The sequence below is a fragment of the Propionivibrio sp. genome (genome assembly GCF_029255185.1).
GTDB lineage: Bacteria > Pseudomonadota > Gammaproteobacteria > Burkholderiales > Rhodocyclaceae > Propionivibrio.
On record NZ_JAPUVO010000071.1, the window covers coordinates 1 to 42437 of the forward strand.

The 42437-nt window shown below is 59.3% G+C and carries 46 protein-coding genes and 1 rRNA gene; 38 read left to right on the top strand and 9 right to left on the bottom strand.

Annotated elements, in window-relative coordinates:
• The first annotated feature begins 28 nt into the window (after positions 1–28).
• From rrf to clpB, 8 genes are all read left to right on the top strand, one after another.
• A 5S ribosomal RNA gene (rrf, locus tag Q1J43_RS03675) occupies positions 29–142 on the top strand.
• A 118-nt stretch (positions 143–260) separates the two neighbouring features.
• On the top strand, positions 261–1007 hold the full coding sequence (locus Q1J43_RS03680; RefSeq protein WP_301100996.1) for a DUF2189 domain-containing protein: 747 nt from the start codon (positions 261–263) through the stop codon (positions 1005–1007).
• Positions 1008–1043: 36 nt separating this feature from the next.
• Entirely contained in the window at positions 1044–1595 is a 552-nt protein-coding gene (gene msrA / locus Q1J43_RS03685; protein WP_301100997.1) for a peptide-methionine (S)-S-oxide reductase MsrA, read from the top strand.
• A 26-nt stretch (positions 1596–1621) separates the two neighbouring features.
• Complete coding sequence (locus Q1J43_RS03690; RefSeq protein WP_301100998.1) at positions 1622–3232, top strand: NAD+ synthase; 1611 nt, start codon at positions 1622–1624, stop codon at positions 3230–3232.
• Between the two features lie 47 nt (positions 3233–3279).
• Positions 3280–3618 carry a P-II family nitrogen regulator gene (locus Q1J43_RS03695; RefSeq protein ID WP_301100999.1) on the top strand — a complete coding sequence of 113 codons (339 nt, stop codon included), beginning with the start codon at positions 3280–3282 and terminating at the stop codon, positions 3616–3618.
• Between the two features lie 66 nt (positions 3619–3684).
• Positions 3685–5613, top strand: coding sequence for an ATP-dependent DNA helicase (locus Q1J43_RS03700; RefSeq protein ID WP_301101000.1), 1929 nt, complete (start codon positions 3685–3687; stop codon positions 5611–5613).
• Positions 5610–6923, top strand: a complete 1314-nt coding sequence (locus tag Q1J43_RS03705; RefSeq protein WP_301101001.1) for a hypothetical protein — start codon at positions 5610–5612, stop codon at positions 6921–6923. Before Q1J43_RS03700 ends, Q1J43_RS03705 begins: the two co-directional genes overlap by 4 nt.
• Before the next feature lie 101 nt (positions 6924–7024).
• Positions 7025–9604, top strand: a complete 2580-nt coding sequence (gene clpB, locus Q1J43_RS03710) for an ATP-dependent chaperone ClpB (protein ID WP_301101002.1) — start codon at positions 7025–7027, stop codon at positions 9602–9604.
• Positions 9605–9614: 10 nt separating this feature from the next.
• Here the strand turns inward: clpB and Q1J43_RS03715 are convergent, their stop codons facing one another.
• On the bottom strand, positions 9615–10439 hold the full coding sequence (locus tag Q1J43_RS03715) for a DUF4399 domain-containing protein (protein WP_301101003.1): 825 nt from the start codon (positions 10437–10439) through the stop codon (positions 9615–9617).
• A 251-nt stretch (positions 10440–10690) separates the two neighbouring features.
• On the bottom strand, positions 10691–11380 hold the full coding sequence (locus Q1J43_RS03720; protein WP_301101004.1) for a hypothetical protein: 690 nt from the start codon (positions 11378–11380) through the stop codon (positions 10691–10693).
• A 176-nt stretch (positions 11381–11556) separates the two neighbouring features.
• Here Q1J43_RS03720 and Q1J43_RS03725 point away from each other — a divergent pair, with 176 nt between their 5' ends.
• The 3 genes from Q1J43_RS03725 to Q1J43_RS03735 all read left to right on the top strand — a co-directional run bounded on the left by Q1J43_RS03725 (position 11557) and on the right by Q1J43_RS03735 (position 13682).
• Positions 11557–11790 (top strand): DUF3567 family protein, encoded by a 234-nt coding sequence (locus Q1J43_RS03725; protein WP_301101005.1) that lies wholly within the window; start codon positions 11557–11559, stop codon positions 11788–11790.
• 71 nt (positions 11791–11861) lie between these two features.
• A complete protein-coding gene (locus Q1J43_RS03730; RefSeq protein ID WP_301101006.1) occupies positions 11862–12059 on the top strand; it encodes a DUF3460 family protein in 198 nt (65 codons plus the stop codon).
• A 102-nt stretch (positions 12060–12161) separates the two neighbouring features.
• A complete protein-coding gene (locus Q1J43_RS03735; protein ID WP_301101007.1) occupies positions 12162–13682 on the top strand; it encodes an NAD-dependent succinate-semialdehyde dehydrogenase in 1521 nt (506 codons plus the stop codon).
• Here the strand turns inward: Q1J43_RS03735 and Q1J43_RS03740 are convergent.
• Positions 13649–14116: a hypothetical protein gene (locus Q1J43_RS03740; protein WP_301101008.1), complete on the bottom strand. Its 468-nt coding sequence runs from the start codon at positions 14114–14116 to the stop codon at positions 13649–13651. The two genes, Q1J43_RS03735 and Q1J43_RS03740, sit on opposite strands and share 34 nt — an antisense overlap.
• 36 nt (positions 14117–14152) lie before the next feature.
• Positions 14153–14704 carry a phasin family protein gene (locus Q1J43_RS03745; RefSeq protein WP_301101009.1) on the bottom strand — a complete coding sequence of 184 codons (552 nt, stop codon included), beginning with the start codon at positions 14702–14704 and terminating at the stop codon, positions 14153–14155.
• Positions 14705–14966: 262 nt separating this feature from the next.
• Here Q1J43_RS03745 and Q1J43_RS03750 point away from each other — a divergent pair, with 262 nt between their 5' ends.
• Positions 14967–15686: a superoxide dismutase gene (locus tag Q1J43_RS03750; RefSeq protein ID WP_301101010.1), complete on the top strand. Its 720-nt coding sequence runs from the start codon at positions 14967–14969 to the stop codon at positions 15684–15686.
• Between the two features lie 233 nt (positions 15687–15919).
• Here the strand turns inward: Q1J43_RS03750 and Q1J43_RS03755 are convergent, their stop codons facing one another.
• Positions 15920–16690: a c-type cytochrome gene (locus Q1J43_RS03755; RefSeq protein WP_301101011.1), complete on the bottom strand. Its 771-nt coding sequence runs from the start codon at positions 16688–16690 to the stop codon at positions 15920–15922.
• A gap of 47 nt (positions 16691–16737) precedes the next feature.
• A complete protein-coding gene (locus Q1J43_RS03760; RefSeq protein WP_301101012.1) occupies positions 16738–17220 on the bottom strand; it encodes a copper chaperone PCu(A)C in 483 nt (160 codons plus the stop codon).
• A 292-nt stretch (positions 17221–17512) separates the two neighbouring features.
• Between Q1J43_RS03760 and Q1J43_RS03765 the strand changes: the two genes are divergently transcribed.
• The 26 genes from Q1J43_RS03765 (at position 17513) to Q1J43_RS03885 (ending at position 38856) form a co-directional block, all read left to right on the top strand.
• Complete coding sequence (locus Q1J43_RS03765) at positions 17513–17728, top strand: TOBE domain-containing protein (RefSeq protein WP_301101013.1); 216 nt, start codon at positions 17513–17515, stop codon at positions 17726–17728.
• Between the two features lie 21 nt (positions 17729–17749).
• Positions 17750–18373, top strand: a complete 624-nt coding sequence (locus tag Q1J43_RS03770) for a TonB family protein (protein WP_301101014.1) — start codon at positions 17750–17752, stop codon at positions 18371–18373.
• Positions 18374–18456: 83 nt separating this feature from the next.
• The gene (locus Q1J43_RS03775) at positions 18457–19293 is read left to right on the top strand and encodes a MotA/TolQ/ExbB proton channel family protein (RefSeq protein ID WP_301101015.1); all 837 of its coding nucleotides are present in this window, start codon (positions 18457–18459) and stop codon (positions 19291–19293) included.
• A gap of 3 nt (positions 19294–19296) precedes the next feature.
• Entirely contained in the window at positions 19297–19719 is a 423-nt protein-coding gene (locus Q1J43_RS03780; protein WP_301101016.1) for a biopolymer transporter ExbD, read from the top strand.
• 37 nt (positions 19720–19756) lie between these two features.
• The gene (locus Q1J43_RS03785; RefSeq protein ID WP_301101017.1) at positions 19757–20179 is read left to right on the top strand and encodes a biopolymer transporter ExbD; all 423 of its coding nucleotides are present in this window, start codon (positions 19757–19759) and stop codon (positions 20177–20179) included.
• Between the two features lie 47 nt (positions 20180–20226).
• Complete coding sequence (locus Q1J43_RS03790) at positions 20227–22746, top strand: TonB-dependent receptor (RefSeq protein WP_301101018.1); 2520 nt, start codon at positions 20227–20229, stop codon at positions 22744–22746.
• Between the two features lie 13 nt (positions 22747–22759).
• The gene (locus Q1J43_RS03795; protein ID WP_301101019.1) at positions 22760–23296 is read left to right on the top strand and encodes a TlpA disulfide reductase family protein; all 537 of its coding nucleotides are present in this window, start codon (positions 22760–22762) and stop codon (positions 23294–23296) included.
• A gap of 45 nt (positions 23297–23341) precedes the next feature.
• Positions 23342–24277 carry a DUF1684 domain-containing protein gene (locus tag Q1J43_RS03800; protein WP_301101020.1) on the top strand — a complete coding sequence of 312 codons (936 nt, stop codon included), beginning with the start codon at positions 23342–23344 and terminating at the stop codon, positions 24275–24277.
• Between the two features lie 58 nt (positions 24278–24335).
• A complete protein-coding gene (locus Q1J43_RS03805; protein ID WP_301101021.1) occupies positions 24336–24953 on the top strand; it encodes a sulfatase-like hydrolase/transferase in 618 nt (205 codons plus the stop codon).
• A 14-nt stretch (positions 24954–24967) separates the two neighbouring features.
• Complete coding sequence (locus tag Q1J43_RS03810) at positions 24968–25492, top strand: rhodanese-like domain-containing protein (protein ID WP_301101022.1); 525 nt, start codon at positions 24968–24970, stop codon at positions 25490–25492.
• Between the two features lie 15 nt (positions 25493–25507).
• Positions 25508–26485 (top strand): cysteine synthase A, encoded by a 978-nt coding sequence (gene cysK, locus Q1J43_RS03815; protein ID WP_301101023.1) that lies wholly within the window; start codon positions 25508–25510, stop codon positions 26483–26485.
• Positions 26482–27447: a serine O-acetyltransferase EpsC gene (epsC, locus tag Q1J43_RS03820; protein ID WP_301101024.1), complete on the top strand. Its 966-nt coding sequence runs from the start codon at positions 26482–26484 to the stop codon at positions 27445–27447. Before cysK ends, epsC begins: the two co-directional genes overlap by 4 nt.
• A complete protein-coding gene (locus Q1J43_RS03825; RefSeq protein ID WP_301101025.1) occupies positions 27444–27683 on the top strand; it encodes a helix-turn-helix transcriptional regulator in 240 nt (79 codons plus the stop codon). Before epsC ends, Q1J43_RS03825 begins: the two co-directional genes overlap by 4 nt.
• Before the next feature lie 96 nt (positions 27684–27779).
• On the top strand, positions 27780–28706 hold the full coding sequence (locus tag Q1J43_RS03830) for a family 2A encapsulin nanocompartment shell protein (protein WP_301101026.1): 927 nt from the start codon (positions 27780–27782) through the stop codon (positions 28704–28706).
• On the top strand, positions 28681–29697 hold the full coding sequence (locus Q1J43_RS15860; protein WP_366141835.1) for an aminotransferase class V-fold PLP-dependent enzyme: 1017 nt from the start codon (positions 28681–28683) through the stop codon (positions 29695–29697). Before Q1J43_RS03830 ends, Q1J43_RS15860 begins: the two co-directional genes overlap by 26 nt.
• On the top strand, positions 29615–30088 hold the full coding sequence (locus Q1J43_RS15865; RefSeq protein ID WP_366141836.1) for an aminotransferase class V-fold PLP-dependent enzyme: 474 nt from the start codon (positions 29615–29617) through the stop codon (positions 30086–30088). Before Q1J43_RS15860 ends, Q1J43_RS15865 begins: the two co-directional genes overlap by 83 nt.
• Before the next feature lie 35 nt (positions 30089–30123).
• The gene (locus tag Q1J43_RS03840; protein ID WP_301101027.1) at positions 30124–30525 is read left to right on the top strand and encodes a hypothetical protein; all 402 of its coding nucleotides are present in this window, start codon (positions 30124–30126) and stop codon (positions 30523–30525) included.
• Positions 30526–30623: 98 nt separating this feature from the next.
• Entirely contained in the window at positions 30624–31631 is a 1008-nt protein-coding gene (locus Q1J43_RS03845; RefSeq protein ID WP_301101028.1) for a sulfate ABC transporter substrate-binding protein, read from the top strand.
• 76 nt (positions 31632–31707) lie between these two features.
• Complete coding sequence (gene cysT, locus Q1J43_RS03850; protein ID WP_301101029.1) at positions 31708–32601, top strand: sulfate ABC transporter permease subunit CysT; 894 nt, start codon at positions 31708–31710, stop codon at positions 32599–32601.
• A 2-nt stretch (positions 32602–32603) separates the two neighbouring features.
• Complete coding sequence (cysW, locus tag Q1J43_RS03855; RefSeq protein WP_301101030.1) at positions 32604–33530, top strand: sulfate ABC transporter permease subunit CysW; 927 nt, start codon at positions 32604–32606, stop codon at positions 33528–33530.
• Positions 33527–34624, top strand: a complete 1098-nt coding sequence (locus Q1J43_RS03860; protein ID WP_301101031.1) for a sulfate ABC transporter ATP-binding protein — start codon at positions 33527–33529, stop codon at positions 34622–34624. Before cysW ends, Q1J43_RS03860 begins: the two co-directional genes overlap by 4 nt.
• Positions 34625–34635: 11 nt before the next feature.
• Entirely contained in the window at positions 34636–35577 is a 942-nt protein-coding gene (locus Q1J43_RS03865; RefSeq protein ID WP_301101033.1) for a CysB family HTH-type transcriptional regulator, read from the top strand.
• A gap of 145 nt (positions 35578–35722) precedes the next feature.
• Positions 35723–36886 (top strand): cytochrome D1 domain-containing protein, encoded by a 1164-nt coding sequence (locus Q1J43_RS03870; RefSeq protein WP_301101041.1) that lies wholly within the window; start codon positions 35723–35725, stop codon positions 36884–36886.
• The gene (locus tag Q1J43_RS03875) at positions 36886–37884 is read left to right on the top strand and encodes an Lrp/AsnC family transcriptional regulator (protein ID WP_301101034.1); all 999 of its coding nucleotides are present in this window, start codon (positions 36886–36888) and stop codon (positions 37882–37884) included. Before Q1J43_RS03870 ends, Q1J43_RS03875 begins: the two co-directional genes overlap by 1 nt.
• On the top strand, positions 37877–38365 hold the full coding sequence (locus Q1J43_RS03880) for an AsnC family transcriptional regulator (RefSeq protein ID WP_301101035.1): 489 nt from the start codon (positions 37877–37879) through the stop codon (positions 38363–38365). Before Q1J43_RS03875 ends, Q1J43_RS03880 begins: the two co-directional genes overlap by 8 nt.
• Entirely contained in the window at positions 38362–38856 is a 495-nt protein-coding gene (locus tag Q1J43_RS03885; protein WP_301101037.1) for an AsnC family transcriptional regulator, read from the top strand. The genes Q1J43_RS03880 and Q1J43_RS03885 overlap by 4 nt, the downstream gene beginning before the upstream one ends.
• A 38-nt stretch (positions 38857–38894) precedes the next feature.
• On the opposite strand, the gene Q1J43_RS03890 is transcribed toward Q1J43_RS03885, so the two are convergent.
• The 3 genes from Q1J43_RS03890 to Q1J43_RS03900 form a co-directional block, all read right to left on the bottom strand.
• Positions 38895–40238, bottom strand: a complete 1344-nt coding sequence (locus Q1J43_RS03890) for a GntP family permease (protein ID WP_301101038.1) — start codon at positions 40236–40238, stop codon at positions 38895–38897.
• Between the two features lie 42 nt (positions 40239–40280).
• The gene (locus tag Q1J43_RS03895; protein WP_301101039.1) at positions 40281–41426 is read right to left on the bottom strand and encodes a glycerate kinase; all 1146 of its coding nucleotides are present in this window, start codon (positions 41424–41426) and stop codon (positions 40281–40283) included.
• A 146-nt stretch (positions 41427–41572) separates the two neighbouring features.
• The gene (locus tag Q1J43_RS03900; RefSeq protein ID WP_301101040.1) at positions 41573–42304 is read right to left on the bottom strand and encodes a hypothetical protein; all 732 of its coding nucleotides are present in this window, start codon (positions 42302–42304) and stop codon (positions 41573–41575) included.
• Positions 42305–42437: the final 133 nt, after the last annotated feature.

Sequence of the window (42437 nt, forward strand, 5' to 3'; positions counted from 1 at the left end):
CTCAACCGCGACGTGCTTACAAGTTACGCTTGGCGGCCATAGCACTTTGGACCCACCCCTTCCCATCTCGAACAGGACCGTGAAACAAAGTCGCGCCGATGATAGTGCATACTACGTGTGCGAAAGTAGGTCACCGCCAGGCTACCCCTCAAAAGCCCTAGCCCTCGTCGCATCCGCGTCGAGGGCTAGGGCTTTGTGCGAGCCGTCTGCGTAATTTGCATACAATTATGTCAAAATGCTGCCATTGCATTGGAGATTGTATGATTGCAGATAGTGGTCCCGTCTTCAGCCGCCTGACGATTGATTCGATTTTCAGGGCCCTGAGCCGTGGTTGGAGAATGTTTTTAATCACCCGGCAATTAAGCGTCACCTACGCGATGATTTTTGCATTAGTTGGTGTGCTTATCTTGTTCAGCATTGTACGGGCAAGTTTTGCCCCGATGATTTTCCCACTGGCCGGGGGCTTCATGTTGCTAGGCCCGGTGTTGCTCACGGGTTTCTTTGCCTTGGCAGACAGTGTCGCGCTCAAAAAAACATGCGGGTTTTCGGATATTGTCGATGGGTTTTCTCGCGCATCGCGTGGGCTGCTGGTCATCACACTGGTGTGCACACTGCTGTTCATGATCTGGGTCACCGATGTGGCAACGCTCTACGGTTTTACTGTCGGGCGCGTGCCTGTGTCCTTGCTGGTGTTTTTCTCGCCTTCAGAAAATATCCTTTTTTTTCTGATCTGGAGTTCACTGCTCGGGGCCGTACTTGCCTTTGTAATCTTTTCCATTTCAGCGTTTTCCGTGCCCCTTCTTTACTATCGTCGGGCAGGCCTTGTCCAGGCGGTTGTCCTGAGTGTCACAGCGGTATTCGCAAATTTCGTGGCCAGTTGTCTGTGGGCCTTGATTCTGGCGGTGAGCATCATCGGCAGTATCCTGATCTTCCCGCTTTTCCTGCTGACATTCCCGGTCCTGGCTTTTGCCAGCCATTCATTGTATCGAGAGCTTTTCCCCGAATAGTCAGTTCGACAGGCATGTGTCGAATAAGGAAATGTCATGTCAAAAAACAGTAAAGAGTTGACAACGCTGGGCGGCGGCTGTTTCTGGTGCCTGGAAGCCGCATTCGAACAGGTGATTGGTGTTGTCACGGTCGTCTCGGGTTACGCCGGCGGACATACCGAAAATCCTGACTATCGGACCATTTGTGAAGGCAGCAGCGGTCACGCCGAGGTGGTTCAAGTTGTTTTTGACCCGAGCGAGATTAGCTATAGGGAGTTGCTCGAAATTTTCTTTGTGATTCACGATCCGACGTCACTTAATCGGCAGGGCAATGATTTAGGGACACAGTATCGTTCGGTTATCTTTTATCATTCTCCCGTGCAGTCTGCCATCGCTGAAGCATTGATTGCTGAACTGAACGCACAAGGCCTTTGGCCTGGGCCGATCGTTACTCAGTTGCTGCCAGTCCCTCGGTTTTTTCCGGCAGAGGACTATCACCAGCATTATTTTGCAATGAACCCCGATCAGCCCTACTGCCAGTTTGTCGTTAGTCCGAAACTAGGGAAATTGCGGAAAAAATTCGCCAATCGGATCAAGCCGGTTTGTTGAACTTATCTTCTTCAGTAGTTACGCCCATGACACTCAAGATTGCAATTGCCCAAATCAACGCCACGGTCGGCGACCTTGCCGGTAATTCTGCGCGTATCCTCGATTTTGCCTTACGCGCCAGGGCGCAAGGTGCCGACCTTCTGCTGACGCCTGAGTTGGTGCTCTGCGGTTATCCGCCGGAAGACCTCCTGCTGCGCGAAGATTTTTACCTTGCCTGCGAGCGTGCACTCGATGCGTTGGCCGTCGCAGTGCAGGGCATCGCCGTTCTCGTCGGTCACCCGCTGACGAGAAACGGCTGCTGTTTCAATGCGGCAACACTGATCAGCGAAGGTGCTCGCGTTGCCACCTATTGCAAGCAGCGCCTGCCCAACTACGAGGTCTTTGACGAGGAGCGTTATTTCGAATCCGGAGATTCCTCCTGTGTGGTGACCATCAAAGGTGTTCGCTGCGGCATCAATATCTGTGCCGACGTATGGGAAGCGGGAGCGGCGGATCGGGCGCGCGAATCCGGCGCCGAACTTCTGCTCGTACTCAATGCCTCGCCTTATCACGTCGGTAAACAGCTCCGGCGCACTGAGGTTCTGCGCGAACGTGTCGCCGCCACCGGTTTGCCAGTGATTTACGCCAATCTGGTTGGCGGGCAGGATGAACTCGTTTTTGACGGTGGCTCGTTTGCCCTTGATTCGCGCGGTGAGATCCGTTGTCAATTACCAAAATTCGAAGAGGCGCTGGTTCTGGTCGATTTTGTCAATGGCGAGCCGCAGTCGGGGGTCATGGTTGCGCAGAAGGCGGTCGAAGCCGAGGTCTATCAGGCCTTGGTGCTTGGCGTGCGCGACTATCTTGGGAAAAATGGTTTTCCCGGCGCCATCATCGGGCTTTCGGGCGGTATCGATTCGGCGCTGACGTTGTGCGTCGCCGTCGATGCACTGGGAGCCGACAAGGTACGTGCGGTGATGATGCCCTCACCCTATACCGCACAGATCAGTCTGGCCGACTCGCGCCAAATGATCCGTTTGCTTGGTGTGCGTTACAACGAAATCGCCATCGAACCGGCGATGCAGACCTTTGCCGTGCTGCTCGAGAAAGAATTTGCCGGCCTGCCGGAGGACACCACGGAAGAAAATCTGCAGGCGCGAATTCGCGGCATGATCCTCATGGCGCTCTCCAACAAGTCCGGTTCGCTGGTGCTGACGACGGGCAACAAGTCTGAAATGGCCGTCGGCTATTGCACGCTTTACGGCGACATGGCGGGTGGTTTCGCGGTCATCAAGGACATCGCCAAAACGCTGGTCTATCGTATTGCGCGCTGGAGAAATACGGTGTCTTATGCGATTCCCGAGCGCATCATCACTCGCCCGCCGTCGGCCGAACTGAAACCGGGGCAAACTGATCAGGACAATCTGCCGCCCTACGAGGTACTCGATGCCATCATTGAAGCCTACATGGAAATGGATCTTAGCCCGCGTGAAATCATCGCCAGAGGGTATGCCGAGGCCGATGTGCGCCGCGTCGTGCGTCTGCTCAGAATCAGCGAATACAAGCGGCGTCAGTCTCCGATTGGCATTCGCGTCACCCAGCGTGGTTTCGGCAAGGACTGGCGTTATCCGATAACCAATCACTACCGCGATCCGTACTGAGTCTCGATTTCTGATACGATCTACCGTGATTTTCTGGAGTGATTGCAATGAAAAAAATTGAGGCCGTAATCAAGCCGTTCAAACTCGACGAAGTGCGCGAGGCACTGTCTGAAGTCGGCGTTTCGGGCCTAACGGTGACCGAAGTCAAGGGGTTCGGCCGACAGAAGGGGCACACCGAGTTGTATCGTGGTGCCGAGTATGTCGTTGATTTTCTGCCCAAGGTCAAGATTGAGATTGTCGTTCCCGACAGTGCGGTTGAAAGCGCCATCGATTCGATCATCAAGGCCGCGCGCACCGGAAAGATTGGCGATGGCAAGATTTTTGTCTCTGCCGTTGAGCAGGTGGTGCGCATCCGGACCGGCGAGACGGGCGAAGACGCGGTCTGACGTTTTTTGCGCCGCCCTTTGACTCGTTGCTAAGCAGTCACGAGGTGCGCCGCGCAAACTGCACGTATGACAATTCCCCTTTCCGATGTATTCGCTGCGGATGGCCTGCTGGCTAAAAGCATTCCCGGCTACCGTCAGCGGGCGCAGCAGGTTGAGATGGCCGAGCGCATTGCGCTGGCCATTGCGCAAAACAAGGTGCTTGTCGCCGAAGCCGGCACCGGCACCGGTAAGACCTTTGCCTACCTCGTTCCGGCGCTGCTTTCCGGGGGTAAGGTGATTGTCTCGACCGGCACCAAGAATCTGCAGGATCAGCTCTTTTCGCGCGATATTCCGACTGTGCGCAAGGCGCTGGGTTCGCCGGTCAAAGTTGCGCTGCTCAAGGGGCGCGCCAATTACGTCTGCCACTATCATCTGGAGAACGCGCTGGCTGATGGCCGATTTCTTAGCCGCGAGGATGCCGCCTATGCCCATCGCATCGCGCGCTTTGCCAAGAAAACGAAGAGCGGCGACAAGGCCGAATGCGTCGGTGTGCCGGAAAACTCCTTGGTGTGGGGGCTGGTGACGTCGACGCGCGAGAATTGTCTTGGTCAGGATTGCCCGAGCCACAAGGAGTGCTTCGTTCTGGCGGCGCGGCGTGAGGCGCTGGCTGCCGACCTGGTGGTGGTCAATCACCACCTCTTTTTTGCCGATGTTATGCTGCGTGACGAAGGCACAGCGGAACTGCTGCCAGCCTGCAATACGGTGATTTTCGACGAAGCGCACCAGTTGCCGGAAACGGCTAGCCTGTTCTTTGGCGATAATGTGTCGACCTCCCAGATTCTCGATCTGACACGCGATACGCGGACCGAAGGCCTGAGCTCTGCGCGCGATTGCCTCGATCTGCCCGGGTTTTGCAGCTCACTGGAAAAGGCGGCAAAGGATCTGCGCTTGACCTTGCCGCTTGAACCCTCGCGTTTTTCCCTGGTGCAACTGGAAGCGCGCATGGGCTTTGGCAACGGTGTCGTCGGCTTGGTCCGGGCAGTTGAAGCCTTAGCCGCTCTGCTAGAAACGCAGGCGCAGCGCTCGGAAGGGCTGGGAAACTGCTGGCGCCGTGCCGGCGAGTTGCTAACGCAACTGCGCCGCTGGCAGGGCGGTGCCGACGCCGACTACGTGCGCTGGGGCGAAACCTACACCCATGCGTTGCAGCTCAATGCGACGCCTCTGATCATCGCTAGCATCATGCACAAGCAGATGAGCGGCCACCCGCGCGCCTGGGTTTTCACCTCGGCGACGCTCGCCGTGCAGAAGGATTTCGGCCACTACTGCGCCGAGATGGGTCTTGGCGAGGCCGATTCGGCCTGCTGGGATAGCCCGTTCGATTATGCTGAGCAGGCCTTGCTTTATGCGCCGCAAGGCCTGCCTGATCCGAATAGCCACGGTTTTGCCGAAGCCGTGGTGATGGCCGCTTTCCCGGTTCTTGAGGCCAGCGGCGGGCGCGCCTTCTTCTTGTGCACATCGCTGCGCGCCATGCGCCGTACCCATGAGTTGCTGAGCGAGCAGTTGGCGCGTGCGGGGCTGGACTTCCCGCTGCTGTTACAGGGCGAGGGGAGCAAGAATGAGTTGCTCGAACGTTTTCGCCAGTTGGGCAATGCCATTCTCGTCGCCAGCCAGAGTTTCTGGGAGGGCGTCGATGTGCGCGGCGAAGCGCTGTCGTTGGTGGTCATCGACAAGCTGCCTTTTGCGCCGCCGGATGATCCGGTACTATCGGCGCGCATCGAGCGCATGAAGAGTGCAGGGCGCAACGCCTTCATGGATTATCAATTGCCGCGTGCCGTGATCAACGTCAAGCAGGGCGCTGGCCGGCTGATTCGCGATGAGGCTGATCGCGGCGTGCTGATGATCTGCGACCCGCGTTTGATCAGCAAGCCCTACGGCAAGCGCGTCTGGCGCAGCCTGCCACCGATGAAGCGGACCCGCGAGCTTGACGAAGTGCTGGCGTTTTTTCAGACCCCATGACGATTTCGACCTCACCCATTTCCAGCCTGGCGCTGCCGCCCGATTGTCGCGATGCTGCGGCGCTACTCAATCGCGGCTGCTTTTGCAGTTCGATGAATAACGAGAGCTTGCGTCAGGCGCTGGCAGGAGGGGGGGGCTTGCTGGCCGACCTGCTGACAACGCGTCCTCATCTGTTCTCGGATACGCGGGTTTATGTGGCGCAGGCACATCTGCAAATCATGGCCGACCTGATCGGTGTCATCGAGCGGGTGGTCGCGATGACCGCCTGGAGTGAACGGGTGTTGGCCTATGCGCCAGCGATTGCGCACCATCATTCGGCGGCAGCCGGAGTCTTCCTTGGTTATGACTTCCATCTTAGCGTCGGCGGGCCGCGCTTAATCGAGATCAATACCAATGCCGGCGGTGGCCTGCTCAACGCCAAGCTGCTGCGGGCACAGAACGCCTGCTGTACACCGCTTGCCGTGCTGCCCGGCAAAGCGCCGGAAGAGCGCTTCGTGGACATGTTTCGCGAGGAGTGGCGACTGGCGCGGGGCGATGCCCTGCTCGAGCGCATCGCCATCGTCGACGCAGCCCCCGCAACCCAGTTCCTGGCGCCTGAGTTCGAACTCTTCCGCCAATTGTTCGAGGCCAACGGCATCTTGGCAATGATCGCTGACCCTGGCGAACTTTCCTTTGATGGTCAGCGACTGCGATGTCGTGGGCAGACGGTCGATCTGGTTTATAACCGGCTGACCGATTTTCCCCTCGATGATGCGCCTAATGCAGCCTTGCGCGCGGCTTACCTGGCCAATGCAGTAGTGCTCACGTCGCACCCGAGGGCGCATGCGCTCTATGCCGACAAGCGCAATCTGGCTGCCTTGACTGACGAACCATGGTTGCAGGCGGTTGGGGTCAGCGCAGCGGACCGGCAATTGCTTAAGGCCGGCGTCCCGCTGACCCAGGAAGTGCTGCCTGAGCAGGCTGAATCGTTTTGGAGCAGCCGCAAGCGTTGGTTCTTCAAACCGGCAGCAGGCTATGGCAGCAAGGCCACCTATCGCGGCGACAAGTTGACCAAACGGGTTTTTGCGGAAATCTCGCGTGGAGGCTATGTCGCGCAGGCGCTGGTAGCACCATCGAAGCGGCGTTTGCTGGTTGATGGTCTTGAACAGGATTTCAAGCTGGATCTGCGCAATTACGTCTATTGCGGCGCCGTTCAACTTGTTTCTGCGCGCTTGTATCAAGGCCAGACGACCAATTTTCGCACGCGCGGCGGCGGTTTTGCAGCAGTGTTTTCGGTCGGCTGTCAGGACGAGTCTAAACTCTGCAAATGAAGTGGTGAGCGTGTCTTTCTGTACGCACTGAGCCAGGTTGCTCTTGAAATTCGGCGAGACTCCCCCATCTGCCTGGCATCCAAATAGTTAAGGGGGACGCCATGCGCCAAGACAAACTGACCACCAAATTTCAGCAGGCTTTGGAAGATGCTTCCAGCCTGGCGCTTGGTCATGACAACCAGATGATAGCGCCGCAGCATCTGCTGCTTGCCCTGCTCCAGCAGGACGACGGCGGCACGGCGTCGCTGCTGGCGCAGTCCGGGGCCAATGTGCAGGCGCTCAAGGCAGCGCTTGATCAAGCCATTGACCGCCTGCCGAAGGTCGAAGGGCATGGCGGCGAGATACAGATTGGGCGCGACCTCGCCAACCTGCTCAATCTCACCGACAAGGAGGCGCAGAAACGTGGCGACCAGTTCATCGCCAGCGAGATGTTTCTCCTCGTCGTGTGCGACGACAAGGGTGAAACCGGACGTCTGGTCAAGCAGCATGGCCTCTCGCGCAAGGCGCTGGAACAGGCAGTGGCCTCGGTGCGCGGCGGGCAGGGCGTTGACAACCAGGAGGCTGAGGGGCAGCGCGAATCGCTGAAAAAGTACTGTGTCGACCTGACCGAGCGCGCGCGCCAGGGCAAGCTCGACCCGGTAATCGGTCGCGACGATGAAATTCGTCGTGCCATCCAGATCCTGCAACGACGCACCAAAAACAACCCGGTACTGATCGGCGAGCCGGGCGTCGGCAAGACGGCGATCGTCGAAGGACTGGCGCAGCGCATCATTAATGACGAAGTTCCGGAAACGCTCAAAGGCAAGAAGGTATTGAGCCTCGATATGGCAGCGCTGCTCGCCGGCGCCAAGTATCGCGGTGAGTTCGAGGAACGCCTGAAAGCCGTGCTCAAGGAAATTGCGCAGGAAGAAGGGCGCATCATCGTTTTTATCGACGAACTGCACACCATGGTCGGCGCCGGCAAGGCCGAAGGCGCCATTGATGCCGGCAACATGTTAAAGCCAGCGCTGGCGCGCGGCGAATTGCACTGCATCGGCGCCACGACGCTCGACGAATACCGCAAGTACGTCGAGAAGGATGCCGCGCTCGAACGCCGCTTCCAGAAGGTGCTGGTCGATGAGCCGTCAGTCGAGAGCACGATCGCCATCCTGCGCGGACTGCGCGACCGCTACGAACTGCACCACGGCGTTGCCATCACCGACCCGGCGATTGTCGCCGCCGCCGAATTGAGCCACCGCTATATCACTGATCGTTTCCTGCCGGACAAAGCCATCGACCTGATCGACGAGGCGGCAGCGCGCATCCGCATGGAAATCGATTCGCGCCCCGAGGTCATGGACAAGCTCGACCGGCGCATGATCCAGCTCAAGATCGAGCGCGAGGCGGTGCGCAAGGAGAAGGACGAGGCGTCGAAGAAACGCATGCAACTGATCGAGGATGAGTTGTTCAAGCTGGAGCGTGAATACAACGACCTGGAAGAGATCTGGAAGTCCGAGAAGGCACAGGTCCAGGGCAGTGCACACATCAAGGAAGAAATCGACAAGCTGAAAGCCGAGCTCACCCGTCTACAACGTGAAGGCAAGCTGGACAAGGTGGCCGAGTTGCAATATGGCCAGCTGCCGCAGCTTGAGGCGCAATTGAAGGTCGCTGAAAAAGCCGGTGACGGCGCGCAGCAGAACAGGCTCTTGCGCACCCAGGTCGGCATTGAGGAAATTGCCGAGGTGGTGTCGCGCGCCACGGGAATCCCGGTGGCCAAGATGATGCAGGGCGAGCGCGAGAAGCTGCTGCACATGGAAGAGCGCCTGCATCAGCGGGTCGTGGGTCAGGACGAGGCGGTGCGCCTGGTGTCCGATGCCATTCGCCGTTCGCGGGCCGGGCTCGCCGATCCAAACCGGCCCTACGGTTCATTTATCTTCCTCGGCCCAACCGGTGTCGGCAAGACCGAGTTGTGCAAGGCGCTGGCCGGATTCCTGTTCGACTCCGAGGATCACATGATTCGCATCGACATGAGCGAATTCATGGAAAAACACTCGGTGTCACGCCTGATTGGCGCGCCCCCCGGCTATGTTGGCTATGAGGAGGGCGGTTATCTGACCGAAGCCGTTCGCCGCAAGCCGTACAGCGTGATCCTGCTCGACGAGGTCGAGAAGGCGCATCCCGATGTTTTCAACGTGCTGCTACAGGTGCTCGATGACGGGCGGATGACCGATGGGCAGGGGCGTACCGTGGATTTCAAAAACACGGTGATCGTCATGACCTCGAACCTCGGCTCGCAGATGATCCAGCAGATGGCCGGCGACGATTATCAGGTGATCAAGCTGGCGGTGATGGGCGAGGTGAAGACTTATTTCCGACCGGAGTTCATCAACCGTATCGATGAAGTCGTCGTCTTCCACGCGCTCGACGAGAAAAACATCAAGTCGATCGCCCGGATCCAGCTTAGCTATCTGGAAAGACGCATGGCTCAACTCGAAATGAAAATCGAAATCGACGACAGTGCGCTTTCCGAGGTCGCCGCCGCCGGCTTTGACCCGGTATTCGGCGCGCGTCCACTGAAGCGGGCCATTCAATCGCAGCTTGAAAATCCGCTGGCCAAAGCGATTCTCGAAGGGTATTTCGCTGCCGGCGACACGATTCGCGTGGCCTGCAAGGGCGGGGTGATGCGTTTCGAAAAGGCGTAGAAACAGATGGTCACGGGCGTGACGGTTTGTATGTGGACTGCAACGCCCGAGGCCCTGTTTCTTTCTTCTCATCAGGCCCTTTATCGCGTCCTTTGACGACGGTAATTGGCAATTGGTCGTGCAACAAGCGCTTGCCATCCGTGCTCACAAACTCGATTTCGAAACTGTGTTCGCCGGGGAGCAAATCAAGAATGGTTTCCGTTTCACCGTTTTCCAGGGAAACCTTGCTGATCGGAACATTCTTCTTCGCCACGTTCAGAACGAAATAGCCGGCGTCTTTGACGAGGCTACGGGCAGGAGCAACGCCGTATCCGACAACGCCGAATTTCACCAGAACTGGTGATTCCACTGACTCACCACCTCGTATGTTCTTGAGGTAGGCAGATTTGACAGTGCTGCTCAATGGTGTTGTCATTTCGTCCTGATACCATGCTCTGCATGTGTCGTCGAACTGGTCGGCGTTGATGCGTGGTGCCGGCAATTCATCACGCCTTCCACTAACGGTTATTGTTATTTCCGGACTGAAGACAAAATACGGACGGTGATCGTGATCGGCAAACAAAAGGCGCAGGGTGTGCCGGCCGACCGGCAAATCAAGCGCCGTCCCGGTCTGTCCCTTGCCAAAATGGCGGTACGTGTCCGAAAAAGGGAGCGGGACAAAAACATCCGAAGGTAACCGTGTATCGATCAGCATGTGATGATGGCCGGTCTTGTCCATCTTGTTGCCCGCGGGCATAACCCCCATTCCCCGAATACCGAATTCGACCCAGAACGGACTGCGTACCGTATAGCCGTTGCTCAGGTTCGAAAAGGTCACCGGGGTCGGATCAAGCATCAGGCTCTGTCCGCTCGGCGGTGTACTGCAACCAGCATCGCCGTTGCAACGGATCTTCGGGGAGAGGTTTCGCCCAGACATTGATCGAGATCGCTATCAGTCCAAAACAGATCCAACGAAAAAACAGACCGTTGTGCAGAAGAGAAGTTGGCATGGTCATCTCGCTCCGTTAAAGGTTCTGGAGTTTAACCCTGGAGGCAAAGTATCCACGGCTTCTCCTCGCTGGTCAATTCCATAATTGCGCAACGCCACTACCGTCGAAACTGAGAGGCGAGACCGAGACCTGGAGCGAAAATATAGGTTCGGTGATCGAGGACCTCACCGCTGTCTCGGTCAGAGTAGTGCCATGCGAAGCGGAGACTATGTGGAATACCGTTGTATTCATAGTCCAGTTCCTCGATCGTGATGCGCGCGATGCGACCACGCTCAAGCACTCGACCTGAGTGAGTCGCCAGACATACGTACTCGAAGGTGCGCACTTCGTCTTGTTTCCAGACGCCAAGCGGAAATTTCGCTTCTTGATCGCAGACTTGGCCGCCAGAGCGTGAATCGTAGGCGCGGCCAATGGCCGAGCCATCGGTCCGTATCGCCATCCGCTGCTCCACGAATCCTTCGCGTCGAGTCGTGCGGCTGCGGTCGTAGACCATCAGCATTTGTCCGGTGTATGGGTTCCGCCACTCGTGCGGACCCGTCCACACTGTACCTTCGGCATAGGCTCTTTCAACAATCGGCATGTCGATCCGCCGTATACCCTGCCAAACGTCAGGCAAAATCAGCTGCATGGGTATAAAGCGGCTTTGCGTGGCATGGTCAGTCGCCTCGTCCCAAACCTGTTTTGGCCCCAGCTTCTCGGTGGGCCATTCTGCGGCGATTGCAGATGTAAAAGCGCAAGCAAAAATTCCTCCGAGCACTGCGAACAAGAGTAGAAGACGTCGTGTCATGGGAAGCTCTCAACAAAACCACGAAAGAGGGAATGAGTATTATCACCGTAGGCATTGCTCTTAGGGTACAGGTTAAACTGCCGCCTTGAAATAGGCCGAAACGGACTCATCTTGCAGTCGCCCGGGGGTGATTTTCAGCGCCGGAGCGAGTCCGGGTGCTACACGAAGGAGTCCTAATGAACCTTGTCTATAACAGCGAAAGTTATGCCATTGTTGCCTACCCGGTGCAGCAGGGCTTTGAGTTGGTCGATAAACTCGGAGGCCGCAGCCTTTTTGTGCAGGGTTCCGTGGCGGTCGGGCTGCGCAATGCGATTGACAGCATCCCCTACGAAGAACGCGATATGGCGTCGATTGATTCGCTGCTTGACGATTATTGTGTCGGCGCGGCGCGGCCGATTGCTTATCACTGATGGGGCGAGGGTATAATCGCCCCACTGCGGCCTTCGTGGTCACCTAAACCCTGTTGTCGGGAGCGTAGCAAATGGCCTTGTACGAATCGGAATACACGCTGTTCATGCGTGACATGCTCAAGCAACATCCGGAATGGGCCGAGGATCAACTCGTCGGGCGTGCCCTGTTGTGGGACAAAAAGATCGATCTGACCGAACAAAAGCGCCTGCGCGAGTCAAGCGAGGCGAATCGCGCGTACCCCTACGATGTTAACTTTGAAAATCTGTAGCATCCGGTTCGCCTAGTCAAAAAAACGGCCAGATTTATTCTGGCCGTTTCGGTTTACGCAGGAGCCAGCTCAGGCAACTGAAAAATCAAAGGAGAACAGTTCATGCTGACATTGAAAGACGCCACCCTGCTGCGCCAGGCTTGCTACATTGATGGCGCCTGGGTCGGGGCAGACAGTGGCGAATGTATCGTGGTGACCAACCCGGCAAGTGGCGTGGCGATTGGCAGCGTGCCCTGCTGTGGCGCTGCCGAAACCAGGCGCGCCATCCTGGCTGCCGATAAAGCCTGGAAAATCTGGCGCCAGACGACAGCTGCCGAGCGCAGCCGCATCCTGCGCCGCTGGTTCGACCTGATGCTGGCCAACCAGGACGATCTGGCCTTGCTGATGACCGCCGAACAAGGCAAGCCGCTGGTTGAAGCGCGTGGCGAAATCGCCTATGCCGCAGCCTACATCGAGTGGTTCGCCGAGGAAGCCAAACGCGCCTACGGTGAGGTGATCCCGTCGCCATTCAGGGATCGTCAGATCGTCGTCACCAAAGAGCCGGTCGGCGTATGCGCGGCCATCACGCCGTGGAATTTCCCGGCGGCGATGATTACTCGCAAGGTAGCGCCGGCGCTGGCTGCCGGGTGCACCATCGTCCTCAAACCGGCCGCGCAAACCCCGCTCTCGGCGCTGGCGCTGGCCGAACTGGCCGAGCGCGCCGGTGTCCCGGCCGGGGTGTTCAGCGTCGTCACCGGCACGGCGAGCGTCATTGGTGGCGTAATGACGGCCAGCCCGATCGTGCGCAAACTGAGCTTTACCGGTTCGACGCCTATCGGCCAACTGTTGATGCAGCAATGCGCCGGCACCGTCAAGAAAATGTCGCTTGAATTGGGCGGTAATGCTCCGTTCATTGTTTTTGACGATGCCGATCTTGATGCCGCTGTCGCCGGGGCGATGGCCTCAAAGTATCGCAACGCCGGGCAGACCTGCGTGTGCAGCAACCGTTTCCTGGTTCAGGATGGCGTCTATGACGTTTTCGCCAGCAAGCTGGCGGCCGCTGTTGCCATACTCAAAGTCGGCAATGGGCTTGATGACGGCGTCACGCAAGGTCCGCTGATTGATGAGTCGGCCATCGCCAAGGTCGAACAATTGGTGCAGGACGCGGTCAACAAAGGGGCGCGTGTGGTTTGCGGCGGGCACCGTCATGAATTGGGTGGAACCTGGTTCCAGCCCACCGTGCTGCGTGACGTAACATCCGAGATGGCGGTCGCCAGGGAGGAAATCTTCGGCCCGGTTGCTCCGCTCTTGCGTTTTGGCAGTGAAGACGAGGCTGTGGCGATGGCCAACGATACCGAGTTTGGCCTGGCGGCCTATTTTTTCTCAAAGGATCATGGCCGCGTCTGGCGGGTTTCACGTCAACTGGAGTACGGCATGGTCGGCGTGAATACCGGAATAATTTCAACCGAGGCCGCCCCCTTTGGTGGCGTCAAGCGTTCCGGCATCGGCCGCGAAGGATCGCGCCATGGCCTCGATGAATACATGGAAGTGAAGTATCTGGCGCTAGCGGGCTTGGCGGGCAATGCTGACGGCATGTCCGGCGAACTACTTCAGCTTCCCTCCGTTGGCGCTTCAAACAGGTAGGGTACGGCGATACGCTGACGGCCGGTTTCGACGACTAGCGTAGCTTGCCAGGCCATGCGGCCGGTGATGCAGACGGGAAGCGTGGCGTCGCCGCTATAGCCTCCCTTCCCGTCGGCAACGAGGGTTATCCGGTTGTAGCCCATGTTCATGGAGAGTCCGGCAAAGTCAATTTCAACCTTGTCCGCCACGATACCGGCGATGCGTACGCTGACCTGCAGGGGCCTGACGACAGGAATTGGGTGCGGCGTGATGGCAAGTTCGAGACGTCCGCCACCGGGCAGATTGGCAGGGCAGGTCTGTTTATGCAGATCGCAACCGGCCACCGGCGTTATCGTCAGGTCGGCCTTGGTCAGTAATGACGGTGAGTACTTGTAGCCGACCACGGCGACGCTGGCCAGCGCCAGAATGATCACGAGAGGGGCGAAGGTCGTCATGACAGCGTGCTGCGTGATTCTCAAGAGGGTGGGATACTATTTTTTCTTGCGGGGGGTGGCCGAACTGACCGCATTGACCGTTGCATTGCTCGCACTGGCGATGCTTGCTTCATCAATTTCAGCGGCCTGTTTGAGTACTGTCTTCATGTGGCCAAAAGCAGAGCTGGCAGCTTCGAGTGCTGACCTGACCGCAGCAATCGCGGCATCGGAACCGGCCGGGGCGTTCTGCGCAGCCATGTCCAGAAGGCCGGATACCCGCTTCTGGAAATCGCGGAACTGGCTTTCGAGTTGCCTGGAGAGGTCCTCTCTCGATTGCGCCGAAATCTCGTAGAGGCTGCGCGTGTAGGACACAGCCTCTTCGACGGCCGGTTTCAATTGTGCCGCGACCAGGTTCATGGCTTCCTCTGGATTCCTGGCGCCGAGCAGCGCCTTGGCGTTGGCCATGCCGTCTTCCAGCAGCGTATGAGCGGTATTCAGGTTCAACGCGGCGATACGCTCGGCACTGGCCAGCGCGGTGTTGGCAAGAGACAGCATGGCATCGACCGAAGCCTTGTTGGCAGCGGCAAATTGTTCGGGAGTAGTGAACATGGAAAATCTCCTTGGAATAAAAACGAGTGCATACGTCGCACTTCGATACGTGCTTGATTATGGGTGTTGAAGTTCAACTGTCAAGCCATTTTTGTTGCCGGGTGCTGATCGGCGGGCTGCGACCAAAACGGGTTCTCGGAACTTTCCAAAATCCAAGCAATCGTATGATCAGGCTGTTCGTTAATTCGTTACACAGACGCCTGGAGACTGACTTTAAACTGAAATGCGCGCATCAAGTTCCAAACCATCCACAGGAGTTAACATGAAAAGCGCCGCCGAGTTCGTCACTTCCCCCACCCTTGACCGCCGCAATTTTCTGGCAGCCTCTGCGGGCGCCGCGCTCTTGTTTGCGCTGGGAGGCTTGCCGCGCACCAGCCAGGCGGCAGCAGCCCACATCCTGCCGCCACTGCCTTACGCCGATAATGCCCTGGAGCCGGTCATCTCGGCCAATACGATGGGCTTTCATTACGGGAAGCACCACAAGGGTTATGTCGATAACCTGAACAGGCTCATCGCGGGAACCGAGTTTGCCGACCTTTCCCTGGAGAAGATCATTGCCGGAACGGCCGGTCAGGCAGACAAAACAGCGCTCTTCAATAACGCAGCACAAACGTGGAATCACACCTTTTACTGGCGCAGCCTGAAGCCAAACGGCGGTGGCGAACCTCCGGCAATGTTGAAACAGAAGATCGAGGCTTCCTTTGGCAGTGTGGATGGCTTGAAGAAGGAGTTGGCGACTGCGGCAACGTCCCAGTTTGGCAGCGGCTGGGCATGGCTCGTCCTCGATGGTGACAAACTTAAAGTGGTCAAAACAGGCAATGCTGAACTACCTTTGACCAAGGGCGTGAAACCGCTCCTGACTATCGACGTATGGGAGCATGCGTACTACCTGGATTATCAGAACCGCCGCGTCGATTATGTCAATGCCGTTCTCGATAAATTGATCAACTGGGGGTTCGCGGCAGACAACCTTGGCTCGTGATGGCCTGCGGAACGTTCGCTGGCAGGCACTTGGGCGACGCTCTCAGGCTTTCGCCTGCTCTGCGCGCATTTGCCGGCGGTGCAACAGCAGGGCCAGTATCAGACGGGTGCGATTCGAACTGATGTGGAGCACAACTCGTAGGTTAGCGCAGCGTAACCCGACATCGCTGGATGCGAGCGCAGATGTCTACGCGACTGACCTCCCGCCGGCGCTGGAATGACGACCCCAATCGCCTATTTTTTCTTTGCCGCAGCCTTCGGCTTGCACATATTGCCCGGCATCTCCAGGCTGGACTGGTAGGCTGCAATGGCAACCAGTTGCCGGTCATTGTATTTTTTGATGATCCTGACCATGTCCGGGTTGGTATTACGTCGCTTGCCGTCACGGATTTCGGTCATCTGCCGCAGCAGGTACTTGTAGTGCTGGCCGGCGATTACCGGGTAGAACTTGTCCTTGATGCCTTCACCGTTGGCGCCATGGCAGGTTACGCACTCTTTCTCGTACAGATCCTTGCCCTGCGCCAGTTGCTGAGCCGTATCGGCGGGAGCCTTCCAGTCCTTGGCGGCATCGCCCGGCTTTGAATCATAGTAGCCGTGATCGAGCGGAATGCACAACGACTCGATATAGGCCGAAACATCAGCCAGCTCCTGGGCGTCGGTCAACGTTGCGGCAAACGGATACATCGTCGGGTTATCACGCAGGCCGGAGCGGATGTCGACCATCTGCTTGATCAGCACGGTTGAATGCTGGCCGGCGAGCTGCGGGAATGTCCCGTCGGTACGGCCAGCCCCGGACGGCAGGTGGCAGGCGCCACAGACTTCATAGGCTTCCTCACCGCGCCTGCGGTCGCCCTTCTTGGTCAGCGCTTCGATCTGTTCACCTTCCTGGACGTTCCACGTGGCCTCCTTTTTTTCGGGCACAACTTTTTTCGTGGCCCGAGGCGCAGAATGCGCGGCACCCGCTGCAATCATCAGCAACGCAAGGGCAAGAATTGGTTTTTTCATCGGGAATCCTTTTTAAATTCAGTAACGCCGCAGAGGGCAACAGGCTGCTAGTGCTTCATCCCCTGATGATCCATGGCCTTGTCGGCTGGCATGGTGGTCTGTTTGCGGACCGGAGCATTGATCTGCATTTTGCTGCCGTCATCGAAGCTGAGCGTGATCGGAATTACCTCGCCTTCCTTGAGCGCTTGCTTCATGTCGATCAGCATGATGTGGTAGCTGCCCGGCTTGAGTTCTGCCCGCGCGTTGGCCTTGATGTCGATACCTGGAACCTGGCGCATTTTCATGACACCGTTCTCGCTGATGTGGCTGTGCAACTCGACGGTTTTGGCGGCCGGGCTTTCCGCCTTGATCAGCTTGCGGTCGGCACTGCCGGAGTTGCTGATGACCATGAAAGCGGCGCTTGCCGGTGCGCTGGGCGGCGCCAGCCGGACATAAGGATCATTGACCTGCAGCGCGCTGTCGACAGCAAACGAGAGCGCAGGAAGTGTGGCGCCCAAGAGCAGGGCCAGGCTAAAAATTGAGCGGTGCATGCGATTTCCTTTGCAAGGGTTGGTGGTGTTTACGACCAGGATCAGTGGGCGTGTCCTGCACTGAGCAGTGGGCGGATTGTATCAAGGATGAGCTGAGGCGGCGAACCGTAGGGCGGGCTGTGTCAGCCACCAAGCTTAAGCCAATTGCATATCAGAGGACGGCACGGTTTTATACTGCCCGGCGAAATAAGCTTCTGCATTTTTCTTCGTTGTTGCCGTCGTGACCGCGGCATACATTGGCCACTCTTAGCAGGATTCGTTTTTTCCCAATCACGATTTTCAGGAGTCTCCAATGTCTATTGCAGCCATCAACGCCCGTAATCAGTTTCACGGCGCCATCACAGCAATCATCCATGGACCGGTGGTGTCCGAAGTCGATGTCGAAACGCCATTCGGCATTGTAACGTCGGTCATTACGACCCGGTCGGTCAAGGATCTTGAACTTGTTGTCGGCACGGAGGTTCTTGCGCTGGTCAAGGCCACCGAGGTTTCGATCGCCAAGCTCTGATGTCGATTGTCCCGTGGCGATATGAGTTACGCGCAAGAAAAGACAGATCCGCGCCGTTACCTGTTTGGCATTGGCTCGGTCGTTCTCGTTCACATCGTTGTCATTTATGCGTTGCTCAATGGTTTGGCGCGCAAGGTGGTCGAGGTGTTCAAGAAACCCCTCGAAGTAGCCATCATCGAGGAGGTAAAACTGCAGCAGCCACCGCCGCCGCCCAAAGTGCTGCGGCCGCAACCCAGGCCCGCGCCGCCGCCAGCCTATGTGCCACCGCCGGAAGTTGCCGTGGCAACAACGTCACCGTCGAACGCGGTGACAGCCGTGACACAGGTGCCTCCGCCGCCACCGGCGCCTGTTGTCGAGACGCCCCGGCCAGCGGTTGTCGCGGTCGGTGTCGTCTGCCCGAATCACGCGGAGGTTCGCAGCCGGGTACCTTATCCGACGCAGGCGATAAGGCTTGGGCTGTCGGGCGAGGTCGAGGTCGAATTCAGCGTTTCGCCGACCGGCGGCGTCGGCGAGATCAGCGTCGCCCGATCAACCAATAAGGTTTTCAACAGCGCGGCAACTGTGGCGGTTGCACAGCTCCACTGTGCCGGTCATGGGCAGACGGTCAGGGTCCGCGTGCCTTTCGTTTTCCGGCTCGATGCGTAAGTCGGCCCGGCACATTGCAATCGCTCTGCAGATGTTGCACGAGCTTCGAATCAATCTTCATCGTACATTTTTTGGAGAAAGTCATGTTTTTGAAACATCGAACCCGAGCCTTGCTTACCGCCCTCCTGATTGCATCGTCGTCGATGACAGTGGCGCTACCCGGCGCCTTTGCCCAGCCGGCCGAGGCAGTTGCCACCAGGGAGAGCGTGGATAACCCCTATGGACTTGATGCCTTGTGGAAAGGTGGCGATATCGTCGCCAAGACCACGCTGGGCATCCTCGTCATCATGTCGATCGGCAGCTGGTACATTGTCTTTACCAAGCTCTACGAGCAGGCGAAGCTTGGCAGATACGCCAAGGCGGCCAACGACAATTTCTGGACTGCCGGCGGTTTGGGCCAGGCCGTTGACACGCTCAAGGCGGGGAGTCCATTCCATTACATCGCCGCCTCGGCCCAGGAGGCGATCACTAACCACCACGGACTGCGCGGCCATATCAATCTGAACGACTGGATTTCCCAATCGATCCAGCGCTCGATCGAGAATATCCAGAGCCGCCTGCAGGATGGTCTGGCATTCCTCGCCACGGTCGGATCGACGGCGCCTTTCGTCGGTCTCTTCGGTACGGTCTGGGGAATTTATCACGCGCTGACGGCGATCGGCATCGCCGGTCAGGCATCGATCGACAAGGTCGCCGGGCCGGTCGGCGAATCGTTGATCATGACCGCCATCGGCCTCGCTGTCGCTGTGCCAGCGGTGCTTGGCTACAACTGGTTGGTTCGCCGCAACAAGGCGGCGCTGGAGAAGGTGCGCAGCTTTGGCATCGATCTGCATGGCGTCATTCTCGGCGATGCCGCCAATGCCATATCGCCGGTCAAGGCATCACCGGTGCGTATCCTCAACGTTGCGTTCGCGAGCTAAGTCATGAGCATGTCGATCAGCCTGGATGGTGATGACGAAGTCGTCTCCGCCATCAACACCACTCCCCTGGTGGACGTCATGCTCGTCTTGCTGATCATTTTCCTGATCACCATTCCCGTGGTGACCCAGACGATCCCGCTGGATCTGCCCAAGGAGACCAATCAGCCGCGAATTACCAAGCCGGAAAACATCAACCTTTCGGTAGACAAGGATGGCGGCGTGTACTGGAACGACCAGCGGGTCGGCAACACCGAACGACTGGTGGAAAAACTAAAGCAGATCGCAGTTACCGATCCCCAGCCGGAAGTTCAGATCCGTGGCGATGGCAGTGCCCGCTATGAACACGTCGGGCGGGTCGTGCTGGCCTGCCAGCGGGCGGGAATCGTCAAGATCGGTTTCATCACCGAGCCACCGCCCCGGGGTTGACCCGGCCCATATTTTTTGGAGGAAGTTATTCATGGGGATGAATTCTGGAAACGGCAGCGCTTCAGCCGACCTGGAGGTGATGTCGGAGATCAACACCACGCCGTTGATCGACGTCATGCTGGTGCTGCTGATCATGCTGATCATCACCATTCCGATCCAGCTGCACTCGGTCAACCTCAACATGCCGGCCGGCAATCCACCGCCGCCGCTCGTCAAGCCCGAGGTGGTGAAGATCGATATCGACGCGGACGGCACCATTCGCTGGAACAGCGAGGCCGTAACGCAGGCGGCCGCTTTCGAAGCCAGATTGCAGGCCGCCGCGCTCCAGCCGGTACAGCCGGAACTTCATGTCCGCCCGGATAAACGGGTCAGCTACAGGACGGTTGCCTATGTCATGGCCACCGTGCAACGACTGGGGCTGACTAAGATCGGGCTGGCTGGCGGCGAGCAGTTCATCTGACCCAAATTTCGCAATGTTTTTCTTTTACCAATCGATCTGGAGAAATAATGAAACAGCGCATCAAGCGTACGAAGACGCCCTACGGCGTCGGGGAAAAAAGACAGTTAAGTAGTGGCCGGGCGAGCATCGCTGCCGCCATTTTCCTGCTCGCTTCCGGTCAGATTCAGGCGGCGGACAACGTGGAACCCGTGCAGACCCTGGATCAGATCGTTGTGCACGCCCGCGACCGGGCCGAAAAGTTGCAGGACGTGCCGATCCCGGTGTCGGCGATCACCGGCAAAACGCTCGAAAACAACAACGCGGTGGCCTTTCAGGACTTCGCCAAGCTGGCGCCCAATTTGCAGGCACACGTGCCCAATGCCCGCCAGACCAGCATTTCCATCCGCGGCGTCGGCAAGAACACCGCCAACGATGCGCTGGAACCGAGCGTCGGCGTCATCATCGACGGCGTTCCCAGCGCCTTCATCAGCCAGTCGTGGGGCAACTTCCCCGATCTCGATCACGTCGAGGTCTTGCGCGGCCCGCAAGGAACGCTGCTTGGCAAGAACACGACGCTCGGCGTGGTCAATATTGTGACCAAGGCGCCAAGCTTCAGCCCCGAGTCGTCGTTCGAACTGTCGGCCGGCGAACGCCACACACAGGGCCTCAAGGCGAGCGTCGGCGGCTCCGTCCAGGATGGCGTCCTGGCCTATCGCGCCTCGGCTTTTGTCGAACGGCAGGACGGGCCGTTCAACGACATTGCCCCGCAGCAAGCCAACGCAACATTCGGCGAAAGAAACCGCGAGGGCGGACGGCTGCAATTCCTGCTCTTGCCCAGCGCCGATCTATCGGTGCGCATCAGCGCCGACCGGCAGCAATCGGCGGAACTGATCGCCTTTACCGACCCACCGCTGTTCGGTGACCCGGCCTTCTTTCCCAATGGCACATCGCGCACGGCGGGCACGGCCCTGACTTACACCTCACGGCTGGCACGCCCGTGGTTCGGCGGCTACAAGCCGCTGGTGGACAACTGGGACACGGTCGACAACAGCGGCTCGCGGCCGACGCGCAGTGCCTCCAACGGCCTGTCGGCAGAGGTGAACTGGAACGTCGACGACCTGACCTTCACCTCGATCTCCGCCTATCGCGATTCGCTGTTCGACGCCAACAATGCGAACTGGTCGCGTTTCGACATCACCCAGTTTGGCGCGCTGATCAACCAGAAACAGCTCTCGCAGGAATTTCGCGTCAGCTCGAGTATCGGCAAGGACATCGACTACACCGCCGGCGTCTACCTGCTCAAGTCCGAAGTTGACGCGCTGGATCGTTTCCGTTTCGGCGCCGATGCCGGCGCCTTCTATGCCACCGCTGCCAGCTACAACAGCCTGAACACATCGGCAGTCGGCCGGCAGTTGCTGCAGGATTCCTTGCGCGGCCTGTACACCAACCGGCCGGCCCAGCCGAACACCAACAGCGTTGCCGAGTTCGGTCAACTGAACTGGCATGCCACGGATAAGGCGACGCTGACCATCGGCCTGCGCCGCACGCATGAAAATAAGGAAAACAGCTACAACAATTTCATCGCCAACGATTCGGCATTCACCGCCAATCTGGCAGCGACTACCCTGGATGGGGCCGGCAACGGTATCGCTGGCGTATACAACGGCGCCACGGCGGCGCAAATCGCTGCGGCCAGGGCAGTACGTCAGACGCAACTGTCGGGGCAGGGTGCGGTTGCCGGGAAGAAAATCGACGCCACCTCCTACGCCTGGCTGATCAATCCAAGCTACAAGCTGAACCAGGATACCCTGCTGTACACCTCGCTCGGCTACGGCGAAAAATCCGGTTCGGTGCAGTTCAACACGACGACCCTGGCACCGCAGAACGTTGATCCGGAAAAGGCGCTCGATTTCGAACTGGGCTTCAAATCCAGTTTGCCCGATCACCGGCTGGTTCTAAACGGCAATTTCTACGAAACCCACATCAAGGGTTACCAGCAGAACCTGACGGTAGTCGATGCCACCACCGCCACCGGCTTTCGCACCTATCTGGGCAACGTCGAGGGGGTGACCTTGCGTGGCGTCGAACTGGAAGGCTCCTTCGCATTGCTGAAAAATCTGGCGGTGAATTTCAGTGGCGCCTATAACCGGGCCTTCTACTCCAGCTTCAGCAATGCGCCTTGTGCCTCGGACATCTCGGGGCAGCCGAGCGGACAGCAGCAGTGCGACTACACCGGGAAGCAACTCCCCTTCGCGCCGAAGCTTAGCGCCAGCCTCGGCTTCGACTACCGGACACCGATCACCGGCGGCTACCTGCTGCATGCCTTTGGCAACACGACCTACCACGGGAGAACCAACTACAACGCCGGCTTGGCAGAGCTTGGCTGGCTCAATGCCTACAGCATCGTCGATGCCGGTATCGGCCTCCAGACCAGCGACGGCAAATTGGAACTGGCCCTGGTCGGCAAGAACCTGGCCGACCAGCATTACGTCACTAATATCGGCACTTACAGCAATCAGGCGGCGATCACGGCAACGCCCGGCGACCGGCGCTATATCGGCGTAGTGCTGCGTGCCAAGCAGTTCTGACCAAGGAACGAGGATGCGCGACTCCAGTACGCAATCCCTCTGCCGCCGCTTCCTGCCGCTGGGCATGGTAGGTCTTCTGCTGGCGCTGCCGGTGCGCGCCGAGCCGGCAGCGGCGTTTCTCGAAACACCGCTGCCCGGCATCGACAAGCAAACGCACCGCCTTGACGACTGGCGCGGCAAGCTGCGTGTGGTCAATTTCTGGGCGACCTGGTGCCAGCCCTGCCGCAGTGAAATTCCCGTCCTGCGCGGAGCTCACCGGGAATGGCGCAGGCAAGGCGTCAAGATCATTGGCGTTGCGCTGGACAACGCCGATGACGTGCGCGAGTTCGCCCGGCAGGCCGGCATCGCCTATCCGCTGTTGCTGGCGGAGGAACAGGGGCCGGCCCTGATGCAGGACAGCGGCAACCGTTCCGGCGCTTTGCCCTTCACCCTGCTGGTCGATGCCCAGGGCAGGATCTTGCAACGCCATGCCGGGCCAATTGATGAGCGCCGGCTCAAGCAATGGCTGCAGGAGGCGACAGGCAAAAAGAAACCGGCCGCACCGGTTTGACCGGTCCGGCAATTCAGGCATTTATCCACGAAGAAGGAGCTACACATGCCGTTACGAAAACTCATCATCCCGCTCGCGCTGACCTTGGCCAGCGTCTCCAGCAGCCACGCCGGCACAGCGGACAGCAGCTACAAATCGGCACTGGAGCAATGGCGGCAGGACTCCGAGCAGCGCCTGCGCGCCCCGTATGGTGTCCTGTCGATTGTCGGCCTCTTCTGGCTGCATGACGGCAACAATCGCATCGGTTCGCATCCGGCCAGCGAAGTGCCCTTGCCGCCGGATGTCGCGCCGGCACGCCTCGGCGTCGTCAAGGTCGAAGGCGGTACGACGAGTCTGGAAGTGAGCGCAGACGCGCCCGTCTCGGTCAATGGTGCGCGGGTTAAAACTGCGCTTCTGGCCAATGATGGCAAGAGCACCAAAGCGGCCGTCGAGATCGGCCGCCTGAAGCTCTCGCTGATCAACAGCGAGCAGGGACAGGCGATCCAGGTGAGTGACCCGAACAGTGCCCTGCGCCGCGATTTCGCCGGGCAACAGTGGTTTCCGGTCGACGAAGACTGGCGAGTGCCCGGCCACTATGTCGCCTACCCGCAGGCGAAGATCATTCCCTACGATAGCGCTGTCGGCGGCACACGCAGCGCACCCAGTCCGGGCTATGTGACCTTCGTCCGCGACGGGCACGAGTATTCGCTGGATGTGCTGGAAGAAAACGCCGAAGGCCGGGTCGCCTTTTTCTTCGATGCCACCACCGGCAAGACCACCTACGCGGGCGGGCGCGTCGTACCCATCGAAAAGGGCGAAGACGACGGGGTGACGCTCGACTTCAACAAGGCGTTCAACCGACCTTGCGCAGTCTCACCCTTCACCGTTTGCCGCATTGCTCCGGAACAGAACCGCTTGAAGGTGCTGGAGGTTCGGGCCGGCGAAAAGAAGCCCTTGATCAAGGTGCAGCGGGTGGCAAGTGCGCCGGATTACATCAAGTGATAGCCGGCGTCGCGCAGCAGTTCTGGACGGGTGGCGTCGCCGTTTTTCGGGAGGAACGATGGAACTGCTGAGAACATGGAAGACCTTGCTTGCCGGTGCGGTCGCTTGCCTGGGCATGGTCAGCGCCAGCGCACTGGAGGTGCTGCCCAAACCGCCGGCCGCATTCAAGGGCAAAGTCGATGTCTTGCGCGACAAGTCGGTACCGGACTGGCCGGAAGAAGCGAAGGCCCGCCCCGGCGCACCCAACGTCGTGCTGGTCCTGCTCGACGATGTCGGTTTTTCGGCGTCGACCACCTTTGGTGGCGTTGCACAGACGCCGACCCTGGAAAAGCTGGCGGCCGATGGCCTCAAGTACAATGCCTTCCACGTCACGGCGCTTTGTTCGCCGAGTCGTGCGGCCTTGCTCACCGGCCGTAACCACCACCAAGTCGGTCATGGCGTGGTGGCCGATTCGGCCGCCGGCTATCCGGGTTACAACTCGGTGTGGAACAAGGACACCGTGTCCGTCGCCGAAGTGCTGCGTCAGAACGGTTATTCGACGGCCGCCTTCGGCAAGTGGCATAACACGCCGGTCTGGGAAATTAGCCCGGTCGGGCCTTTCGATCGTTGGCCGACCAGTAAATTGCCGTCACACCATCCGGTCGGCAGCTACAAGGCGGCCGGTTCCTGCCACTGAAAAAGGAGGTTCAAATGCCAAGTGCGCTTATCGATCGCCATGTCCAGGCGGTTCCTTTGCCGACCGCCCCTGCAAAATCTGCGGCGACCGGCGGCAACGAACTGGCGATTCTTGCCAGCGCCCGCCAGCGTGCCGAACAGATCCAACTGCCCTATGCCGGCAGTATCGCTCCCGCTGAAGCGTGGGCACTTTTCGCGCAAGGTGAAGCGCGTCTGGTCGATGTGCGCAGCGCCGAGGAGCTCAAATTCGTCGGCCGCGTTCCCGACAGCCTTCATGTCGCGTGGATGAGCGGCATCTCGCTGTCGCGCAATCCGCGCTTCACGAAGGAACTGGAATCGAAGGTGAGCAAGGACGAAGTCATTGTGCTGCTCTGCCGCAGCGGCAAGCGCTCCGCAGCCGCCGCCGAAGCGGCGACCAAAGCAGGTTTTCTCCACGTGTTCAACATTCTCGAAGGGTTCGAGGGCGATCTTGACGAGCAGCAGCGTCGCGGCGCCTTCAACGGTTGGCGCTATGCCGCACTGCCCTGGGTGCAGGATTAATCGAAAGGAAGCAGCATGTCAAAATGGTTTGCAGACAACGCGAAATCAATCGGCAATACGCCGCTCGTTCGCCTCAATCGTGTGACCGATGGCGCCGACGCCACGGTGCTGGCCAAGATCGAGGGGCGCAATCCGGCCTACTCGGTGAAATGCCGGATTGGTGCGGCGATGATCGACGATGCCGAACGCAGGGGTCTCCTTGGTCCCGGCAAGGAACTGGTCGAGCCGACCAGTGGCAATACCGGTATCGCGCTGGCCTTTGTTGCTGCAGCGCGCGGTATTCCGCTGACGCTGACGATGCCCGAAACGATGAGTGTCGAGCGGCGCAAACTCCTCGCGGCCTACGGCGCCACACTGGTTCTGACCGAAGGCGCCAAGGGGATGAGCGGCGCCATCGCCAAGGCCGAGGAAATCGCCGCCTCCGATCCGGGCAAGTACGTGCTGCTGCAGCAGTTCAAGAATCCGGCCAATCCGGCCATTCACGAAGCGACTACCGGCCCGGAAATATGGGAAGCAACCGACGGTGCAATCGATATCTTCGTCTCCGGTGTCGGCACCGGCGGCACGATCACCGGCGTCTCCCGTTACGTCAAGCAGACGCGCGGCAAGCCGATCCAGTCGATTGCCGTCGAACCCAGCGCTAGCCCGGTGCTGACGCAGACACGGGCCGGCGAGCCGCTCAAGCCGGGGCCGCACAAAATACAGGGCATCGGCGCTGGCTTTGTGCCGCAGATCCTCGATCTTGGCCTGGTCGATGCGGTCGAGCAGGTGACGAATGAGGATGCGGTGCTTTACGCTCGCCGGCTGGCCAGAGAGGAGGGCATCATCTCTGGCATTTCCAGCGGCGCCGCCGTCGCGGTGGCGGTGCGCGTCGCGCAACAGCCGGAGAACAAGGGGAAAACGATCGTCGTCATCCTGCCGGATTCCGGCGAGCGCTACCTGAGTTCGATCCTCTTCGAGGGTCTTTTCAACGAGGCCGGGTTGCCGGCATGAGACACGCTGCAGCCGATTCGTCACTGGCTTATGAACAAGTCGGGGGCTGGGGCGTCAAGGAAATCGTTGCGCAGTTGCACACCGCACGCGATCACTGGCGGGCGGCGCGGCAGCGCAGCCGCGAGTTCGCTGTCCGCGAATTTCCATCACGCGAGGCCCTGAAGGAAATCGCCGAGTCTCTCTGCGGTGTGCTCTTCCCGATGCGTCTTGGTCCGCCCGATCTGCATCAGGAAGGTGAGGATTTTTACGTCGGCCATACGCTCGACAAGTCCCTGAATGCCTTGTTCCAGCAGGTCCAGCTCGAGCTCGGCTACAACCGGCGTTTGCACTGCAAGGAAAAGGAAGGCGTCGAGGCGGATGCCGCCGCGATTGTCAAGAATTTTGCCCGCCGCTTGCCGGCCTTGCGCAATCTGCTTGACGCCGACGTTGAGGCGGCCTATCTGGGTGATCCGGCGGCACGCAGTGTCGACGAAGTCCTGCTTTGCTATCCGGGCATCCTGGCCGTGATTTATTACCGTCTGGCCCATGCCCTGTTCGTACAGGGCGTGCCGCTGGTTGCACGCATCATTTCAGAAATCGCGCACTCGAGTACCGGCATCGATATCCACCCGGGCGCGCAGATTGGCCCCGGATTCTTCATAGACCACGGGACGGGGGTTGTGATTGGAGAAACCACCATCATTGGCCAGCGCGTTCGCCTTTACCAGGCCGTCACGCTTGGTGCAAAACGCTTTACGCAAGATGAAGGCGGTGCGCTGGAGAAAGGGGCGCCGCGCCATCCAATTCTGGAGGATGAAGTCGTTGTCTATGCCGGCGCCACCATTCTCGGGCGGATTACCATCGGTCGTGGCTCAAGCATCGGTGGCAACGTCTGGCTGACCCGAAGCATCCCCCCGGGGAGCCATGTTTCGCAGGCCAGCTTGCAGCATGAACCGGGTGGTGCTGGAAAGATCAGCCAATGAACCAATTGATCGACAACTTCGGTTCTGCCGTCCGCCACTTTCGCAAATCCCACGGCTGGTCGCAGGAATTGCTGGCGGAAAAGGCCGATCTCAACCGCTCCTATCTCGGCGAACTTGAGCGAGGGCATGTGATTCCATCCCTGGCGACCGCAGCCAAGCTGGCCTCGGCTTTTGAAGTTCAACTGTCCGGATTGCTGGCTCATTGCGAAAAGCAGCCAGCCAGAGATGTCGGTTGATGGCTATAGCATGTTGAAGCACAGGCGCCGACTTTCGACAATGACCGTCCATTATTTCTTATAAGCATTTTAATTTTTGATCTAAGGAGAGCACTGATGGCACAACACCCCGAAGCGACCGCCCTTGGCGATGCCGCCGCACGGCAATTAGCCAATGCGACCAAAACCACCGCACAGCTATCAACGATCAGCCCGCGCTGGCTGGTTCACCTGCTGCAATGGCTGCCGGTCGAGGCCGGTATTTACCGGCTCAACCAGGTCAAGAATCCGCGTGACGTGCGTGTTGCCTGCTCGCAACGCGACGAGTCGGAACTGCCGCAGACCTTTGTCGATTACGACGAGCAACCACGCGAGTATTTCCTGAATGCCGTCAGCACCATTCTCGACGTCCACACCCGCATCTCCGACCTGTACAGCAGCCCGCATGACCAGATCAAGGAGCAACTGCGCTTGACCATCGAAACGATCAAGGAGCGTCAAGAGGCAGAGCTGATCAATAACCCGGATTACGGGCTGCTGGCCAATGTTGCCGATGAGCAGCGCGTCTCGACGCTGACCGGCGCCCCGACCCCGGACGATCTTGACGACCTGCTGACCCGGGTCTGGAAGGAGCCTGCTTTTTTCCTGGCCCACCCACTGGCGATTGCGGCCTTTGGTCGCGAATGCACCCGCCGTGGCGTTCCGCCGCCAACCGTTTCGCTGTTCGGCGCCCAATTCCTGACCTGGCGTGGCGTCCCGCTGGTGCCGTCGGATAAGCTTCCGGTCGACGGTGGCAAGACCAAGATTCTGCTGCTGCGCGTTGGCGAGAAGCGTCAGGGCGTCGTCGGCCTGTTCCAGCCAGGGCTTGCCGGCGAACAGAGTCCGGGCCTGTCGGTACGCTTCATGGGTATCAATCGCAACGCCATCGCGTCATACCTGATTTCGCTGTATTGCTCACTGGCCGTTCTGGTGCCGGATGCGCTGGCAGTCCTCGAAGATGTGGAGATCGGCAAGTACCATGACTATTCCGACACCTACAAGTAATGGCGTCGAGGGACTGGGCGGCGCGCCGCTGCAAGGTCTGCCTGACGAAGCGACGCTTGGGCGGCTGGCATCCGAGTTCTTCCGCCGGTTGCCGGGTTCGCTCGATTCTTCCCTGGGTGCGTCGGTGCCAGAACTGGCTAGCGCTACGCCGTCCGCTCCGGAAAACCGCGTTGTCGCGCAGGCTTTCGGCCTGCCTGGTGAAGGCGAGCTAAAGTCCTTGCTGGCTGAAATAGCGTCCGATCGCCAACCGGTCGAATCCCTCGGCCAGCCGTCAACTACGGGAAATTTTTATTTTCTGGACGCGGCTCGCATTCCGACAGCCGGACTGACGGCCCGCCCACCCTTCGATGTGGCCGCCATCCGGCGCGACTTCCCGATTTTGCAGGAACGCGTCAACGGCCGTCCACTGGTGTGGTTCGACAACGCCGCAACGACGCAGAAGCCGCAGGCCGTTATCGACCGTCTCGCTTATTTTTACGCCCACGAGAATTCGAACATTCACCGTGCGGCGCATGAACTGGCGGCGCGCGCGACCGATGCCTACGAATCGGCGCGCAACAAGGTGGCGCATTTCATCGGCGCCGGTTCGGCCGATGAAGTGATCTTCGTTCGCGGCGCGACGGAAGCAATCAACCTCGTGGCCAAAACGTGGGGGTTCCAGAACATCGTGGCCGGCGACGAGATCGTCGTTTCGTTGCTCGAACATCACGCCAACATCGTGCCGTGGCAGCAACTGGCAGCCGAGAAGGGTGCCAGGATCCGCGTCATCCCGGTTGACGACAGCGGACAAATCCTGCTTGGCGAGTACCAGAAGCTGCTCAACGACAGGACGAAGCTGGTGGCGATCACGCAGGTTTCCAACGCGCTCGGCACGGTGACCGATGCCGCCGTGGCAGGGCGGCGGCAACATGATTGCCGACGTCACCTTCGAGCGCACGTTATACCAGCCGGCACCGAACAAGTTCGAGGCCGGTACCGGCAACATCGCTGATGCGGTGGGGCTGGGCGCAGCGCTGGATTATGTCGAGCGCATCGGCCTGGAGAACATCGCGCGCTACGAGCACGATTTGCTGGCCTATGCGACGCGCGGCCTGGCGTCGATTTCCGGCGTGCGCCTGATCGGTACGGCGGACGACAAGGCCAGTGTGGCGTCTTTCGTGCTCAACGGCCATACGACCGAGGAGGTCGGCAAGGCGCTCAATCAGGAAGGCATTGCCGTGCGTTCGGGGCATCACTGCGCGCAGCCGATCCTGCGCCGCTTTGGCGTCGAGGCCACGGTACGTCCGTCGTTGGCGTTCTACAACACCTGCGAAGAGGTCGACCTGCTGGTGTCGGTGGTGCAGCGCTTGGCATGGAGCACAGGACGGAAGGCGGCCGGATAACAAACAACTGCCCGGAAGTTGTTCAGGAAACGTCCATGACAAAACGGGTATCTGCAGAGAGCGCCATGCTTGCCGCCAGCGCCGGAAAAAGCGCTGCGCCGTCACCGGCAAGCACGCTACCGACTCTACAGCGCAATGCCCTGCGCAAGATTTTTGATCGGCCCGAGTTCACGCCCGAGGAAGTTGCCCAGCTCGGTTTACGTCGTCTCAGGCTGGCGGAGTGTATCGGCGAGAAGGGGATGAAAACGATCATCGAATGGCTGGCTGGGCACGGCTGTGAGTTGGCGCCTGAAAACATTCACGTTCGCCGTGTCAGCCGCAATAGCGAGATGCACCTCCGGGGCCTTGCCCGCGCGCTGCGCCTGCTACGGGGGTACGGCTATGAAATCAGTGCGCCGGAGTCGGTGGAGGCTCAGGGCAAGGGCCGTTCAACCTGATTGAGCGTTGAAGCATAAGCAAATAAGGAAAGATTCGTTCGCATCGGGCAACGACTTCCCTAGACTCCGTTCTACGCCATCACTCAGGAGTCATCATCATGAAATTCAAAGCACTTACCATCGCCCTTGCGGCTGCTGCGCTGTTCGGCGGCAACGCATTAGCCGCCGACGTCAAGCTGCTCAACGTGTCCTATGACCCGACGCGCGAGTTGTACCAAGAGTACAACGGCGCCTTCGCCAAGTACTGGAAGGCGAAAAGCGGCGACGTCGTGACCATCAACCAGTCGCATGGCGGCTCCGGCAAACAGGCAAGGGCAGTCATCGACGGCCTCGATGCCGATGTCGTGACACTGGCCCTGGCCTACGACGTAGACGCGCTGACCACGAAGAACCTGATTCCGGCCGACTGGCAGAAACGTCTGCCACAGAACGCCTCGCCCTACACGTCGACCATCGTTTTCCTCGTGCGCAAGGGTAATCCCAAGCAGATCAAGGACTGGAACGATCTGATCAAGCCCGGCATCGCCGTCATCACGCCGAACCCCAAGACTTCCGGCGGCGCACGCTGGAATTATCTGGCGGCCTGGGCCTACGCGCTCAAGCAGCCCGGCGGTAACGAGGAGAAGGCCAAGGAATTTGTCGGCAATATTTTCAAGAACGTCAAAGTGCTCGATTCCGGCGCGCGCGGTTCAACCACGACCTTCACCGAACGCGGTATCGGTGATGTGTTGCTGGCTTGGGAAAACGAAGCCTACCTGGCCGTGAAGGAACTCGGTCCGGAAAAATTCGATATTGTCACGCCGTCGCTTTCGATTCTTGCCGAGCCTCCCGTTTCGCTGGTCGACAAGGTGGTCGATAAGAAAGGAACGCGCAAGGTGGCCACCGCCTACCTCGAGCACCTCTACTCGCCCGAAGGGCAGGAGATCGCCGCGAAGAACTACTACCGCCCGCGTGACGCCAAGATCGCGGCCAAGTACGCCAAACAGTTCGCCAAGGTCAACCTGATCACCATCGATGAGGTCTTCGGTGGCTGGGACAAGGCGCAGAAGACCCATTTCGCCGACGGTGGCTCCTTCGATCAGATTTATGAGCCGGGTCGCAAGTAGAACAACTGATTCGTTTTACATCTATCCCGGCCGTCATAAACTCGCCGCATTCGCACACCAAGCAAGGCTGCCCAAAATGACAACAATTACCCTGCCGCTTCAGGCAGCATATCAGCCGATACGCGCGCCGCGCAGAGCCTTCTTTTTTCGCAAGCACAGTGTCCTGCCGGGATTTTCACTGGCTCTTGGCTACTCGGTGATCTATCTCGCCCTGATTGTTCTGATCCCGCTTGCCGCTGTTTTTCTGAAATCGTCCTCGCTTGGCTGGGAGGGCGTCTGGCGCGTGGTCACCCACCCGCGCGTGCTCGCCTCGTTCAAACTGAGTTTCGGTGCATCGTTGATCGCGGCAGCCATCAATGTGGTTTTCGGCCTGATCTTCGCTTGGGTGCTGGTGCGCTATCGTTTTCCCGGCAAGCGCCTGATTGATGCGCTGATCGACCTGCCGTTCGCTCTGCCGACGGCCGTTGCCGGCATCGCACTGGCTACCCTGTACGCCAACAACGGCTGGATCGGCAGCGTGCTTGCCTCACTGGGCATCGAAGTCGCCTATACGCCGGTGGGCGTGCTTGTCGCACTAGTCTTCATCGGGCTGCCCTTCGTCGTGCGTACCGTACAGCCCGTGCTTGAGGATCTCGAAGCCGAGGTCGAAGAAGCCGCCGCTTGCCTGGGCGCCAATCGCTGGCAGACTTTCTTGCATGTCATCCTACCTTACCTCACGCCAGCCCTGTTGACCGGTTTCGCGCTGGCTTTCGCGCGCGCCGTCGGCGAATACGGTTCGGTCATCTTCATCGCCGGCAACATGCCGATGGTATCGGAAATCACGCCGCTGATGATCATTACCAAACTTGAGCAGTACGACTATGCCGGCGCCACCGCCATTGCCGCAGTCATGCTGTTCTTCTCCTTCATCCTTCTCCTGCTGGTCAACGTGCTGCAGGCGTGGACCCAGCGCAGTCACGAAAGGATCTGATCATGGCCGCAGCGACGACAAGCGTGATTTGCGCGATTTCCAACATCTTCTTTTCGACTCCCGATGCGAGCAGGCGGCGTCCTGCCACGAGCGAAGCTTTCTGGGTGCGTGCCGTGCTGATTGCGCTGGCACTTGCCTTTTTTGGCCTCTTTCTGCTGATGCCGCTTGCCGCCGTATTCGCCGAGGCGTTCAAAAAGGGCTGGTCGGCCTACGCCGCTGGCGTCGTCGATGCCGACGCGCTGTCTGCGATCAAGCTGACGCTGCTGGTGGCGGCGATTGCCGTACCGCTCAACCTCGTGTTCGGCGTCGCTGCGGCCTGGGCCATCGCCAAGTTCGAGTTTCGCGGTAAGCAGTTCCTGATCACGCTGATCGACCTGCCGTTCTCGGTGTCGCCGGTTATTTCCGGCCTGATCTACGTACTGCTTTTTGGCGCACAGGGCTGGTTCGGAGCGGTGCTCGAGGCGCACGACATCAGGATTCTTTTCGCCGTGCCGGGCATTGTTCTGGCCACCGTTTTCGTGACCTTCCCCTTCGTCGCGCGCGAGCTGATCCCGCTTATGCAGGCGCAGGGGACCGACGAGGAAGAGGCCGCCGTCGTTCTCGGCGCCAGCGGCTGGACGACCTTTCGTCAGGTGACGCTGCCCAACATCAAGTGGGGCCTGCTGTACGGGGTGATTCTCTGCAATGCACGGGCGATGGGCGAGTTTGGCGCGGTATCGGTGGTTTCCGGCCACATCCGCGGCAGAACCAACACCATGCCGTTGCAGGTCGAGATTCTTTATAACGAATACAACTTTGTCGCCGCCTTCGCGGTGGCCACCCTGCTCGCCCTGTTAGCGCTGCTAACGCTGGGCGTGAAGAGCCTGATCGAATGGCACGCTGCCGACGGCGGGCAACAGAATGCGTTTATTGAAAGAGGCGAAAAATGAGTATCTCGGTTAGCAACATCAACAAGCGCTTCGGCAGTTTCACCGCGCTCAACGACGTGACACTGGAGTTCCCCTCGGGCCACTTGGTCGCCCTGCTCGGGCCGTCGGGCTGTGGCAAGACAACTTTGCTGCGCATCATCGCCGGGCTCGAAAAGGCCGACAGCGGCGAGGTTTTCCTCGAAGGCGTCAATGCCTCCAAGCTGCACGTGCGCGAGCGCGAGGTCGGCTTCGTCTTCCAGCATTACGCCCTATTTCGCCACATGACAGTGTTCGACAACGTGGCTTTCGGGCTGCGCGTAAAGCATCGCGATCTGCGTTTGAGCGATGCCAAAATCCGGCGCAAGGTGCAGGATCTGCTGCAACTCGTCCAGCTCGACTGGTTGGCTGACCGTTATCCGGCGCAGCTCTCCGGCGGGCAGCGGCAGCGCATCGCGCTGGCTCGCGCGCTTGCCGTCGAACCCCGCGTGCTGCTGCTCGACGAGCCGTTCGGTGCACTCGATGCCAAGGTGCGCAAGGAACTGCGCCGCTGGCTGCGCCAGTTGCACGACGAACTGCACATCACCAGCATTTTCGTCACGCACGATCAGGAAGAAGCGCTCGAAGTGGCCGACCGCGTGGTGCTGATGGATCACGGCAAGGTCGAGCAGATCGGCACGCCGGACGAAGTTTACGACCATCCGGCATCGCCCTTTGTTTATGGTTTCCTTGGCTCGGTGAATCTCTTTCACGGCCGGGTCGACGGACAGGAGCTGCGCGTCGGCGATCATGCACTGCAACTGGAAGCACACGATCTGGCGCACGATGCCTCGGCCATCGGCTACGTCCGCCCACACGAAGTGCAATTGCTGGTGGACGACGGCGAAGTGCAGGATGGCTTGCCTGCGCATGTACTGCGTATCGTCAGTTCAGGCGCGTTGGCTACCGTCGAGCTGACGCGTGACGATGGCGAACACGTTGAAGTCACGGTCTTCCGCGATTATCTGCGCCAGCTTGGTGTGCAGGAAGGCGACCGCGTGCGGCTGAAGCCGCAGCGCATCCGCGTGTTTCCGGCCGAATCTGCAAAATTGGCGACGCCGCAACTGGCAGCAGCATAGGAGAAGAAAAGATGAACTTCCAGCAACTGCGCATCGTCCGCGAGACGGTACGCCAGGATTTCAACCTGACCGAGGTGGCCAATGCGCTCTACACCTCGCAGCCGGGCGTCAGCAAGCACATCAAAGATCTGGAGGACGAGCTTGGTATCGAAATTTTCGTACGACGCGGCAAGCGCCTGATCGGCCTGACCGAGCCGGGCAAGGAACTGGTACAGGTGGTCGACAGGATTCTGGTCGACACCCATAACCTGCGCCGCATTGCCGACCAGTTCGCCAGTCGCGAAACCGGACATTTCGTCGTCGCCACGACACATACCCAGGCACGCTATGCGCTGCCAAAAATCATCAAATGGTTCAAATCGGACTATCCGAAGGTTCACCTCGCGCTGCATCAGGGCAGTCCGAAGGAAATTGCCGACATGCTAATTTCTGGTGCTGCCGACGTTGGCATTGCCACCGAGGGCCTTGACGAATCGCTGGAGTTGGCGACGTTTCCGTTCTACAACTGGCAGCACGCGATTATTGTGCGGCGCGACCACCCGCTGCTGCAAGCATCGGGAGCGTTGACGCTCGAAGCGCTCAGCGAGTACCCAATCATCACCTACCATGAGGGCTTCACCGGCCGGGCGCATGTCGACAAAGCCTTTGCCGATGCGGGGATTGTTCCGGACATCGTGCTTTCGGCCATTGATGCGGATGTGATCAAAACCTACGTCGAGCTGGACCTCGGCATTGGCATCGTTGCCTCAATGGCCTACGATCCGGAAAAGGACAGGGATCTCGCACTGATGCCGGCCCCCGGCCTGTTTCCGCCGAATACCACGCGTCTTGCTGTTCGCCGCGGCACCTATCTGCGCAGCTATGCTTCCGCTTTTATCGAGAAAGTGTGCCCCGATGTCGGTGAAGATGCCGTAAGAATCGCGCTGCAGAAACCAAATAGCGCGGAGGCATAGCTGCTTCGACTGTTTGTGATATTGGCATTTACGCTATTACCCTGGTTTTACCGGACAGCATCCAGAATTCCTTTGACCTAAACTAAAGCATTCCCATAAGGGATAGCGCATGATTCCCGTGTTACGGGAATGCTGGGGAATGGCGATGCTTAAGTTTTTTGTTTTGAGTCTGTTGTTTGTCGTGGGGGGCTGTGCGGCGCCATCGTTGCGCGGAACCGGCGACCTTGGGCTGGTCATTGAACGGGCCAGCGGCCATCTGAGCCTGGTCGATACCAGCGCGCGCGCGCCCTATGCGCGAATTTCCGGAGTGGGCGACATTTCGCATGCTTCCGTCGTTTTTTCACGCGACGCACGCTATGCCTTTGTTTTTGGCCGTGATGGCGGCCTGACCAAGGTTGATCTGCTGGAAGGACGCATCGTCAACCGTGTGATGCAGTCAGGTAACGCCATTGGTGGTTCGATCTCGCAGGACGGCCGCATTGTCGTTGCACAAAATTACACTCCCGGGGGCATCAAGGCTTTCGACGCGCAAACGCTCGAACTGCTCTCGGAAGTGCCGGCTGAATATGCGCCAGGGCAGTTCTCCAAGGTGGTGGGCCTGGCCGACCTGTCAGGCAACCGTTTTGCCTACGCCCTGTTCGAAGGCGGGGAAATCTGGATCAGCGATTTTTCCGACCCGAGAAAACCCAGAACCCAGCGCTTTCCGGCAGGAGCCCAGCCCTACGATGGACTGGTGACGCCCGATGGCCGCTATTATCTGGCCGGCCTGTTCGGTGAGGACGGGATCGCGCTGCTCGATACCTGGCGGACGGAAGAGGGCGCCCGCAAGATTCTCAATGGCTACGGGCGCGGCGAGGAAAAACTCCCGGTATTCAAGATGCCGCATCTGCGCGGTTGGTCAATGGCGCAGGGCAAAGCCTATTTGCCGGCCATCGGGCGGCACGAAGTCCTGGTGGTCGATGCCAGCACCTGGCAGGAAGTCGGCCGCATCAAGGTCAGGGGGCAACCGGTGTTCGTCATGGCCAGGCCGGATGGGCGGCAGGTCTGGGTCAATTACGCCTTCCCCGATAATTCGTGGGTTGAAGTCATAGATACACTCAGCGGGCAGCTTGTAAAAACCTTCGAACCGGGGAAAGCCATTCTGCACATGGAATTCACACCGCGTGGCGAACACGTCTGGCTCTCAGCACGCGACGACAACAAAGTGCTGATTTACAATACGGCAACGTTTGCCAAAATCGGAGAATTTGCCGCACAGTCGCCCAGTGGCATATTCTTTACCAGTCGCGCCGGCCGGATGGGGTTCTGATGCCAATGCTCGAAAACACCGCTGATACTTCACTGCACTTCCAACTGCTGAATGATTTTCAGCGCAACTTTCCCTTGTGCTCGGCGCCCTTTGCTGAGCTCGCTGCCCGGCTTGGCGTTGCCGAAAGCGTTGTCCTGCGCATGCTTGAGCAACTGCGGCGTGAGGGCAAGATCGCGCGTGTCGGTGCAGTCTTCGCGCCCAAGCGCATTGGCGCCAGCACGCTGGCGGCAATGGCCGTCCCCCCGGAAAAATTGGGCGTCGTAGCCGATGCGGTTAACCGCTTCCCTGAGGTCAATCACAACTACGAACGCGAGCACCACTACAACCTGTGGTTCGTCGTCACCGCCGGTTCCGAGGGGCGCCTGCAGGCAGCGCTCGGCGCCATCGCGCGGGCCGCCGGTTATCCGATTTTGCCGCTGCCGCTGATCAGGGAATACCACATCGACCTCGGTTTTCCCCTCGACGGCAAGGATGACAAGTTATCGAACACCTCGGTGCGCGCCGCAAGCTTCTCGCCGCCGACGGTGCTTGACGAGATCGAGCGCCGCCTGGTGATGGCCTTGCAGGAAGGCTTGCCGCTCTTCATCCGGCCCTTCTCCGTGCTTGCCAGTCGGGTCGGTTGCGACGAAAGCGAGGTTCTTGAGCGTATTCGTCGCTGGTGCGCCGAGGGCGTCATCAAGCGTTTTGGCGTTGTCGTTCGCCATCATGAATTGGGCTACGGCGCCAATGCCATGCTGGTGCACGCTATTCCAGATGAGGATGTTGCCCGGCTTGGCGAACTGCTCGCCCGCGAACCGGGAATTACGCTGTGTTACCAGCGGCCAAGCGTGTTGCCGAACTGGCCGTACAACCTGTTCTGCATGATCCATGGACAGGTGCGCGAGGAGGTGCAGGCGAAAATCGCCGAACTGCGGCAGCGGCTGACGCTGACGGACTATGCTCACGACATTCTGTTTTCGCTGACCCGCTTCAAGCAGAACGGCGCCCGTTATGCCTGAGGCGGCGCACAGTCCGCCACTTGACGCGATCGATCGGGCCATCATTGACCACCTGCAAGGTGACTTTCCCCTCTGCGCAGCGCCCTACGCCGAAGCCGCCAGCGCCCTGGGCATCGATGAAAACGAGTTGCTGACACGCTTGCAGCGACTGCTTGATGCGCGGGTGCTGACTCGTTTTGGTCCGATGTTTCAGATCGAGCGCATGGGCGGCGCCTTTGTTCTTGCCGCAATGCGCGTGCCTGATGAAAACTGGACGTCCGTGGTGGCTACCGTCAATGCCTTGCCCGAGGTTGCGCACAACTACCAGCGTGAAAGCGGGAAAGGCTGCGATTTCAATATGTGGTTCGTGCTGGCCACCGAGACAACGGACGGGATTGCTGCGGCGCTGGAAAAAATCGAGGCAGCGACGGGCCTGCCCGTTTACCCTTTTCCGAAACTCAGGGAATACTTCGTTGAAATGAAGTTGCAGGTCCGCACATGAACGCGGAAAAAGCGTCGTCCGATGCGCTTGACCGTCGCCTGGTCGCGGCGACGCAGGGTGGATTGCCGTTGCATTCGCACCCCTACCAGATACTTGGCGAGCAACTCGGTATTTCTGCCGAAGAGGTCATCCGGCGTCTGCAACGCATGCTGGACAGTGGCGTGATACGGCGCATCGGGGCGGTGCCCAACCACTATGCCATTGGCTACACAGCTAACGGCATGAGTGTGTGGGACGTTCCCGATGCGCGCATTGACCAACTCGGTGAACGCATCGGCGCGCTGGACTTCGTCACTCATTGTTATCACCGCCCACGCCAGCTCCCGGACTGGCCGTATAACCTGTTCGCCATGACACACGGCAGTTCGCGCCAGGAAGTGCTGGACAAAGTAGAACAAATTGCGGCGCTGCTCGGCGCCGACTGCCGTTCCTACGATGTTCTGTTCTCGACCCGAATACTCAAAAAGACGGGTTTGCGGATCAGCGCTTAGGTGGATGCGGGGCCGGTCCTTGCCCGGCCCCATCGCGACTACAACAGGATGATTTTCAGTACATAAACTACCGCAATGCCGACAACACCCTGAATTAGTGTGCCCAAGGTCTGGCACTTGTAGGCGATGTCAACTTTCAGCCCGGAGAATTGCGAAACGACCCAGAAGTAGGAGTCGTTGGCATGCGAGACAATCATCGAACCGCAACCTACTGCCATGGTGGCCAGCACGGCGCCCATCGGGCTTGCCAGTCCGAGTGAGCCAAGCAGCGGATAGACAATCGCCGAGGTGGTGATCAGGGAAACCGTTGATGACCCCTGCGCGGTTTTCAATGCTGCGGCGATGACGAAGGGAAGGAAAATGCCGAGGTTGAAAACAGCCAGGCTCGAACCCAGATAGTCGGCGATTTTGCTCGCCGCGAGCAGCGCGCCGAGCGAACCGCCGGCGGCAGTGATCATGATGATGGCAGCGGAATCCCTGAGGCCATCGCCGACCCAGCCGGACAACACTTCTTCGTTGAGTTTTGGCACCAGTGAAAAGCAGAACAAAACGCCAAGCAACAAGGAAATCATCGGCTCGCCGACAAAATCGATGGCAATTTTCAGCGTGCCATTTCCGAATGGAAGTCCGGGAAAATTGGCTACCGATTTCAACGCGATGAGAACGATGGGCAGAACCAGCGGTGTAAATGCGGCAAATGCGCTGGGCAGGGTTTTGAATTTTTCCAGCAACTCCTCGTAGCTCACCGAGGTCTCCGCCAGAACCTCGTACTGGCTGGCAAATTTGATTGCCCAAAGGTATCCGGCATAGGCCACCGGAATCGCCACAATGAGGCCGACCGCAATCACCATGCCGAGGTCGGCATGCAGGTTGTTGGCCGCCGCGATCGGGCCGGGCGTCGGTGGGACCAGAGTGTGCGTGGCATACAAACCGGTCGACAGCGCGGTGGCCATGACCGCCATGGAGACGCCGGATTTTTTCGACAGCGATTTGTTCAAGGCCGACAGGATGACAAATCCGGAATCGCAAAATACGGGAATGGAGGTGATATAGCCGATGATGCTCATGGCCAGCGCCGGACGCTTGGGGCCAACCAGTTTCAGCACAGTTTCGGCCATGGTCAACGCGGCGCCGGTTTTCTCGAGAAAGACGCCGATGATGGTGCCGGCGATGATGACGATGCCGATTCTTTCAGCAGTACCGCCGAAACCCTTCATGATGGTCTTGGTGACCTCGACCGGATTCATCCCTGCGGCGATGCCGACAAAAAAAGATGCTGCCAGCAAAGATAGAAAAGCGTGTACCTTGAACCTGGAGATGAGCACGACAATCATCACAATGGCTATCACCAGAATAACGAGTAGCATCGGACCTTGTACCATGACTTGTTCCTCCTGAAAGTTTCCTGCCTTTGAAAAAATCGGTTACCGGTCCAGCCGGGCCGCCCTGATGATCTGGCACAGGCGCGCCGCGCCCGACTCAATCAGCGCTTCTCCCGAGCTCATGCATTCGTCCAGCGTCATCGGCCGGTCACAAATGCTCATGAGTGCATCGATGCCTTGCGCGAGCACATCATTCGCGCCTTTGCCCAGCCCGCCGGACAGGCAGAAGACCGGTACCCCGAACTGTCGGGCGACCCTCGCCACCCCTACCGGCGCCTTGCCGAACGCGGTCTGAAAGTCGGTACGGCCTTCGCCGGTCATGACGAAGCTGGCTTCTCTGACAATCCCGGCAAAACCAACAGCATCAAGAACGATGTCGACCCCCGGCTTGAGTTTTGCCGAGGTGAAAAATAGCAGTCCGGCCCCCAGCCCGCCGGCAGCTCCCGCTCCCGCCTGCCAAGCCACCTGGCGTCCAGTTGCTTCCTGTGCGCAGATGGCAAAATGCGCCAGCGCCGAGTCGAGTTCAGCGACCATTTGCGGCGTCGCTCCTTTTTGCGGGCCAAAAATAGTCGAGGCGCCACGCGGGCCGCAAAGCGGGTTGTCCACGTCGCAGGCGACGGTGATTTGTGTTTCCAGCAGCCGGGGATCAAGGCCAGTCGTGTCGATGCGCCATAGTCTGGCCAGTGCCGCTCCGCCTTCGGGCAGTGAGTTACCTTCGGCGTCAGTGAAGCGGACACCAAGGGCGCGGGCCATTCCCATGCCAGCGTCGTTAGTCGCGCTGCCGCCAATGCCTATGATGATCCTGCGCAGTCCGGCGTCGAGCGCTGCACAAATCAGCTCTCCTGTCCCGAGGGTCGTCGTTATCTGCGGATTTCTCCGGCCGATAGGCACTAGCGGTAGGCCCGAGGCGGCCGCCATCTCGATAACTGCGGTCTGGCCATCGCCAAGGATGCCCCACTGCGCCGAGATTATTTCGCCCAAGGGGCCGGTGACCGGGCTGTGTCGAAACTGTCCGCCGGTCGCGCTGACCAGGGCTTCGACCGTTCCTTCGCCGCCGTCGGCGATCGGAAGCTGGCGCACTTCGGCATCCGGAAAGACCTGCAGGATCCCGCGTGTCATGGCCTGGGCAACGCCCAGCGCTGACACACTGCCCTTGTATGAATCAGGCGCTACGACAATACGCAACACAACCCCCCCGATCTAAATTCTTGCGCGGCGATCGGGGATACTAACGAATGGGCTAGGATTCGGCAACCCGTTTGGCGATATGCGCCAACGCCTTCATCTGGAGGCCAGAAACCATCGGGCCTCGGGGCAAGAGAATTGCGTTTGATTTAGAACCTCGACGACCAGATGGCGCCCACGCTAGCATCACGGCTGCCGGCGACATTCATCACGTCCTGGCGGGCGCTCAGTTGTAGGCTGAGCGACTGGTTCTTCTTTAACGGGGTGTCATAGGCCATCTTGAAGTCCCTCTCGTGGCCGGTGGGGACAAGGCTGGTCATCTCGGTCGAATAAAGCGCTACTCCGGCATCGTCGATGCCGGTCGTGATCACGCCGACTTTCCCGGAAACGATGCGCAGCGGCTGTTTCACCGAGATTGCCAGGGTGTCGTCCTTGGTGATGAGATGTTTTGACAGGAAGGTCATGCCGTAGGATCGGGACTGAATGTCCGTCGTTCCGGCCAACAGGCCGCCACCGCTAGCGGCCTTGGTGAACCCGAAACCGGCTTCGGCCAGCAGGCTGTTGTAGGCATTGAACGAATACCCCAGGGACAGACCTAGGCTGGTGGTGTGGTTGGCACCCAGGCTCAGCACTGAGTTTTCCTGGTAGCTGGCGCCCAGGATGCCACTCTTTTCACTGAGCTGACCCACCGATACGCCTCCGGTCCATGACTCATTGAGTTTGTGCGTCACACCAAGCAGCATATTAGACGCCGTTGATGAATTGACTGCCTGGCCAAGAGCCGGGTTGCCGGCATAGAAACTGGTCGGGGTCTGACTCAAGGCAACAGCGACCCGGGTATCCTGTCCGTACTTCATTCCGTACGCTAGGTGGTAACTCATAGAGGTAAGCCCCCGGCTCTGCCGGGGGACTCACCAAGGTTTGACCTTTACGACGGTCTGCGTGAATTTCTGATCTCTGCCAAGAGAAAGGAGATTCACAATGAAAGAGTACCAGAGCCTGAGCCATACGAGA

What these genes read in the sequence shown, in the direction of transcription:
- Q1J43_RS03680 (WP_301100996.1), top strand. Translation starts at nt 261, where the DNA reads ATGATTGCAGATAGTGGTCCCGTCTTCAGCCGCCTGACGATTGATTCG.
- msrA (WP_301100997.1), top strand. Translation starts at nt 1,044, where the DNA reads ATGTCAAAAAACAGTAAAGAGTTGACAACGCTGGGCGGCGGCTGTTTC.
- Q1J43_RS03690 (WP_301100998.1), top strand. Translation starts at nt 1,622, where the DNA reads ATGACACTCAAGATTGCAATTGCCCAAATCAACGCCACGGTCGGCGAC.
- Q1J43_RS03695 (WP_301100999.1), top strand. Translation starts at nt 3,280, where the DNA reads ATGAAAAAAATTGAGGCCGTAATCAAGCCGTTCAAACTCGACGAAGTG.
- Q1J43_RS03700 (WP_301101000.1), top strand. Translation starts at nt 3,685, where the DNA reads ATGACAATTCCCCTTTCCGATGTATTCGCTGCGGATGGCCTGCTGGCT.
- Q1J43_RS03705 (WP_301101001.1), top strand. Translation starts at nt 5,610, where the DNA reads ATGACGATTTCGACCTCACCCATTTCCAGCCTGGCGCTGCCGCCCGAT.
- clpB (WP_301101002.1), top strand. Translation starts at nt 7,025, where the DNA reads ATGCGCCAAGACAAACTGACCACCAAATTTCAGCAGGCTTTGGAAGAT.
- Q1J43_RS03715 (WP_301101003.1), bottom strand. Translation starts at nt 10,439, where the DNA reads ATGCTTGATCCGACCCCGGTGACCTTTTCGAACCTGAGCAACGGCTAT.
- Q1J43_RS03720 (WP_301101004.1), bottom strand. Translation starts at nt 11,380, where the DNA reads ATGACACGACGTCTTCTACTCTTGTTCGCAGTGCTCGGAGGAATTTTT.
- Q1J43_RS03725 (WP_301101005.1), top strand. Translation starts at nt 11,557, where the DNA reads ATGAACCTTGTCTATAACAGCGAAAGTTATGCCATTGTTGCCTACCCG.
- Q1J43_RS03730 (WP_301101006.1), top strand. Translation starts at nt 11,862, where the DNA reads ATGGCCTTGTACGAATCGGAATACACGCTGTTCATGCGTGACATGCTC.
- Q1J43_RS03735 (WP_301101007.1), top strand. Translation starts at nt 12,162, where the DNA reads ATGCTGACATTGAAAGACGCCACCCTGCTGCGCCAGGCTTGCTACATT.
- Q1J43_RS03740 (WP_301101008.1), bottom strand. Translation starts at nt 14,116, where the DNA reads ATGACGACCTTCGCCCCTCTCGTGATCATTCTGGCGCTGGCCAGCGTC.
- Q1J43_RS03745 (WP_301101009.1), bottom strand. Translation starts at nt 14,704, where the DNA reads ATGTTCACTACTCCCGAACAATTTGCCGCTGCCAACAAGGCTTCGGTC.
- Q1J43_RS03750 (WP_301101010.1), top strand. Translation starts at nt 14,967, where the DNA reads ATGAAAAGCGCCGCCGAGTTCGTCACTTCCCCCACCCTTGACCGCCGC.
- Q1J43_RS03755 (WP_301101011.1), bottom strand. Translation starts at nt 16,690, where the DNA reads ATGAAAAAACCAATTCTTGCCCTTGCGTTGCTGATGATTGCAGCGGGT.
- Q1J43_RS03760 (WP_301101012.1), bottom strand. Translation starts at nt 17,220, where the DNA reads ATGCACCGCTCAATTTTTAGCCTGGCCCTGCTCTTGGGCGCCACACTT.
- Q1J43_RS03765 (WP_301101013.1), top strand. Translation starts at nt 17,513, where the DNA reads ATGTCTATTGCAGCCATCAACGCCCGTAATCAGTTTCACGGCGCCATC.
- Q1J43_RS03770 (WP_301101014.1), top strand. Translation starts at nt 17,750, where the DNA reads ATGAGTTACGCGCAAGAAAAGACAGATCCGCGCCGTTACCTGTTTGGC.
- Q1J43_RS03775 (WP_301101015.1), top strand. Translation starts at nt 18,457, where the DNA reads ATGTTTTTGAAACATCGAACCCGAGCCTTGCTTACCGCCCTCCTGATT.
- Q1J43_RS03780 (WP_301101016.1), top strand. Translation starts at nt 19,297, where the DNA reads ATGAGCATGTCGATCAGCCTGGATGGTGATGACGAAGTCGTCTCCGCC.
- Q1J43_RS03785 (WP_301101017.1), top strand. Translation starts at nt 19,757, where the DNA reads ATGAATTCTGGAAACGGCAGCGCTTCAGCCGACCTGGAGGTGATGTCG.
- Q1J43_RS03790 (WP_301101018.1), top strand. Translation starts at nt 20,227, where the DNA reads ATGAAACAGCGCATCAAGCGTACGAAGACGCCCTACGGCGTCGGGGAA.
- Q1J43_RS03795 (WP_301101019.1), top strand. Translation starts at nt 22,760, where the DNA reads ATGCGCGACTCCAGTACGCAATCCCTCTGCCGCCGCTTCCTGCCGCTG.
- Q1J43_RS03800 (WP_301101020.1), top strand. Translation starts at nt 23,342, where the DNA reads ATGCCGTTACGAAAACTCATCATCCCGCTCGCGCTGACCTTGGCCAGC.
- Q1J43_RS03805 (WP_301101021.1), top strand. Translation starts at nt 24,336, where the DNA reads ATGGAACTGCTGAGAACATGGAAGACCTTGCTTGCCGGTGCGGTCGCT.
- Q1J43_RS03810 (WP_301101022.1), top strand. Translation starts at nt 24,968, where the DNA reads ATGCCAAGTGCGCTTATCGATCGCCATGTCCAGGCGGTTCCTTTGCCG.
- cysK (WP_301101023.1), top strand. Translation starts at nt 25,508, where the DNA reads ATGTCAAAATGGTTTGCAGACAACGCGAAATCAATCGGCAATACGCCG.
- epsC (WP_301101024.1), top strand. Translation starts at nt 26,482, where the DNA reads ATGAGACACGCTGCAGCCGATTCGTCACTGGCTTATGAACAAGTCGGG.
- Q1J43_RS03825 (WP_301101025.1), top strand. Translation starts at nt 27,444, where the DNA reads ATGAACCAATTGATCGACAACTTCGGTTCTGCCGTCCGCCACTTTCGC.
- Q1J43_RS03830 (WP_301101026.1), top strand. Translation starts at nt 27,780, where the DNA reads ATGGCACAACACCCCGAAGCGACCGCCCTTGGCGATGCCGCCGCACGG.
- Q1J43_RS15860 (WP_366141835.1), top strand. Translation starts at nt 28,681, where the DNA reads ATGACTATTCCGACACCTACAAGTAATGGCGTCGAGGGACTGGGCGGC.
- Q1J43_RS15865 (WP_366141836.1), top strand. Translation starts at nt 29,615, where the DNA reads ATGATTGCCGACGTCACCTTCGAGCGCACGTTATACCAGCCGGCACCG.
- Q1J43_RS03840 (WP_301101027.1), top strand. Translation starts at nt 30,124, where the DNA reads ATGACAAAACGGGTATCTGCAGAGAGCGCCATGCTTGCCGCCAGCGCC.
- Q1J43_RS03845 (WP_301101028.1), top strand. Translation starts at nt 30,624, where the DNA reads ATGAAATTCAAAGCACTTACCATCGCCCTTGCGGCTGCTGCGCTGTTC.
- cysT (WP_301101029.1), top strand. Translation starts at nt 31,708, where the DNA reads ATGACAACAATTACCCTGCCGCTTCAGGCAGCATATCAGCCGATACGC.
- cysW (WP_301101030.1), top strand. Translation starts at nt 32,604, where the DNA reads ATGGCCGCAGCGACGACAAGCGTGATTTGCGCGATTTCCAACATCTTC.
- Q1J43_RS03860 (WP_301101031.1), top strand. Translation starts at nt 33,527, where the DNA reads ATGAGTATCTCGGTTAGCAACATCAACAAGCGCTTCGGCAGTTTCACC.
- Q1J43_RS03865 (WP_301101033.1), top strand. Translation starts at nt 34,636, where the DNA reads ATGAACTTCCAGCAACTGCGCATCGTCCGCGAGACGGTACGCCAGGAT.
- Q1J43_RS03870 (WP_301101041.1), top strand. Translation starts at nt 35,723, where the DNA reads ATGCTTAAGTTTTTTGTTTTGAGTCTGTTGTTTGTCGTGGGGGGCTGT.
- Q1J43_RS03875 (WP_301101034.1), top strand. Translation starts at nt 36,886, where the DNA reads ATGCCAATGCTCGAAAACACCGCTGATACTTCACTGCACTTCCAACTG.
- Q1J43_RS03880 (WP_301101035.1), top strand. Translation starts at nt 37,877, where the DNA reads ATGCCTGAGGCGGCGCACAGTCCGCCACTTGACGCGATCGATCGGGCC.
- Q1J43_RS03885 (WP_301101037.1), top strand. Translation starts at nt 38,362, where the DNA reads ATGAACGCGGAAAAAGCGTCGTCCGATGCGCTTGACCGTCGCCTGGTC.
- Q1J43_RS03890 (WP_301101038.1), bottom strand. Translation starts at nt 40,238, where the DNA reads ATGGTACAAGGTCCGATGCTACTCGTTATTCTGGTGATAGCCATTGTG.
- Q1J43_RS03900 (WP_301101040.1), bottom strand. Translation starts at nt 42,304, where the DNA reads ATGAGTTACCACCTAGCGTACGGAATGAAGTACGGACAGGATACCCGG.